Origin of the sequence: Sphingomonas sp. 10B4, assembly GCF_035019905.1 — a bacterium.
Lineage (GTDB): Bacteria > Pseudomonadota > Alphaproteobacteria > Sphingomonadales > Sphingomonadaceae > Sphingomonas > Sphingomonas glacialis.
Genome location: NZ_JASJVC010000002.1, coordinates 1 through 56,984 on the forward strand (window position 1 = coordinate 1; position 56,984 = coordinate 56,984).

Consider the following 56,984-nt stretch of genomic DNA (forward strand, 5'->3'; position numbering starts at 1 on the left):
CCAGACCGTGCCCAAGAACTGGACCGAATTGTGCGATCAGGTTTCGGACAACTTCCGCGTCATCGATCCTGCAGATTACAGAATCATGGCTTGAGCGAGCGACGATTTCGCGGGTCGTCAAGCAGACGGAGTATATATGTATCCGGGCGGCGCCGATCTCACCGATTTCGGCGAAGGCTATGCCAAGCTGTCGACGACGCTCGGGCCGGTCAGCGCGCTCGCCGGCGTCGCTTATGCGCCCAAGCAGCGCGCGCTCGGCAATTTCTCGAACACGCCGCAGAGCCGCGGGCAGAGCCAGGACAATACCTATCTGTGGGGCGATGTCAGCGCCGGGATCCCGACCACGCCGGTCACCGCCAAAGCGCATCTCGGCTATTCGTGGGGCAATCCGGGGCTCGGGCCGAACGGCACCAGCGTAGCACCGACGGGCAAGTATCTCGACTATCTCGTCGGGCTCGACGTGACCTTCAAGCCCGTCACGCTGGGGCTCGCTTATGTCGGCACCGACATTTCGCGCCGCCGCGCCGCCTATCTGCTGCCCAATTTCTCCTCGACCAAGAACGGGTCGTCGATCTCGTCGGGCAAGCTCGTCGTCTCGCTGTCCGCCGCCTTCTGATCGCGGCTGGATGAAATGCGTCCCCCGCTAGCCGGGGGGCGCATCGCGGCGCTACACAGGGGATCGCATGGCATCCCCTCCCCTCCCGCAATCGCGTTACGCGCCGGCCTTGGTCGAAGCCGCGCTCGCGCTCCACGACAATCGGCTGTCCGATGCCGAACCTTTGCTCAAGCAGCAGCTCAAGCACGATCCGTTCGACGTCGCCGCGATGCGAATGCTCGCCGAGCTTGCCGGGCGGATCGGGCGCTACCGCGATGCCGAGGTGTTGCTGCGCCGCGCGATCGAGCTGTCGCCCGCCTTCACCGCGGCGCGCGCCAATCTCGCGCTGGTGCTCTACCGCCTCAACCGCCCGTCCGAGGCGATCGCCGAGCTCGCCACCGTGGTGGTCGAGGATCCCGACAATCCCGGCCACGCCAATCTCCAGGCCGCCGCGTTCGGCCGGATCGGCGATTTCGACGCGGCGATCGCGCTGTACGGGCGCGTGCTCGCCGATGCGCCGGCACAGCCGCGCGTGTGGATGAGCTTTGGCCATATGCTCAAGACCGTCGGGCGCCAGGCCGACGGCATCGCCGCATACCGCCGCGCGATCGATCTGTTGCCGAGTCTTGGCGAAGCGTGGTGGAGCCTCGCCAATCTCAAGACGGTGCGCTTCGACGAGGCCGATATCGCGCGGATGGAGACGGCGCTCGCCGCTTCGGGGATTTCGGACGAAGACCGCTTCCACCTCGATTTCGCGCTCGGCAAGGCGTTCGAGGATCGCCGCCAGGCCGAGGCGGCGTTCGCGCATTACGCCGCTGGCAATGCGCGGCGGCGCGCGCAGCTGGCGTATGACGCCGAGGAGACGACGCGCTTCGTCGATCGCAGCATCGCGACCTTCGATGCCGCCTTCTTCGCCGAGCGCGCCGATTCCGGCTGCCCCGCCCCCGACCCGATCTTCATCCTCGGCATGCCGCGCGCCGGATCGACGCTGATCGAACAGATCCTGTCGAGCCACAGCCAGGTCGAAGGAACGAGCGAACTCCCCGACATCCCCGCGCTCGCCCGCGGCGAACCCGCATATCCCGAGGGCCTCGCCGACTGGTCGCCCGAGCGGCTGCGCGAGGCGGGCGAGGCGTATCTTGCGCGCACCCGCATCCAGCGCCGCACCGACCGCCCGTTCTTCATCGACAAGCTCCCCAACAATTGGGCACACGTTGCCTTCATCCAGCTGATCCTACCGAATGCGCGGATCATCGATGCGCGGCGGCATCCGCTCGGCTGCTGCTTTTCCAACTTCAAACAGCATTTCGCGCGCGGTCAGGGCTTCAGCTACGGGCTCGAGGATATGGGGCGTTACTATCGCGATTATGTGCGGTTGATGGCGCATGTCGATGCCGTGCTCCCCGGTCGCGTCCAGCGCGTGCTGTATGAAGACATGGTCGCCGATACCGAGGCCACCGTGCGCGCACTGCTCGCCGCGTGTGGGCTCGCGTTCGAACCTGCGTGCCTCGCCTTTCACCAAACCGAGCGCGCGGTGCGGACGGCGAGTTCGGAGCAAGTGCGCCGCCCGATCTTCCGCGAGGGCACCGACGCGTGGAAACCGTTCGAGCCGTGGCTCGCCCCCCTCACGGCGGCGCTCGGCGAGACGCTCGACGCCTATCCGGCAGCACCGAACGCGTTGTAATTCCGCCACGCTTGCGCAGCATTGTTGCTGTCGTGTTGCTGCACGCTTGACGAATACCGCAGTCGCGAACAGCTTCTCCGCAACATCGTAAGGGGGAATTTGATGTCGCTGTTCGGGCACCGCGCCGTCGTCGCTGCATTGCTGTCATCGGTCGCCTGCGTCAGCCCAGCGCTGGCGCAGACCGCACCAGCCGAGCGGACGCCGCCCTCCGAGCCTGTCGTCGATGGCGGCGACATCGTCGTCACCGCGACCAAGCGCTCGGAAACGTTGCAGAGCGTGCCGATCGCGGTCCAGGCGCTGCCGACCAAGGCGCTCGACCAGCTCAACATCACCAACTTCGCGCAATATGCGAAGCAACTGCCCTCGGTCTCGTTCCAGCCCGCCGCCAATGCTGGCGGCAATCCCGGCCAGATCGTGATCTACCAGCGCGGCATCGCGGCGGGCGGCGAAGGCAACCATTCGGGCTCGCTCCCCGCGGTCGGCGTCTATCTTGACGAGCAGCCGGTCACGACAGTCGGCGGCAATCTCGACGTCCATATCTATGACGTCGCGCGGATCGAGAGCCTGTCGGGGCCGCAGGGCACGCTGTTCGGCGCGTCGTCGGAGGCGGGCACCGTCCGCATCATCACCAACAAGCCCGATCTCTCGCATTTCTACGGCCGCGCCGACGTCGAGGGCAACCACGTCAGCAAGGGCGGCTTCGGCGGCAAGGCCGAGGGGATGCTCAACATCCCGCTTGCGGACAATATCGCGCTCCGCGTCGTCGGCTTCTACCAGCGCGACGCCGGCTATATCGACAATGTCGCGGGGACACGCCGCTTCTGCGGCGGCACCAACTTCGACGCCGCGGGCAATTGCGTGAAGGACGGCATCACCGTCAACAACGCCAGCTTCGTCAAGAAAGACTATAACGACACCGAAATCGCCGGCGGCCGCGCCGCGCTGAAGATCGATCTCGACAGCAATTGGACCGTGACGCCGACCGTCATGTACCAGGATACGCGGAGCCACGGCGCCTATGGGTATGATCCCAAGGTCGGCGACCTCAAGCTCCAGCATTTCCTCCCCGAATATCGCCGCGACCGCTACGTCCAGGCGGCACTGACGATCGAGGGCAAGGTCGGCAATTGGGACCTGACCTATGCCGGCGCGTATCTCGACCGCAAGGCGGCGCAGTCGAGCGACTATACCGATTACGCCGAGGCCTACGACAATCTCTATTCGTCGGTCGGCGGCCTCGCCGGCTATTTCTATTACAAGGACAATGCCGGCCGGCAGATCGCCCCGCTGCAGAACGTGGTGGCGACCGACCATTTCAAGAAACTGAGCCAGGAGCTGCGCGTCGCAAGCCCCGCGGGCGACCGCTTCCGGATCGTTGCTGGCGCGTTCTACCAACGCCAGAGCAACGACATCAACCAGGACTACCGCGTCGCCGGGCTCGCCACCGCGCTGTCGGTCAACGGGTCGCCGGGCACCTTGTGGCTGACGCAGCAGCACCGCGTCGACAAGGATTATGCGATGTTCGGCGAGGCGAGCTTCGACATCACCCCGACGCTCACCGCAACCGCGGGCGCACGCGCCTTCATCTACGACAATTCGCTGATCGGGTTCTTCGGCTTCGGTCGCAATCCGTCGGGCAATTATTCGGACACGCCGTATAATGGCGCGGGCAGCTCGCGCACAGGCGTCGCAGGGTGCTTCACCACCAACGGCACGCGGTTGCGCGAAGCCGTCGCCGCGGGCGCATCGACCACGCTCGCCCCCGCCGCAGTCGCCGGGAGCCCGTGTACCAATCTCGGCAATTTTGTCGGATGGCTTGGGGTCCAACCGGTCAAGGCCTCGGGCCAGGGCGTCACCTATCGCGCCAATCTCAGCTGGAAGCCGGTGCGCGGCGTGCTGCTCTACGGGACCGTCTCGCGCGGCTTCCGGCCAGGTGGGATCAACCGGCGCGCCGACGTCGCGCCCTATGCCGCCGATTATCTGACCAATTACGAATTCGGCGCGAAGACCACGCTGCTCGGCGGAAGAGCGCATATCAACGGCGCAATCTATCAGGAGGATTGGGCCAAGTTCCAATTCTCCTATCTCGGCGCAAACAGCTTCACCGAGATCCACAACGGCCCCAATGCGCGCGTCCGCGGGATCGAGCTCAACGGCAATCTCAATCTGGGGGGCCTGACGCTCAGCGCGTCGGGAGCGTATAACGACGCCAAGACGCGGCAGAATCTGTGCCTGATCGACGATCCGACGTATCGCTGCACCGACACCGGCAATGGCAACATTGTCTCGGCGCCGGCTGGCACGCGGCTGCCGATCACGCCGCGCTTCAAGGGGAGCGCGTCGGCGCGCTATTCGGTGCCGGTCGGCAGCTTCAAGGTATACGGCCAAGGCGTCGTCTCGCACCAAAGCTCGGCCGCGTCGGACATCCGCACCGCGACGAAATACCCGACCGGGAACGTCTACAACCCCGCCGCAGTGCTTGGCCGGCTCGCCGCCTTCACCAGCGCCGATTTTGCGCTCGGTGCGGAGTTCAACCGCTTCAGCATCGAGCTGTTCCTCCAGAACGCGTTCGACACGCGCGGGCAGATCGCGCGCTTCCAGGAATGCGGCAGCTGCGGGCAGCGGCCTTACATCATCCCGATCGTCCCGCAGACGGTCGGCGTGCGGCTCCACAGCGAGTTCTAGGCCTAGGTCTGCGCCGGACACGAAAAGGGCGGGGAGTGTCGCCACTCCCCGCCCCCTCGCGCTGTCCGAAAAAAGTTTGGCTTAGAAGTGCGTGATCACGCCCAGCATCGGCCGCAGGCTCTTGAAGTTGCTGTAGGTGTTGACCTCGGCACGGATGCGGAAGCCCGCATTGCCCGTGATGCCCTTGAGACCGATGTCCTTGGGACCGAACTCGGTGCCGATGCCGTAGGTGATCGAGTCATACTTCTTGTCGTTGCGGTTGCCCGTCGTATAGGCGGGGAACTTGTCGAACTCGACCCACTGGTAGCCGACCTTGCCGTAGAACATGCCGCTGTCGCCAGCGCGGACGCCGAAGCGGCCTGCTGCGCCATATTCCCAGTTGATGTTGCCCGACACGCCCTTGATGACGTTGCCTTCAACACCGACGAACACCGGACCGAGCGGAACGTTGACGCCGACGACGCCCTGCACCAGCGCACCGGCGAGGCGATAGTTGTTGCGCAGCGAGCCATTGGCGTTGAGCGCGCGCGGGATGCCGTGGTTGGGCTGGTTGTCGAACTGTTCCCAGCCGCCCATCACGCCGACATAGGGCTCGATGCCGAATGCACGGCTGCCGTCGGGTGCGGTCGGAGCGGTTTCGACTGGCGCAGCGGCGGGCGCGTCCTGGGCGAAAGCGGGCGCAGCGACGACCACGGCCAACGCGGCAGCGGCGATTTTAAGAGTACGCATGTGGAATGACCTTAATTTACGGACGTTTTTAGGGGGTGTGCCGGGTATGTGTCCGGAAGCCCGGTGCGCCCTTAACAAGCTTTTGCGACCAATGTTGCACCGCAGCGTAATAATCTTGCCAGTCCGAGATTTTGTCACATTTCTGCAACGGTTTCTTTCCACAGGATGAACGAAACCCGGAAAATGCCTTCACTGGCATAGTTCGCGCTCCGGGTTGGGGACGTCGTGCCATCCACCAGATCGAGACTCAGGTAACTGGAGCAACGCGACTCCGACACATCGCACGGCCGAGTCGGCACCGAGGTCGGGAACGGTAGAAAGTCGTGCAGACGACACCCAAGTCAATGCGATCGCACCGCAAAAATGCGCTGGGCGGACGATATCAGCGCGCCGACAAAAATGTCGCGGCGGGGCTAGGATCAAAGTCGCAACCCGCGCGACGGCGGCGCGCGCCGGTTGCGAACGTCCAGGGCCGGGTGAGCCCCAAGCCATTCCATGTGGGCATCTGGGGTGTAGCGGATTTACAGGACAAATCTGCTGGTTCAGCCGCGGGTGTCACATCGGGCGATCGCCCATGCGCTCACCAAGCCGCACCGGCCGCGCCGGTATCCAGCTTTGATCAAACGCAATCGTTCCCCGCCGAAATAGCATCACGATCGTCGAGCCAAGCAGGAAGCGCCCCATTTCCTCGCCCTGCTCGAGCGCAATCGCTTGATCGGCATAGCGCCATTCCGTCGGCTTGCCAGTCCGCTTTGCATTGACGGTGCCGTGCCATGCCGTCGCGATGCTCCCGACGATCGTGGCTCCGACGAGCACCATCACGAACGTGCCGTGCTCCGGACTCTCGAACACGCACACGAGACGTTCATTTCGCGCAAACAGATTGGGCACGCCGCGTACCGTGACGGGGTTCACGGAAAACAGCGTGCCCGGGATGTGGCGCATCAGGATCAAACTGCCGGCACACGGCATATGCAGCCGGTGATAGTCGCGTGGCGACAGATACAGATTCGCAAAACTGCCATGACGGAACTCGGCAGCCAGTGTGCCGTCGCCGCCGACCAGTTCGGTCGTGGTGAACCGGTGTCCCTTGGCTTGCACGATGTGATGGTCGTCGATCGCCCCGACTTGGCTGATCGCGCCATCGACTGGGCAGATGAAATCAGCCTGCGCCAAAGGGCGAATGCCCGCCCGCAAGGGCCGCGAGAAAAAGTCGTTGAAGCTGGCATAGCTGGCGACGTCCGAATTTTGGGCTTCGCTCATGTCGACCCCGTATCGGGCGACGAACCATCGGATCAGTCGTGTGGTCATCGCACCACCTCGCGCGCTGGCGATACGACCCGCCAGAAGGGTCAGGCGCTGTTTCGGCAGAGCGTATTGAAGCAGGACAGCAAATCGATCGGACATCTTAGACCCTCGCGCATCGGCCCGCGACTATAACGATCGATTGAGCGGCTATGCGAGCGTCTCATCAAACAGATCTCTGGACGCACCCTCGAAAGTGCGCGCCGAACCACCATATGCCGGGCATGGGCGGTCGGTTGAAACGGATAGCTGGGCTCGCGGAGGCTGCCGCAAGAACGGCCACACAGCCCGAAGATGCGTGCTGCGCGTTATGCGGCCGGCCTCTCGGACACCAGGTGGAGCGACATCACGGTGTTCCCAAGAGCGAGGGGGGCACGACGACCGTGCCAGTGCATCCGATCTGCCACCGTACCATCCATGCCTTCGTGACGAACCGTGAACTGGCTTCGGCCTATGGTTCGATGGAGCTGTTGCGCGAACGTGATGATATACGGCACTATCTTCGCTGGATCGCTGGAAAACCCGCCGATTTCCGCGCCCCTACACGGCGACGCAGCGCATAACGACGACTACAGACATCGGCCGAGCCTGCCGTTTGCCTCCAGCGCGCGCGCCAAGGCGCCGAGCGCCGGAAGCGTCGTGGCGTCGATGTCGCCCTCATGCGGTGCCCGCCACAGCGCATCTGGAACGAACGATGCATCGTCGGACAGCCGCCTGTCTGCGCGCGGCTCGATCCCGGTCCGAGTCAGGCACCGCTGAGCGACCGCCGGAGCCGGCAACGTCGCAACCGGCGCGCCGTGCTGCGCTCCGCTAAAGCTCGGTCGGGGCGACGACGTTCGCAGTCGAGTTGACTTTGTTGCACCGCAAGCGGCCCCGCTTCTCAAGCGACGAGCAACAAAAAAGCCCGCCAACTCATTGAGTCTGGCGGGCTTTTAATGGTGGGCGTGGCAAGGATTGAACTTGCGACCCCTGCGATGTCAACACAGTGCTCTACCACTGAGCTACACGCCCACTTCGCTGCGGCAGTGCCTAGCGAGGGGCGGGCTCTAGCGAAGCCTTTGCCCGGGCGCAAGCACTTGCAGTGCGGAAAAATCAGATATTGTCGCTCATTCGTTCGAGCTCGAACATCCGGTCGACCTCGAGCACCAGATCGCGCAGGTGGAACGGCTTCGACAGCACGCGCGCCTGCGGCATCGTCTTGCCGGCCTTGAGCGTCACCGCGGCAAATCCGGTGATGAACATCACGCGCAAATCGGGCGCGAGATCGGCGGCCTTCTGCGCGAGTTCGATGCCGTCCATCTCGGGCATCACGATGTCGGTGAGCAACAGGTCGAAATGCTGGCTTTCGAGCAGCGGGATGGCTGCGGTCCCGCGGTCGACCGCGGCGACGGCATAGCCCGAGCGTTCGAGCGCACGCGTCAGATATTCGCGCATCACGCGATCATCCTCGGCGAGCAAAATGCGTATCATGTCCAAAATCCCGCTTCGCGGCCGCGCCGCTTCCGTACCGCGCGATCCTATGCGCACAGGCCTTAACATTTTCCAGCCGGATCGGCGCGGGCTTATGGTAGGTATTGTCCCATGGCTTCCCTCCCGCCCTCGTTCGAGCGCTATGGCGACGATCCGCCCGCCAGCCCGGTCGTGCTGTCGGTGCCGCATGCCGGCCGCGACTATCCGGTGGCGCTGCAGGCCGCGCTGCGCGTGCCGTTAAATGCGGTGACGGTGCTCGAGGACCGCTACATCGATGCCGTCGCGCTCGCCGCGCATGCGCGCGAGACGATGTTCATCCAGCGCCGCGCACGCGCCTGGATCGACCTCAACCGCTCCGAGCAGGAACGCGATCCGATGATCGACGAGGGCGCGACCTGGACGTCGCAGCCGCTCGCCACCGCCAAGCTGCGCGGCGGGCTCGGGCTGATCCCGCGGCGCGTCGCAGGGGCGGGCGAACTGTGGCGGCGGCGGCTCGACGGCTATGACGTGGCGGCGCGGATCCGCGACGATCATCGCCCGTATCACGCAGCACTCGCAGCGGCGCTGGCGACGGCACGCGCCCGCTTCGGGGTGGCCATGCTGCTCGACGTCCATTCGATGCCGACGCTGGGCGCTGGTGCGCCGCGAATCGTGCTGGGTGACCGTTTCGGGCGCAGTGCAGCATCCCGCTTCGTCGCGGTGGCAGAAGAGACGGCGAAAGCGTCGGGCCATGCCGTGGCGCGCAATGCGCCGTATGCCGGCGGGCATATCCTCGACACGCAGGCCCGCCCCGGCGCGGGGGTGCATGCTTTGCAGATCGAATTCGACCGGACGCTGTATCTCGATGCGGCAGGAGATCAGCCCGGCGACGGCATGCCCGCGATCGCACGGCTGCTCCGCGCGATCATCGACGCGCTGGCGGACGAAGCGACTGCCGGGCTGGCGCTCGCTGCGGAATAAAAAAACCACCGCGTGCAATGCAGCACGCGGTGGCCAAGGTTCAGGGAGGAGGCGCCCTGAAAGGGCGCCGCGCGGTCCCGCGAAAGGGGGGAACACGGGTCCGCGTACGAGGGATATAGGTTGACGCTTTTCGGCCTTCAAGGGCAAAAGTTTTGCCGGCAACAGTTCGTCAGAATTCGGCGCGATCGCGCTTTCGCACGCCCGGCAGCATCCGCGCGAGCACGCCGTTACGCAGCAGGAAATGATGCCGCAGCGCGGCAGCGACATGCACGATAACGAGCGCGGCCATCGCATATCCAAGGATCGAATGCGCCGCGTCGCCGACCGCAGCGGTCTGCGCCGAGACGGGCAGACGGGGTACGTCGAACAGCGCGAACCAGCGCAGCGGATAGCGCGCTTCGCGCCCCGCCGAGCCCATCGCCCAGCCCGACAGCGGGAGCACGAGGAGCAGCGCGTAGAAGGCGACGTGGCTCGCCCGCGCCGCCGCGCGTTCCCATGTCGACAAGGTCGCGGGCAGCCGCGGCGGACGGTGCGTCAGCCGCCAGGCGATCCGTGCCAGCGTCAGCGCCAGCACGGTGAGCCCGATCGACTTATGCAGCGGGATCGCGCCCGCGACCCCGTCGAGCAGCGATTCGTGCAGCAGCCCGATCGCCAGATTGACCCCGATCAGCGCGGCGATGATCCAGTGAAACCAGATCGCGCCGCGCGAATAGCGATCGATCCGAACGATCGCGCTGCGGGCCATCAGTTGACGAGCTGCGGCACCGGTGCCTTGCCGAGCTTGACCTGGCGATCGAAGATCTGCGGCAACGTCGAGAGCGAGAAGAGGTGAGCGTAGATCAGCGGGAGCAGGCCCGACTTCTGGATCTTGCGCAGTTGGTCGCCGCGCAGCTCGTTGAGCTTCTCTTCATTGACCATCTGGAAGCCGCGGTAGATGAACGGCTGCTCGTTGCCCTCGACCTGCAGCGTGACTTCGCCTTCCATCAGCAAGCCCATCTCGCGCAGTTCGGACATGAAGTTGGCGGTGCGCGCGCCGGCCTGCTCGAACTGCTCGTTGAAGCCCAGGATGTTCTGGACGACTTCGGTCGGCTTGCCGTCGGCGAACAGCGCCTCGCCATCGTCGAATGCGCCGATCGCCTCGCCGGTCGGATCGAAGCAGAGCGACAGTTCCTCGGCGTCGGGGCGCAGCCGCGCGAGCATGAAGGGATAGCGGCGGACATAGGCCGGGACATAGACCGTGTCTTCGGTCAGCTTGCCGTCGTCGCCGATGAAGACGTTGACGCCTTCGTTGAGGCCCATCAGCGCGATCGGGATCGCATCGTCGCCGCTGGTGAAGACGATCGGCAACGTGCGCTGCGCCATCACGAATTCGTCGACGGTGATCGGAATGGCGTGCTGGCCGACGAGGAAGGTCGCGCGGTCGAGCATGCGCATCTTGAAGGCGGCATGCGTCTCGCTCGAAAGCGGCTCGAGCGCGTTATAGAAGAGCGGAAGCGATTGCGGCGCGCTGGCCATCGGGATTCTCCATCGAACGTCAAAGCGCTGCGGTTTGCTACGCCGGATGGCCGCTGGCTCTATGGTGCAGGAGGGCTTTCCGCAAGGCCGAGCAGTTTATCGGGGTTCATCAACCCATAAGGATCGAGTCCCGCCTTGATCGCACGAAGCGCGGCCATGCGCGCGGGCGAGGACAGGCGCGCGAGTTCGGCGCGCTTCATCTGGCCGATGCCGTGCTCGGCCGAGATCGAACCGCCCGCCGCGACGACAAGATCGTGGACGAAGCGCGTGACCCCCGGCGCCTCCTCGGCATACCAGCGCGCGGGGTCGACCCCGGCGGGCGCGCGGACGTGGAAATGGACGTTGCCGTCGCCGAGATGGCCGAAGGCGGTGGCGTGGCTTCCGGGAAAGCGCGCCTCGGCGGCGGCGGCGGCCTCGACCATGAAGCGCGGCATGCTTGCGACGGGGACCGAGATATCGTGCTGCATCGCAGGGCCACTGGCGCGCTCGGCCTCTGACAACGAATCGCGAATCCGCCAGAACGCCTCGGCCTGCGCCTCCGATGCGGCGATCGTCGCATCGGCGGCTTGCCCGTCGGCGAGCGCCGGGGCGAGCAGGCGCTCGAGCAGCGCCGCGGGCGACTCGGCGGCAGGATCGGTCGCGACCGATTCGATCAGCACGTGCCAGCGATGCGTGGTCGCGAGCGGTGCGCGCGTACCCGGGATATGCGCGAGCACTTGCGCGAGCGAATCGCCCGAGACGATTTCAAAGCTCTCGATCGTGTCGGTCTGCCGCTCGAGCCGTCGCAGCAAGGCGAGCGCGGTTTCGGGGTCGGCGAGCCCGACCCAGGCGACGGCGCGCTGCGCGATCGCCGGATACAGGCGGAGCGTGACCGCGGTGAGGATGCCGAGCGTGCCCTCGGCGCCGATCAGCAGATGATCGAGATCATAGCCGCGATTGTCCTTTTTCAGCGCGGCAAGACCGTCATGGATCTCGCCATTCGGCAACACCGCCTCGACGCCTGCGACGAGCCCGCGCATCGTCCCGAAGCGCAGCACTTGCGTGCCGCCGGCATTGGTCGAGGCGAGCCCGCCGATCGTCGCGCTTCCGCGGGCGCCGAGCGTCAGCGGGAAGCGCATCCCCTCCGCCTCGGCCGCGGCATGAAGATTGGCGAGGATCACGCCCGCCTCGGCAACCGCGAGCCCGGCGGCAGGGTCGATCGAGCGGATCAGGTTCATCCGCCGCAGCGAGACGATCAGCGCCGAACCGTCGGCGGGCGGCGTCGCGCCGCCTACCATCGAGGTATTGCCCCCTTGCGGGACGAGCGGAACGCCGTGGTCGGCGGCGAGCCGCATGACCGTCGCGACCGCCGCGGTGCTGTCGGGCGAGAGGATCGCGGGGCTGCGGCCGTGATAGCGTCCGCGCCAGTCGTCGAGCCACGGCGCGATGTCGCCTGGATCGGTCGTCACCGCAGCGTCGCCAAGCGCGGCACGCACGGCGTCGATGAGGCTGGTCTGGCGCGGACTGGGCTGTATCATGGTCATATCGCTGCCTCTATCACCGCCCTTCGCACGCCGCCAATTCATCCGCTGTTCAAGCCTATAGGGTAACCCCGCGTCCCCAATGCCGAACCTGGTCCTTCCCCTCACCGTGTTGCTTGCGCTCGCCCCGGCTGCTTCGGCCGAGATGGGGCCGTTCGACCGTGTCGAACTGGCGCAATTGTCGATCCACCAGCGCATCGTGATCCGCATCCCGCGCGTCTTCGGGCGGCGCGCCGAGGAGCGTTCGGAGTTTGCCGAGCAGCGCTGGGTCACTAAAAAAGGCCCGAAATGCGTGCCGATGGGAGCGATTGAAGGCGCGGTCATCACTGGCAGCGACAGTGTCGATCTGCTCGTCGCCGATGGTACGCGGTTGCGCGCGGAGTTCGACGACGATTGCCCGGCGCTCGATTTCTATTCGGGATTGTACGTCAAAGGCACGTCGGATGGGATGGTCTGCGCCGACCGCGACTCGATTCGCTCGCGCTCGGGCAGCGCGTGCAAAATCGAGCGTTTCCGGCGGCTCGTCGCCAAGCGATGAGGCTTGCGATGCCCTTTTTCTTGACATTCGCGGCTTAATCCGCAAGCGCTTTGCCCTGTTCGTGGGCGCTTTCGCCCCGGCGCTTTTTCCGGACACCGCATGACTTTTGCCGATCTCGGCCTTTCCGACGAACTCCAGCGCGCCGTCAACGAGTCGGGCTATACCGAGCCGACTCCGATCCAGGCGAGCGCGATCCCCTCGATCCTGATGGGCAAGGACCTCGTTGCCGTCGCGCAGACGGGCACCGGCAAGACCGCCGCCTTCGTGCTGCCGATGATCGACATCCTCGGCGAAGGCCGCAGCCGCGCCCGCATGCCGCGCACGCTGATCCTCGAGCCGACGCGCGAACTCGCCGCGCAAGTCGCCGAGAATTTCGAAAAATACGGCAAGTATCACAAGCTCTCGATGGCGCTGCTGATCGGCGGCGTGTCGATGGGCGACCAGACCGCCGCGCTCGAAAAGGGCGTCGACGTCCTGATCGCGACGCCGGGCCGGCTGATGGATCTGTTCGGGCGCGGCAAGATCCTGCTGACCGGCTGTTCGATGCTGGTGATCGACGAGGCCGACCGGATGCTCGACATGGGGTTCATCCCCGACATCGAGGAAATCTGCACCAAGCTGCCAAAGACGCGGCAGACGCTGCTCTTCTCGGCGACGATGCCGCCGCCGATCAAGAAGCTCGCCGACAAGTTCCTCGACAATCCCAAGACGATCGAAGTCGCGCGCCCCGCGACCGCCAACGTCAACATCAAGCAGTGGCTGGTGCACGTCACCGCCGCCAAGAAGCGCGACAAATTGATCGAGCTGCTGCGCCAGGAAGACGTCAAGACCGGCATCATCTTCTCGAACCGCAAGACGACGGTCCGCGAGCTCAACAAGGCGCTCCAGCGTGCCGGCTTCGCGTCGAGCGAAATCCATGGCGACATGGAGCAATCGCAGCGCATCGCCGAGCTCGACCGCTTCAAGAAGGGCGAGGTCAGCATCCTCGTCGCCTCCGACGTGGCGGCACGCGGGATCGACGTGAAGGGCGTGAGCCACGTCTTCAACTTCGATGCGCCGTGGCATCCCGACGATTATGTCCACCGCATCGGCCGCACCGGCCGCGCCGGCGCGACGGGGATCGCGTTTACCTTCGCGACGCCCGATGACGTCGAGAACATCCAGAATATCGAGAAGCTGACCGGCTTGAAGATCGAGCGCTATGAAGCGGGCGAAGCACCGGTCGTCGCGTCCGACGACGCCGAAGCGCCGCGCGCGGCGACCAAGGCGCGGCGTCGCCCCAAGGCGGCTGCGAAGCCCGAGGCCGCACCCGCCGAGGTCGAGACGGCGGTCGAGTCCGAGCGCCCTGCCCGCGCTCCGCGCGAAGAACGCACGCCGCGGGCGGAACGTCCTGCGCGTGAGGAGCGGCCTGCTCGCGAGGAACGGCCTGCACGCGAGGAGCGACCTGCCCGTGAAGAGCGTCCGGCTCGTGAAGAACGGCCTGCTCGCGCGGAACGCCCGGCTCGTGACGAACGTCCGGCTCGTGACGAACGCCCTGCGCGTGAGGAGCGCGCCCCGCGCGACGACCGTTCGGCCCGCGATTCGCGACAGCAGCGCGATACGCGCCCGACCCGCGAGAGCGACGCGCCGCGCGCCGAGGTTCCCAACCAGATCGCGCCGATCGATGCCGTCGACGACGGCGGTTGGAACGGCCCGATGCCGGCATTCCTGCTCGCCAAGCTGACACTGACCGAGTGAGCCTGCCGATCGCTGGGTACGCGGCGGCAGTCGTCGCTCCTGGCGGGCTATATAAGGCTGCTCCACGCGACGGCGTGGAAATCAGTCTACACTGCCGCCAGGTTCCTCCCCCGCGAACCGGCGGGGGGAGCACTCGGCGAAAGGCGGAGCTCTCCGCGAGCGTGTCGCTTGTGGCTACGCCGCGTCCACCACCAACCTGAAGGCTGGTGGTCCCCCTCCTCCGCCTCGCGAGGGAGGATTGAAGTTACCCTGCCGCCCCCGCCTGCGCGATCAGCGCATCGTCGATCTCGCCAGCGCGCTTGTACGCCGGGCGGCTGAGGATCCGGCCGAGATAGTCCTCGAACGCCGCGCGCTTCGGCAGTGAACCGAACATCACGCCCCACGCGACTTGCGATCCGGCATAGACATCGGCCGCGCTGAAGCTTTCCCCAGCAATGTACGGATTGGCCGACACCGCTTTCTCCAGCACATCGACCGTCAGATCGAAATGACCATAGCCCGCCATCCGTTGCTGATCATCGGTCGGCGTCACGCCGAGCGACTTGTTGGTCACGGCATGCTCGACCGGCCCCGCCGCAAAAAACAGCCAGCGATAATAATCGGCGCGCTCGCCGAGCGGCGGCGCGAGCCCGGCTTCGGGAAAGGCGTCGGCGAGATAGGCGCAGATCGCCGCCCCCTCGGTCAACACATGCCCGTCGTGGACGATCGCCGGCACCTTCCCCATCGGATTGATCGACCGGTACGCCTCGCCCTTCATCGTCGTCGCATAATCGAGCACGACCGTTTCATACGGCGCGCCGACCTCCTCGAGCATCCAGCGCGCGATCCGCCCGCGCGACATCGGGTTGGTATAGAAGGTCAGCGCCATGATCGGTCTCCGAATCGGTCAGCAAGAACAATAGAAGAACATTACCGAGCCGAAGCGTCAATCCTCAGAGGGACTTGGCGAAGAGCGCCAGCATCCGCGCCCACGCCTTGTCGGCCTGCGCTGCATTGTAGACCTTGCTGTCGGGCGGGGTCCAACCGTGCATCGTGCCGGTATAGACCTCGATCTCGGCGGGCAGCTTGGCTGCGGCAAACGCGGTGCGCAGCGTGTCCTTGGCAGCGGGATCACGCGCGTCGTCGTTCGCGGCGATCGCGACGAGGTAGCTCGCCTTCATCTTGGGGATCAGCAGATGCGGGCTGTCGGGCTTGTCGGTGGCGAGCCCACCGCCGTGGAAGCTCGCGCCCGCGCGGACTCGTGTCGGGTTGGCGGCCGCGGTGCGCATCACCATCGGGCCGCCCATGCAATAGCCCGTGGTCGCGAGACCCTTGGCGCGGTCGACCTGCTTCTGCGCGTCGAGCCAGGCGGTGAAGGCGAGCGCGTCGCGCGTCGTGCCGTCGGTGCTGAGCGCCTGGACATAGGGCATGATTTTCGCGCGCACTTCGGGCTGCCCGAAATCCTCGCCCGGCGCGATGATCGGCGATTTCACCGAGCGGTAGAATTGGTTGACGACCAGAACTGCATAGCCCGATTGCGCGAGCCGATCGGCCATCTGCCGGAACGCCGGGCGCAATCCCATGATGTCGGGCCAAACGAGCACGCCGGGCGCCTTGCCGGTCGCGGGTGCGACGAAATAGGCGTCGGCTTTGCCGTCGGGCGTGTCGATCACGACGTCGCGGCCGAGGATCTTGGCGGCGTTAGCCGGCGCCGGGAGCAGCATCGCGAGCCCGGCCGCACCGGCGATCGTGGCGAAGCCGCGGCGGGTGAGCGAGGGATCGGCGAGATGCGCGTCATTCTCGGCCACGGTGAAATCGTCACACATCGGTCTCTCTCCTCGCGAATCGCCATTGAGGCGTTTGCCGCACCATAGGGAAATTTTTCGCGACGGATATCCTGCCGATCCTCGACGATCCCGGGGACGCTAGACGGTACGCCACCACCACACGCCGTCCTCGAGCGTCCGCACCGCTCGCCCCTCGACCTCGAGCCGCCGCACATGCGCGAGCGCCTCGCCCGTCGCCATGCCGAGCATGTCGGGTCCGATCGCACGGCGGAACAGTCGCCCGAAACAATCGATCGCGCGCTTCGGCTCGGCGAGGAACACCTCGAGCTCGTCGAGCCGTTCGCGATGTTCGCGGTCCATCGCATCGAGCCGCGCGTGCAGCCCGGTGAACGGGTCGCCATGCCCCGGCAGGACAAGCAGATCGTCGGGCAATTGCTTGAGCCGCGCGATCGATTCGAACCATTCGCCGAGCGGATCGGCAGCGGGCTCGGTCACGCCGAGCGAGATGTTCGGGCTGATCCGCGGCAACACCTGATCGCCCGCGATCAGCACCTTGGCTGCAGGATCGTAGAGGCAGGCATGTTCGGGGCTGTGTCCCGATCCGACGACGATCTGCCACTCGGTTTGCCCGATCCGCAGCGTGTCGCCATGCTGGATCCGCGTGTAGCCGAGCGGCAGCGGCGTCACGATCCGGCGAAACCCTGCCCAGCCGCGTTCGCACGCATGCGCGATCTGCGCATCGTCCCATCCAGCGCCGCGCCAGAAGGCGAGCATCTCGTCGGGCACAGCGTCGCGCGCGTCAGCTACCAGCATCCGCGCGGTGAGCCACTCGCCGCGCGTCATCACGAGCGGGCAGCCATGTTTGTCGCACATCCAGCCGGCGAGCCCGATATGGTCGGGGTGGAAATGCGTGCCGATCATTTGCGTCACGCGAACGCCGGCGAGTGACCCTTTCGACAGCGCCTTCCAGGCATCGCGCGCCTCGGTCGTGTTCATCCCCGTATCGACCAGCGCAACGCCGCCATCGTCATCGAGCAGCCAGCAATTGACGTGCTTGAGCGGCCCGGGAACATGCAGTCGGACCCAGCCAATGCCGGGTGCCACTGGCATCACGTCGTGCGCGTCAGGCTCGGCGCCGCCGAACGGATAGGTCAGCCCCTTGTGGCTGGTCGGGGCGAACGCGGGGGCGATGGGTGCGGTGGACATGGCACGGGGTAGCGCGATGGCGCCGCCGAAGTCACGCGTTTCCGCTATGCGGCGAGCGCGGCGCCCTCGCCGAGCACATGGCGCAGCACTTGGTCAGGTGTTTCGAACAGCATATCGGGCTCAAGCCGCGTCAGTACGTCGCGATTGGCATAGCCCCACAGCACGGCGCCCGAGCAGATCCCGACCTTCTTCGCCGCAACGACATCGCGCGTCTCGTCGCCGATCGAAATCGCCTCGCTCTGCGCGATGTCGCATTTGCGCAATACGCGACGATAGCGCCGCGCTTTGCCGAAGAGCGACGCGCCACATTCGAACCGCTCGATCAAAGCGGCATTGGCAGGGCCCAGAATTGCGCGGGCATTGTCCTCGGCATTCGACGTGACGAGGGCAATCCGTACGCCGCTCGCCGCCAATTGCTGGAGCAACGCCGGGATCCCGTCGAACAGCGCGATACGATCGGTCTGTTGGGCGAGCAGGTCGTGTGTATAGCGGCCGATCGCAGGCAGCTTCCAGCGCGGGATGCCGAGATGGCGGATCACTTCGCTCGACGTCTTGCCGCGCAGCAATTCGACCTCGTCCGCGGCGACCTTACGAAACTTGAAGCGATCGGCGAGATGGTCGGCGATCGACAGGAACCAGTCTGCGCTATCGGCCAGCGTCCCGTCGAAATCGAAGATCACGAGACGATAGCGCGGCGACATCGGGCGATCTCAGCGCCGGCCGCGACGTTTGCCGCCATCGCCGTCCTGCAGGACGGCGGCGCTGCGGATCGTCACCAGTTCAGAGCGAGTGACGACGCCATCCTTGTCGAGATCGAACCGGTCGAACAGCACGCCGAATTGCGCCTGGAGTTCGGCGAGCGTGATGCGGTTGTCGGTGTCGGCATCGACTTGATACGGGCTCGGCAACGCGTTGCGGTCGCCGAGCCATTTCTGCGCCCAATCGCTATAGCCGATATAGCCAGCCGATCCGGCGGGGTTCGGCCCGGCATCGACGAAACTGCGCGCGACGCAGGCGGTCAACTCGGCGCGCGTCGTGCGCGCATCACCATTGGCGTCGCAGGCGGCGATGAACAGCGCGGCGGGTTCGGCGACGATCGTCGCGCCCGGCTGGCGCGGCGGAACCGGCGCTGCCGGCGGCGGCACCTGCGCAGCGAGCGCGAGCAGCAGAATCAGACTCATGCACGCACCCCCCTGTCCGGCAACAGCAGACTGGCGTCACCGTAGCTGTAGAATCGGTATCCGTCTGCAATGGCATGCGCATAGGCGGCCTGCATCGTATCAGTACCCATCAACGCACTGACCAGCATGAACAGGGTCGAGCGTGGAAGATGGAAGTTGGTCACCAACCCATCGATCCCGCGGAAACGATAGCCCGGCGTGATGAAGATCGCGGTATCGCCCTCGAACGGCCGGATCACCCCGTCCTCGCCGGTCGCGCTCTCGATCAGCCGCAGGCTGGTCGTGCCGACCGCGATCACCCTGCCCCCGGCCGCGCGGACCGCGTTGAGGCGGTCGGCGGTCGCCGCGTCGATCCGGCCCCATTCGGCGTGCATCTTGTGGTCGGCGGTGTCGGTCGCCTTGACCGGCAGGAAGGTGCCTGCGCCGACATGCAGCGTCAGCGTGGCATGCGCGATCCCGGCGGCAGCGAAGCGCGCCATCAGGTCGGGGGTGAAGTGCAACGCCGCGGTGGGCGCTGCGACCGCGCCCTTTTCGGCGGCGAACATCGTCTGGTAATCATCGGCGTCCTGCGCATCGGCGGCGCGGCGCGCGGCGATATAGGGCGGCAGCGGCATCCGCCCGGCGCGCTCGAGCAGCAGTTCGACCGGCTCCTCGCCCTGGAATTCGAGCGCGAAACTGCCGTCTTCGCCGCGATCGTGCGCGGTCGCGATGACGCCGCTGCCGAAATCGATCGCGTCGCCGTCGCGCAGCCGCCGCGCATTCCGGATGAACGCGCGCCAGCGACGCGGCCCCTCGCGCTTGTGCAGCGTCGCGCCGATCCGCGAATCGCCACGCGTCCCCTCGAGCTGCGCCGGGATGACGCGCGTGTCGTTGAACACGAGTAGATCGCCCGCGCGTAACGCCCCCGGCAGATCGCCGACGCTGCGGTCGTGCAGCGCTGTGCCCTCGACCACGAGCAGCCGTGCCGAATCGCGCGGCGACGCCGGGCGCAGCGCGATCCGCTCGGGCGGCAGGACAAAGTCGAACAGGTCGACGTTCATTGACCGCATGCTCCCCGCCGCGAAGACCTGTCTTACGCGGCCTTCTTCTTCGGTGCAGCGGCCGGCTTGCCCTTGAGCATCGGCTTCACCGCCGGCTTGCTCGGGGCAAGCGTAGCAGGTGCGATCGTCGGCTCGGGCGCCGGCGGCGCAGGCACATAGGCCGGCGGGCTGTCGGCGGCGATATAAGCGTGGAGGATGCGCGACGGGCGCGTCGGCGGTTCGCCGCGTGCGATCGTGTCGACATATTCCATGCCCGAGATCACGCGACCGAAGATCGTGTACTTCTTGTCGAGCTTCATGTTCGGGTTGAACACGATGAAGAACTGGCTGTTGGCGCTGTTCTCTGCCTTGGTCACCTGCTCGACGGTCGCGCCTTCGGCCGAGCCTTCGCGCGCTGCCGAGACCGCGCCGCGCACGTGCGGCAGCCAGTTGAACTCGGCGGGAACGTCCGGGAGCGTCGAACCGCCGGTGCCGTCGCCCTTGGGGTCGCCGGTCTGCGCCATGAAGCCTTCGATCACGCGGTGGAACAGCAGGCCGTCATAGAAATGCTGGCGCGTCAGCGTCTTGACACGCTCGACCATTTTCGGCGCGGCATCTGGACGCAGCCAGATGATGACGCGGCCGCCGGTCGACAGATCGAGATACAGCAAATTCTCGGGGTCGGTCGCCGACGGGATCGGCGGGCGACCGGCGGTCGTCACGACCGCGGACTTGGCGTCGTCCTTCTTCTTGTTGGCAAGGGCGGGTCCGGCGAGAAACGCCAGGAGAAGGACAAACAGGCTGGCAACGAAACGCATTATTTCCCCGCGAAATATCTCGGAATGGAGTCGCGCTTAGACCATGTGCCGCTTTGCGCCAAACTGAACGTTGCCGGGCAAAGGCGACCGAATTAGGGCCGCATGCCCTTTCGGCCGATCTGCTCGACGCGGTCGACGACGTCTTGCGCCACGCTCGGCGTCACGAACCGCGTAACCGGCCCGCCATAGAAAGCGATTTCCTTGACCAGGCGGCTCGCGATCGGCTGGAGCGCGACGTCGGCCATCAGGAACACCGTCTCGACGCGGTCGTTGAGCGCGCGGTTCATGCCGGTCAATTGATACTCATATTCGAAATCGGTGACGCCGCGCACGCCGCGCAAGATGATGTTTGCCCCCTGGGCCTCGGCGAAATCCATCAGCAGCGAATCGAATGCTACGACGCTGACGCCCTCGATCTTAGCGGTTTCGCGCTCGATCATCGCGAGCCGCTCGTCGAGCGTGAACATCGGCGACTTGGACGCATTGGTCGTGACGCCGATGACGAGCCGGTCGACCAAGGTCGCGCCGCGCCGAATGATGTCCATATGCCCCAGCGTCACCGGGTCGAACGTCCCCGGATAGACGCCGATGCGATCGGTCAACGATCGCGCTCCAGCGTGAAGCGGGCGATATCGCGGAGCAGATCGGCTTCGGGGCCGAAATGCTGGAGATGCTGGATCGCCTGATCGACCAGCATCCGCGCCTGCGCGCGCGCGCGGTCGAGACCGAGCAGCGAGAGGAAGGTTTCCTTCCCCGCGCCCTCATCCTTGCCGAGCTTCTTGCCGACCGCAGCCTCGTCGCCCTCGACGTCGAGAATGTCGTCGGCGATCTGGAAGGCAAGCCCCATGTCGCGCGCATAGCCGCGCAGGCCCACGCGCCCCTCGGGCGGCACCTTGCCGAGGATCGCACCCGCCTCGACCGAACAGGCGATCAGCGCGCCGGTCTTCATCGCCTGGAGGCGCGTGACGGTCGGCAGGTCGAAGGTCGATTTCTCGGCCTCCAGATCCATCGCCTGCCCGCCCGCCATGCCCGACGGGCCGGCCGAGCGCGCGAGATCGAGCACCAGCTCGCTGCGCACGAACGGATCGGGATGCGTCGCGGGATCAGCCAGAATCTCGAACGCCAGCGCATGGAGGCAATCCCCCGCGAGAATCGCGGTCGCTTCGTCGAACGCCTTGTGCACCGTCGGCTTGCCGCGCCGCATGTCGTCATCGTCCATCGCGGGGAGATCGTCATGGATCAGCGAATAGACGTGGATGCATTCGATCGCGGTGGCGACGCGGCCGGCGCAATCGCGATCGACCGCGAACAGCCGCGCCGTCGCGAAGACGAGCAGCGGTCGCAACCGCTTGCCCCCGCCGATCGCGGCATGGCGCATCGCGCGATACAAATCGGCGCGCGGGTCATTGGGGATGGTGAGGAACGTGTCGAGCCGGCGATCGACGTCGGCGCCGACCTGGGACAAGGCCGCCTTGAGCGACAGGGACGCTGCGGTCATGCCATCAACCTGCGGCAAAGGGCTGCGTGCCGACGGCACGCCCCTCGCTGTCGGTACGGATCGCTTCGATCCGCGCCTGTGCCGCCGTCAGACGGTCGTCGCAACGACGCCGCAATTTATCGCCGCGCTCATAGAGCGCGATCGCCTGGTCGAGCGGCGCATCGCCGCTCTCGAGCCTCGACACGATCCCCTCCAGTTCCTTGAGCGCCGCTTCGAACGTCAACTCTTCGATCGGTTTATCCATTTGGCAGCTATGCGGCACGCGAGCGTTTGGGGTCAAGGATACGCGAGGCCTCGGTTGCGTTTGTTGTTCGTCCCCAATGAGGAATACCCCATGTTTACCAGCATCGACCCCGCCACCGGCGCGCCGGGCCAATCCTATGCCGAGCTGACCGGCGCAGAAATCGAGATCAAGCTCCAGCGCGCGCACGACACCTTCCGCGAATGGCGGCTGACCGATCTCGCGACCCGCACCGCCCTGCTCGAGCGAATCGCCGAGCAATTCGACGCCAATACCCAGCGCCTCGCCGAAACCGCGACGCGCGAAATGGGCAAGACGCTCAAGTCCGCCATCGCCGAGGTGCAGAAATGTGCGCAGGCGTTCCGCCATTATGCGCAGGAAGGCGCGGCCATGCTTGAACCGCGCAGCTTCCCCGGCGCGACCGCGACGTGGCATCCGATGGGTCCGGTGCTCGCGGTGATGCCGTGGAATTTCCCGTATTGGCAGGTCGTGCGCTTCATGGCGCCGACGATCCTGGCGGGCAATGTCGGGCTGCTGAAGCACGCGTCGAGCGTGCAGGGTTGTGGAGCGGCGCTCGAGGAGATGGTGATCGCCGCGGGCGGGCCAGCCGGGCTGTTCCAGAATCTGGCGATCAAATCCGACAAGGTCGATGCGCTGATCGCCGATGATCGGATCGTCGCCGTGACGCTGACGGGGAGCGAAGGCGCGGGGATGAAGGTGGCGGAAGCTGCCGGACGCGCGCTGAAGAAGGTCGTGCTTGAACTTGGCGGGTCGGACCCGTTCATCGTGATGCCCTCGGCCGATCTCGATGCGGCGGCCAAGGCCGCGGTGACCGCGCGCGTGCAGAATACCGGTCAGTCGTGCATCTGCGCCAAGCGGATGATCGTTCATGCCGATGTCTATGATGCCTTCCTCGAGAAATTCTCGGCGGGGATGCAAGGGGTCGTCGCCGGCGACCCGATGGATGCGGCGAGCGACATGGGCCCGCTATCGAGCGAGGAGCAGCGCGCGACCGTGCTCGGCCAGCTCAAGTTGTTCGAGCAGGCGGGCGCGAAGCTGCTGTTCGGCGGCGAGGCGCTTCCCGGCAAGGGCGCGTATATGTCGGCCGGCATTCTGGTCGACGTGCCGACTGATCACGAAGTCGCGAACGAGGAACTGTTCGGGCCGATTGCGATGCTGTTCAAGGCGGCGGATATCGACGAGGCAATCGGTATCGCCAATGCCGTGCCGTTCGGACTGGGCTCGTCGGTGTGGACGCAGGATGCCGACGAGCGCGCGCGCTTCGAGCGCGATATCGAGGCGGGGATGATCGCGGTCAACAAGATGCTGGCAAGCGCGCCCGAGGCGCCGTTCGGCGGGGTGAAGCGCTCGGGACACGGGCGCGAGTTGGGGCCATACGGGCTGCACGAGTTCATGAACTTGAAGACCGTGCTGGGGTAAGGTGCCTCCCGCCCTCTCCCGCGAGCGGGAGAGGCTACGGAGACTTGGGTCGCGCTTCTTCAGCGCGGCCCTGGTCGTCGTCGGTGAGGGTCTTCCTTTTTTACGAGCGTCGAGAATCAGAAGAAAAAGACCCTCACCCAACCCTCTCCCGCAAAAGCGGGAGAGGGCTTTGAAGGCTTGCATTCAGTCCATCGTCAGCACGATCTTCCCGATATGATCCCCCGCCTCCATCCGCGCATGCGCAGCGGGGGCTTCGGCGAGCGGGAAGCTGCGGTCGAGGATCGGCTTTAGCCGGCCCGCTTCGACATGCGGCCACACCGTGCGGTGGAGTTCGTCGGCGACGAGGCTCTTGAACGCCGAATCGCGCGGACGCAGCGTCGATCCGGTCAGCGTCAGGCGGCGGCGCATGATGTCGAAGATCGGGATGGTGGCGGTCGCCCCGCCCTGCACCGCGATCGACACGTGCCGACCGTCTTCGGCCAGGCATTGGAGGTTGCGCGGCAAATAGTCGCCGCCGACCATGTCGAGCACGACCGCGCAGCCCTGGCCGTCGGTGATCTTGGCGACCCGTTCGACGAAATCCTCGGTCTTGTAATTGATCGCATGCGCCGCGCCGAGTTTCAGCGCCGAGGCGCATTTGTCGTCGGAGCCCGCAGTGATGATCACGCTCAGCCCGAAGATCGCGCCGAGGCTGATCGCCATCGTCCCGATCCCGCTCGTCCCGCCATGCACCAGCACGGTGTCGCCTTCGGTCGCATACCCACGCTCGAACAAATTGGTCCACACGGTGAAGAGCGTTTCGGGCAAAGCCGCTGCCTCGATCATCGACAAGGCATGCGGCACGGGCAGCACTTGCCCCGCCGCAACCGCGACATATTCGGCATAGCCGCCACCCGCGAGCAAGGCGCAGACGGGCTGCCCCATCAGCTCGAAATCGACGTCAGCGCCTTGCGCGACGACGATTCCCGACACCTCGAGCCCCGGGATCGACGGCGCGCCCGGCGGCGGCGCGTAGCCGCCCTTGCGCTGGAGCACGTCGGGCCGGTTGACCCCGGCCGCGGCCACACGGATCAGCACTTCGTCGGGGCGCAGCGTCGGAACGGGCCGTTCGACCACGCGCAGGACTTCGGGTCCGCCCGGACCATCGGGGTCGATTGCGCGCATGGTATCCGGAATTCCGTCCATCGATCTTATGCCCCGTTTTGCCTGCGCGCCTTATTGACATGGCCGCTCGCCGGGTCAACGATCCTGCAATGGACTTGGACGAGATTCTCCCGAAACGCGCGGGCGATCCGCTCGCGGCGCTGCTCGCGCAGGACCTCGACCCGTTGTCGGTCGCGGAACTTGAGGCGCGGGTTGCCGCGCTGCAAACCGAGATCGCGCGCACAACCGCGAAGATGGAACACGCCGCCAGCCATCGCGTTGAAGCCGATAATCTGTTCAAGTATTGATGCCAGACAGCCCTCCTATCCGCTATAAGATGGCAGTAAGGGCGGCGAACGATTTTCAAGTGCTTGCAGTGGCGGATACGCCTTCCAACATAGGCGCAAAGGGCTGCGCTTTCGCCGCAGCCCGCAAGGAGTGAAGACCTGATGCCATCCTTTGCCTCCGCGCTTGAAACCACGCTTCACAAGGCGTTGGAAGCCGCGTCGTCACGTCGCCACGAATATGCGACGCTCGAACACTTGCTGCTGGCGCTGATCGATGACGAGCATGCCTCGAAGGTGATGCAGTCGTGCAACGTCGATACCGCCGAGCTGACCGCGACCGTCAAACATTATCTCGATACCGAGCTCGAAGCCTTGAAGGTCGATGCGGCGACCGACCCCTCGCCGACCAGCGGCTTCCAGCGCGTCGTCCAGCGCGCGATCCTCCACGTCCAGTCGTCGGGCCGCGACGAAGTGACCGGCGCGAACGTGCTCGTCGCTCTGTTCAGCGAGCGCGAGAGCTATGCCGTCTATTTCCTGCAGCAGCAGGACATGAGCCGGCTCGATGCGGTGAGCTTCATCAGCCACGGCGTCGGCAAGGGCGGCGCGGCACCCGAAGCGTCAACTCCCAAGGGCGTCGAGGAAGAGAAGCCGCAAAAGCCCGGCGAGAAGGGCAAGAGCGAGTCTGCGCTCAAGCAGTTCTGCGTCGATCTCAACGAGAAGGCCAAGAAGGGCAAGGTCGATCCGCTGATCGGTCGCGGCCCCGAGGTCGATCGCACCGTGCAGATCCTGTGCCGTCGTTCGAAGAACAACCCGCTTTATGTCGGCGATCCCGGTGTCGGGAAAACCGCGATCGCGGAAGGCCTCGCGCGGAAAATCGTCGAGGGGAATGTTCCCGAGGTGCTGCTGCCGGCGGTGATTTACTCGCTCGACATGGGCGCGCTTCTGGCCGGCACGCGCTATCGCGGTGACTTCGAGGAACGCCTCAAGGCGGTCGTCACCGAGCTCGAGAAGATGCCCGATGCGATCCTGTTCATCGACGAGATCCACACCGTGATCGGTGCCGGCGCGACCAGCGGCGGGGCGATGGACGCGTCGAACCTGTTGAAGCCGGCGCTGTCGGGCGGGACGATCCGCTGCATCGGCTCGACGACGTACAAGGAGTTCCGCAACCACTTCGAGAAGGACCGCGCGCTGCTGCGGCGCTTCCAGAAGATCGACGTCAACGAGCCGACGATCGAGGACACGATCAAGATTCTCGCGGGCCTGCGCTCGGCGTTCGAGGACCATCACAAGGTCAAGTACACCCCCGACGCGATCAAGTCGGCGGTGGAGCTCAGCGCGCGCTACATCAACGACCGCAAGCTGCCCGACAAGGCGATCGACGTGATCGACGAAGTCGGCGCGATGCAGATGCTGGTGCCGCTTGCCAAGCGCAAGAAGACGATCACCAGCCGCGAGATCGAGCAGGTCATCGCGACGATGGCGCGCATCCCGCCAAAGTCGGTCTCGACCGACGACACCAAAGCGCTCGAATCGCTCGAGACCGATCTCAAGCGCGTGGTGTTCGGGCAGAATGCCGCGATCGAGAAGCTGGCGTCGGCGATCAAGCTGTCGCGCGCTGGCTTGCGCGATCCCGAGAAGCCGATCGGCAACTATCTGTTCACCGGCCCGACGGGCGTCGGCAAGACCGAAGTCGCCAAGCAGCTCGCGACGATCATGGGGATTCCGCTCCAGCGGTTCGACATGTCCGAATATATGGAACGCCACTCGGTCTCGCGGCTGATCGGTGCGCCGCCGGGCTATGTCGGGTTCGACCAGGGCGGTTTGCTCACCGATGCGATCGACCAGCAGCCGCATTCGGTGCTGTTGCTCGACGAGATCGAGAAGGCGCATCCCGATTTGTTCAACATCCTGTTGCAGGTGATGGACAACGGACGCCTGACCGACCAGCACGGCAAGACGGTCGACTTCCGCAACGTCATCCTGATCATGACGACCAATGCGGGTGCCAGCGACATGGCGCGCGAAACGCTCGGCTTCGGCAACCTCACCCGTGAGGGCGAGGACGAGCAGGCGGTGCAGAAGATGTTCACGCCCGAGTTCCGCAACCGCCTCGATGCGATCGTGCCGTTCGGCTATCTGCCGACCGAAGTGGTCGCGCGCGTGGTCGACAAGTTCATCCTGCAGCTCGAGCTGCAGCTGGCTGACCGCAACGTCCATATCAAGCTCGACGACGAATCGAAGACGTGGCTCACCACCAAGGGCTATGACAAGCTCTACGGTGCCCGCCCGATGGGCCGTTTGATCCAGGAAAAGATCAAGCAGCCGCTCGCCGAGGAATTGCTGTTCGGCAAGCTGGTCCATGGCGGCGAGGTGACGGTCAAGCTGAAGGACAACGCGCTTGCGTTCGAGATCACTTCGGCCCCACCCAAGAAGCCCAAGAAGAAGCCGGTGAGCCGCACCGACAAGGACACGACCGCGGTAAAGTGACCGATATGACCGCTGGGTGCGAACACCGCGTTCGCGCCCGGCGGTCCTGTTTGCCGTAGAGACCGCTGGCCCGGCGATCGAGATTGCGCCCAGCTGCAATCCGTCCAGCCGCAATCCCTTCCGCCGCAATCCCTCCAGCCGCATTAACGGTCTTTTCGTCAAAGGCGCTCTATGGCGCCGCTATGCAAAGTGCGCCGCACTACCGTCTTTTGAGCCTTGTCGCCGCTGTTCTGCTGGCGCTTGGCTGGTCACGCCCCGTCACTGCGCAGACCGACCGATCCGGCCAGCCGGTCTCTGTCTGTGTCGTCCGCGCCCACCCTGGGATGACGCCGCAGTCGCTGTTTGTCGGCACGACACGCTTCGACTGCAATCCGCAACAGACGACGCTTGGCGGCGGCGATTACTGGGTCCGCTCGGTTCCGGTGCAGCGATCGGGTCCGGTCGAAATCCGCGTCGCCAGCCTGTGGCAGCGCGCCGTGACGCTCTACGCGCTCTACGCCGATGGCACGATCGTATCGCAACGGCTCGATCAACAAGGCACGATGCGGCATATCCAGCTCGGCGCGATCGTCGGCCAGCCGCTGCCCGCGCGCGGTGCACCGCTGGTTCGATTGCTCTGGCATGTCGAGGGTGCTGCCAACCTGCGCGGCATCCTGCGCGATGCGCGGATCGCGACGCCCGAACAAGCCGTGCGATCGAACCTGCTGCTGGCCGCGCTGTATGGCGGGTTCGCCGGCCTGTGCATCGCGCTGTTCACCTATAATCTGGCGCTGTGGGCGACGCTGCGACATCGATTCCAGCTTGCGTATTGCGCGATGGTGCTGGGCTTGTTGTGCTACGCCATTTCCTCGTCGGGCGCGCTCGCCTGGGCTTGGCCCGAGCTTGCCAATAACGACCGGATGCGCATCAACTACCTTACGCTCGGCGTATCGGCGGTGGCGGCCCTGCTGTTTGCGCGGACCTTTTTCGAGCCGCGCGTCTTTGCAGGCGGGCTGGGGCGACTGTTCACCGTTGCCGCCGCGACGATGCTCGCGGCGACGCTCGGCTATGCGCTGTTCGGGCCGAGCAATGTCTGGCTGCTCGACCGCTGCTTTACCTTGGCGTTTGCCGGCCAATTGCTTGTCGTGGGACCGATGCTGTGGCGCGCGTGGCGGACGCGGAGCAACTATCTGTGGCTGTTCGCACTCGCCTGGGGTGCGCCCGTATTCGTCGCCTGCTTCCGCGTGGCGAGCGGGCTCAGCCTGATCCAGTGGAACTTCTGGATCGACAATTCGACGATCGTGATGATGACACTCGAAGCCTTGCTGTCGAGCTTTAAGATTGCCTACCGCGTGCGCGTGCTCAGTCTCGAGCGCGATGCCGCGCGCGAAGGCGAGCTCGCCGCGCTGTTGCTCGCCGAGATCGATCCGCTGACCGGCCTGCTCAACCGCCGTGCCTTTCTGGCGGCCGCGATCGGGCGCACGGGCGAGCAAATGCTGCTCATCCTCGATCTCGACCATTTCAAGCTGATCAACGAAACGATCGGCCATGACGGCGGCGACGACGTGCTCCGCGCGGTCGCGCGCACGCTGCAACTGTCGGTTCCCGACGCGGCGCTCGTCGCGCGGATCGGCGGCGAGGAATTTGCGATCGTGCTTCCCGCCGACACCCCGATCGAACCCCGCGACATTCTCGACCGATTGCGCGCGACGCGGATGCCGTACGACGTCGCGGTGACCGCGAGCATCGGCAAATGCATTGGCCCATTGCACCGTGAAGTCGATTGGAAGGCGCTCTACGGCGCCGCCGACCGGGCCTTGTACGACGCCAAGAGCGCCGGGCGCGATCGCGCGCGGATCCGCGCGCTGCCCGACCGCATCGCCGCGTGAGACGCCTTGCCGCGAATCGGCACTGAGCGTACAAGCGCAGCCCAAGGGGATATGCTGTGCGCAACCGTCGCATCATGGTCGGGTTCGTCGCAGTCGTCGCGCTGATCGCGGTGGCGCGCCATCCGAGCGCCGATATCCAGATCCTCACCCATGATTCAACCGACCCCGCGCCGCATCGGATGAAGGCCGCGATCGATCTCGGTCTCGTCGGCATTTCGGTGCTGGTGACCTGGACGGGAAACCATTTGTAATCCGCTGACTATCCGCGGACGGCGCCGGTGGGTTGCCGGGAACGGAAGGCTTGCTTACACACGTGTCAATGAGCGATCCTGAAGCCGTTTGGCACGAATCCTATCGTCACCCCACTGCCTGGGACAGCGTCTATCCGCCGCTTTCGGTGGTGGATATGTTCGATCAATCGGCCGCCAGCGCGGGCAAGGCGCCGCTGATCGATTTCCTCGGGCGGCATTACAGTTATGCCGAGACGCTCGACGGCGCCAATCGCGTCGCGGCGGGGTTGCAGGCGCTGGGCTATGGTCCGGGTGACCGGATCGGGCTGTTCCTGCCCAATGCGCCGCATTATCTCGCGGCCTATTACGGCATCCTCAAGCTCGGCGCGACGGTGGTCAATTTCTCGCCGCTCTACACCGTTGCCGAGCTCGCACATCAAGTCGAGGATTCGGGGACGCGCGTGCTGTTCACGCTGTCCGCCAGCGCGCTGCTCCCGACCGCGCTGAAAGTGCTCGAGACCAGCCAGCTCGAGCGGCTGATCGTCGGGTCGATCGCGGGTGCGCTGCCCGCCTCGAAATCGATCCTCTACCGGCTGTTCAAGCGCAAGGAAGTCACGCCGCGCCCGAACGATCCGCGCATCCTGAGCTTTTCGGGGCTGATCGCCAATGACGGCAAGCACGCGCCCGCGACGATCGATCCGATCGCCGACGTCGCGTTGATCCAATATACCGGTGGTACCACCGGCACCCCCAAGGGCGCGATGCTGACGCACCAGAATCTGTCGGCCAATGCGCGGCAGGTAATGGGGATCGACCCGCACCCGAACGAACCCGACCGTATTCTCGGCGTGCTGCCGCTGTTCCACGTCTTCGCCAACACCTGCGTGCTCAACCGTACCGTGCTCAACCGCGGATGCATCGTGATGCTGCCGCGCTTCGAGGCTGGCGCGGTGCTCGGCGCGATCACGCGGACCAAGGCGACCGCGCTTCCGGGCGTGCCGACGATGTACCAGGCGCTGCTCGACCATCCCGACATCACCAAGACCGATTTCTCGTCGTTGCGCGTCTGCATCTCGGGCGGCGCACCGCTCGCGGCCGAGTTGAAGGCGAAGTTCGAAGCGGCGACCGGGGCGACCGTGGTCGAGGGCTATGGCCTGTCGGAAAGCTCGGGCGTGCTGTCGGCCAATCCGTACGAGCGGCCCGGCAAGACCGGCAGCATCGGCCAGCCGATCCCGTCGACGCATCTGCGGCTCGTCGACAAGGCCGATCCGACCCAGCCCCCGCCCCCCGGCGAGCCAGGCGAGATTGTCGCGAAGGGGCCGCAGATCATGAAGGGCTATTGGAACCGGCCCGACGCCGATGGCGAAGTGTTCGTCACCAATGCCGCAGGGCGCTGGCTGCGCACCGGCGATGTCGGCACGATCGACGAAGACGGCTTCGTGCGGATCGTCGACCGGTTGAAGGACATGCTGTCGGTATCGGGCTTCAAGGTCTTCCCGAGCCAGATCGAGGCGATCCTGCACCATCATCCTGCGGTCAAGGAAGCGATGGTGATCGGCCTCCCCGACCCGTATCGCGGCGAGCAGCCGCGCGCGTATGTCACGCTCAACGAGGAGGTCGCGGCGACCGGCGCGGAGTTGCGCGACTGGCTCAACCCGCAGCTCGGGCGGCACGAAAGGGTGGACGACGTGGTGATCCGCCTGACGATGCCCAAGACAATGATCGGCAAGCTCAGCCGCAAGGATCTGATCGCCGAGGTGATGGCGGAGACGCCGGCCGTATGACCGCTTCCCCGCCCGTCATTCCCAAGAAACCGGGTGCCTGGCTTTCTTGGGAATAGCGGAGTGGCTGCGCACCGTATGACAGTTGCGTGAAGGTCAACGATTCCGATTGTAACAATCTGTCTGCATAGACCCAAGACCAGTAAGGCTTCGGGGTTGTCGACGATGGACGCTGTGACCAAGATCGCAATGAATGGTCTGTCGGGCGGCACGATCGCCGATCTGGCGGACTTCGCGCACTCGCAACCGTCGATCCCCGAGCGGACGATCAGCGAGCGTCGGCGCTATCGCACGATCTGGATCTCCGACATCCATCTCGGCACGCGCGGCTGCAATGCCGATCTGCTGATCGACTTTCTCGACCATGTCGACAGCGAGACGCTCTATCTCGTCGGCGACATCATCGACGGCTGGCGGCTCAAGAAGAAATTCTACTGGCCCGCCGCACATAACGACGTCGTGTGGCGCCTGCTCAAGCGCGCCAAGCGCGGCGCGCATGTCGTCTACATCCCCGGCAATCACGACGAAGTCGTCCGCCAGTTCTGCGGGCTCGATTTCGGCGGCATCGCGATCCGCCGCAACGCGGTGCATGAAACCGCCGACGGGCGTCGGTTGTTGGTGCAGCATGGCGACGAATTCGATGCAATCACCCTCGCGCACCGCTGGCTGGCGCATGTCGGCGATGCGGCGTACGAATTCATGATGGCGCTCAATCGCTGGGTGAACGCCTATCGCCGCGCTTTCAGCTTGCCCTATTGGTCGCTGTCGAAGCATGCCAAGGCCAAGGTGAAGAACGCGGTCCAGTTCATCTCCAATTACGAAGAGATCGTCGCGCAGGCGGCTGGCGCGCGTGGTGTCGACGGGGTCGTTTGCGGCCATATCCACACCGCCGAGTTCCGTGATATCAACGGCATTGCCTATTATAACGACGGCGACTGGGTGGAAGGCTGCACGGCCTTGGTCGAGCATTTCGACGGGAGAATGGAATTGCTGCACTGGGCCGACGAGATTGCCGCGCGGGAAACGTCCCGGCCGACGGCGCAGATCGAGATGTTGGCGGCCTGACCCGCGTGCGGATCGCCATCGCCACCGATGCATGGAGCCCCCAGGTCAACGGGGTCGTGCGCACCTTGCAAGCGGTGCGTGCCGAACTCGAGCGCCAGGGCCATGAGGTGCTGATCGTCTCGCCCGATCTGTTCTATTCGATGCCGTGCCCGACCTATCCCGAGATCCGCCTGGCCTTTGCCAGCACCGCGAGCGTCGGCAAGATGCTCGCCGATTTCGCGCCCAACGCGATCCACCTCGCGACCGAGGGGCCAGTGTGCCTTGCCGCGCGGCGCTGGTGCCTGACGCGCGGGTTTCCCTTCACCACCGCCTATCATACGCAGTTCCCCGATTACGTCTCGGCGCGGACCGGGGTGAACCCCGAATGGGTGTGGCGCTACATTCGCTGGTTCCACTGGCCCGCCCAGTCGATCCTCGCCTCAACGCCGTCGATCGCGGCGACGCTCAAGTCGCATGACCTCACCAAGATCCGCCACTGGGGCCGCGGCGTCGATCTCGGGACGTTTGGTCCGCAAGTCGCCCCGCTTGCAGCGATCGAAGCGCTCAAGGCGACGAGCGGCGGGCCGATCCAGCTCTATGTCGGGCGCGTCGCGGTCGAGAAGAATATCGAGGCGTTCCTTACCGCCAAGCATCCCGGCACCAAGGTGATCGTCGGCGACGGCCCGGCACGCGCCACGCTTGTCGCGCGCTACCCCGACGCGCATTTCCTCGGGCCATTGTTCGGCGCCGATCTCGCCGGCGCCTATGCCGCCGCCGACGTCTTCGTTTTCCCGAGCCGCACCGACACGTTCGGCCTGGTGATGATCGAAGCGCTCGCCAGCGGCACCCCCGTCGCGGCCTACCCAGTGACCGGGCCAGTCGATGTGCTCACCCCGCAGGTCGGCGCAATGGACGAGGATCTCGACACCGCGATCGCCACCGCGCTGACCCGCGACCGTGCCGCCTGCGCGGCTTATGGCCAGACCTTCACCTGGGAAGCGAGCGCGCGCCAGTTCCTCGGTGCGCTCGTTCCCGTGGAGCATCCCGAGGCGATCGCGGCCTAGCGTGCAACCGCGCTTGCCACCCCCCCGCATTCGCTCTACATTGCATGTCAGCATAAGTGGCCGCTCCGAAAGGGGCGGCCCTTTCCGTTTTTGAGGAGTATCCCGTGGCCCAGCCGCTCATGCCGCACGCGACCGCCGCTTGGCTCGTCGACAATACCGCGCTCAGCTTCGAGCAGATCGCCGAATTTTGCGGCCTGCACATCCTCGAGGTCCAGGCGATCGCCGATGACACCGCCGCGACCAAGCTGACCGGCCGCGACCCGATCCGTGCGCACGAGCTGACGCAGGACGAGATCGACAAGGGCCAGGCCGATCCGGAGTACACGCTCAAGATCCTCAAGGGGCCCGAGCAGGTCCGCCGCACCAAGGGGCCGCGCTACACCCCGGTGTCGAAGCGGTCGGACAAGCCCGACGGCATTTCGTGGATCATCCGCAACCATCCCGAGATCAGCGACGGCGCGATCGGCCTGCTGATCGGCACGACGCGCACGACGATCGCGGCGATCCGCGACCGCAGCCACTGGAATATCGCCAACATCACCCCGAAGGATCCGGTGACGCTCGGCCTGACGACGCAGCGCGAGCTCGATGCGGCGGTCGCCAAGGCCGCCAAGGCGGCTGGCCTCGAAGCTCCGGTCGACACGCGGCTCGAGGGTGACCGCGAAGCGCTGATCACCGAGCTGCGCGCGCAGCGCGACCAGCTCGCGCGCGACGCCGAAGCCGCCGAGAATGGCGAAGTCGTCGCCCCGCGCGCCGAGCCGACCGCCGAGACGCTGTTCAAGCGCTGATGTAATCTGTCACCCCCGCGAAAGCGGGGGTCCCGCTTCTACCGCCGGCCCGGAGAAGAAGCGGGATTCCCGCTTTTGCGGGAATGACGGCAGAAGGGGTCCGGGAAGTAAGATGACCCAGCCTCCCCGCTTCGATTTCACCATCCACGCCACCGACGGCAAGGCGCGGACCGGCGAAATCGCGATGCGCCGCGGCACGATCCGCACCCCGGCTTTCATGCCCGTCGGCACCGCCGCGACGGTCAAGGGCGTCAAGCCCGCCGACGTCCGCGCAACCGGCGCCGACATCCTGCTCGGCAACACCTATCACTTGATGCTCCGCCCCGGCGCCGAACGCGTCGCGCGATTGGGGGGCTTGCACGATTTCATGGGCTGGGACCGCCCGATCCTCACCGACAGCGGCGGCTATCAGGTGATGAGCCTGTCCGACCTGACCAAGCGCGACGAGAATGGCGTGACCTTCAAGTCGCACCTCGACGGCTCGCGCCACACGCTCAGCCCGGAGCGCTCGATCGAAATCCAGCGGCTGCTCGGCTCGGACATCGTGATGGCGTTCGACGAGCTGGTGCCGACCACCTCGACGCCCGAAGTGCAGGCAGCCGCAATGGCGCGCTCGATGCGCTGGGCCAAGCGCTCGCGCGATGCGTTCGACGGCGGCGGCGCGCATGCCGAGGGCGCCGCGATCTTCGGCATCCAGCAAGGTGCGCTCGACCAGACGCTGCGCGGCGACAGCGCGGCGGCACTGATCGACATCGGGTTCGACGGCTATGCGGTCGGCGGGCTCGCGGTCGGCGAAGGGCAGGAGGCGATGTTCGCGTGTCTCGACTTCGCGCCGGGCCAGCTTCCCGTCGACAAGCCGCGCTACCTGATGGGCGTCGGCAAGCCGACCGACATCGTCGGCGCGGTCGAGCGCGGGATCGACATGTTCGACTGCGTGCTGCCGACGCGCTCGGGGCGCACCGGCCAGGCGTTCACGCGCAACGGCCCGATCAACATCCGCAACGCGAAATTCGCCGAGGACCAGGGGCCGCTCGATCCCGCGTGCGGCTGCCCGACCTGCCAGCATCCCGAGCACGGTGGGAGCCGCGCCTATCTGCACCATTTGGTCCGATCCGGGGAAATCCTTGGCGCGATGTTGATGACCGAGCACAATCTGTGGTTCTATCAGGCGATGATGGCCGACCTGAGGGCAGCAATCGCGGCGGGGCGGCTCAAAGCCTTCGCCGATGCGTTCCGACAGGCATATGAGAGCCACGCAGAGAGGGTGTAATGTCCAAGATCAACGAAATCGAAGCCGCCGCGCTCGAACACAAGCGCGTCCGTGATGCCGCCGAAGCGAAGGGTGAGAAGCACGGCAACTGGCCGGTCGCGCCGATCGCGATCGGGGTGGGTGTCGGATCGGCCGCGCTGGCGGCGGCGCTGCTCTACGTGAACCGCTCGAAGAAGCCGTAAGCGCCGTGACCCCGGCCTTGTGCCGGGGTCCACCGTGCCGCGTAGTCACCGTGCGATCATCGAACGCTGCGCAAGCATCGGAGTGGCCCCCGGCACAAGGCCGGGGTGACGATGTATCGGGTGGTGTGCCATCTGATTGACACAGCCCCCGCTGCCGCGCGACACAGGGGCGCAACGCCGCCCCCATCCGGAGCCTCCCTTTATGCTGTCCCGTGCCGCCCTCCTGCTGGGCGCCGCCCTGCTCCCGCTCACCGCCGCCACCGCGCAACCCGCTCCGACCACACCCGCCCCCGCGATCAAGCCAATCGCCTTTACCGAGCGCACGCTCGCCAATGGCCTGCGCGTCTATGCGATTCGCGACACGACCACGCCCAACGTCTCGGTGCAGGTCTGGTACGATGTCGGCTCGAAGGACGATCCCGCCGGGCGTTCGGGCTTCGCGCACATGTTCGAGCATTTGATGTTCAAGGCGACGCGCAACCTCGTCTCCGAACAGTTCGACCGGCTGACCGAGGATGTCGGCGGCAACAACAACGCCTCGACCAATGACGATTACACCGAATATCACGAGACGATCCCGGCGAACCACCTTCAGCGGCTGCTGTTCGCCGAGGCCGACCGCATGGCCGCGCTCGTTGTCGAGCCCAAGAGCTTCGCCTCCGAACGCGACGTGGTGAAGGAGGAGCTGCGCCAGAACACCAACGCTCGTCCCTACGGCAAGCTGTTCTCGCTCTATTTCCCCGCAGTGTCCTACATGCGTCATCCGTACGCACGCGGCACGATCGGCAGCCTCGACAATCTCGAGAGCGCGCAAATCGACGACGTCCGCGCGTTCCACGCGACCTATTACCGGCCCGACAATGCCGTGCTCGTCGTCTCGGGCAATTTCGATGCGGCGCAGCTCGATGGCTGGGTCGACCAGTATTTCGCGAAGATCAAGCGCCCGGCGACTCCGATCCCGCGCGTCACCGTGGCCGAGCCCGAGCGCACCAAGGCGACGCATTACGTCGTTCACGAAGCCAATACGCCGCTGCCTGCGGTGATGATCAGCTATCCGATCCCGGCCGACAACCATCCCGACGGCCCCGCATTGAGCGTGCTCAACGCGGTGCTGTCGCAGGGCGAGAGCTCGCGGTTGTACGAATCGCTCGTCTATCGCGACCAGCTCGCACAGAGCGCCGAGAGCGTACTCGATTCGAAGCAAGGCCCGGGCAATCTCGCGGTGTTCGCGATCCTCGCGGGCGGAAAGACCGCAGCAGCGGGCGAGACAGCGCTGCGCCGCGAAGTCGCGCGGCTGCGCGATACCCCGGTGAGTGCCGCCGAACTCGCCGAGGCGAAGAACGAGATCCTGACGAGCGCACTCCAGGCGCGCGAGACTGCCGAGGGCAAGGGCCGCACGATCGCCTCGTCGGTGATCATCGACGGCGACGCGCGCGCCGCCGACCGGCAGCTCGCCGCGATCGGCCGCGTCACCGCCGCCGACGTCCAGCGCGTCGCCGCCAAATATCTGCGCGACCAGCGTTCGGCGACGATCCAGTATCTCCCCGAGGATGCGGCCGCCAAGGCACCGCAGAACGACCGGATCGAAGTCGCCGACACCGTCGTTGTCACGCCATTGGTCGCGCCCGGCAAGATCGAGGTGGTGACGCCCGCGAGCGCTGCCGACCGCATCGCCCCGCCGCCGCCCGCCGCCGCGATCGCCGCAGCCGCACCGGTGACGCACGAATTCGCGCTCGCCAACGGGATGCGCGTCGTCGTGGTCGAGAAGCACGACCTGCCGCTGCTCACCGCGTTGCTCGTCGCGCAGGGCGGCGGCGCGCTCGATCCGGCGAACCGCGCCGGATTGGGCAACCTGACCGCCGATCTGCTGACCAAGGGGACCAAGACGCGCTCGGCGACCGAGATCGCACGCCAGATCGAGTCGCTCGGCGGCTCGATCTCGAGCGATGCGAGCTTCGACGGATCGAGCGTCGAGGTGACGGTCAAGTCCGACCAGGCCTCCCCCGCGCTCGCGATCCTGGCGGACGTCGCGCGCAATCCGGTGTTCGCGCCGGAGGAGATCGAACGGGCCCGCGCGCAGACGATCGATGGTGTCCAGGTCGCGATAAAGAATCCGAGCCAGCTGGGTGGGCTCGTCGCCGCGCGTGTCGCCTTGGGCGACGCGCCTTATGCGCATCCGCTGACGGGCACGCCGACGTCGTTGAAGGCGATCACACGTGCCGACATCGAGCGCGCCTATGCGCAAGCTTGGAAAGCCGACACAGCGGCGCTGGTTCTGGTCGGCGACGTCACTCCGACCGCTGCCAAAGCTTTGGCCGAGCAAAGCTTCGGCACCTGGGACGGCTCAACCGCAGAAATTCAATACGAGGATGTTCCACGTCGCCCAATCGTCCGCACCATACCAAAGCCGCGCGTCGTCGTGGTCGACATGCCGGGCGCGGGCCAGGCCGGGGTCGTCGTGGCGCGCCCGGGAATCGCGCGCAGCGATCCGGCTTATTATCCTGCGGCGGTCGCCAATACGGTGCTCGGCGGCGGTTTCTCGTCGCGGCTCAACCAGGAGATCCGCATCAAGCGCGGGCTTGCTTATGGCGCCGGGAGCAGCCTGCAGGCCGGTCGCCTGCCGGGCGTCGTCGCCGCGCGCACCTCGACCAAGAATCCGAGCGCGCCCGAGACGGTGTCGATCATCCTCGCCGAAATGAAGCGGCTTGGTGCCGAACCCGTCAGCGCGGCCGAGCTCGATACGCGCAAAGCGGTGTTGGTCGGCAATTTCGGCCGTGCGACCGAGACGACGGGCGGGATCGCCGGGACGGTCGGCGGCTATGTCGTCCAGGGCCTGCCGCTGAGCGAGCTCGGGCAGTACACGCAGCGCGTGTCGGCGGTCGATCCGGCGGCGGTGCAGGCGGCAGCGGCAAAGCTGCTCGATCCAGCGGCGGCTAGCGTCGTGGTGGTCGGCGATGCGAAGCTGTTCCTGCCCGAGCTGCGCAAGGCCTATCCGAACGTCGAGGTCATCGGCGCGGACGTGCTCAAGCTCGACAGCGCGGCGCTGCGCTGAGCGATCCCTGCAACCGTCACCCCGGCCGCGCCGGGGTGACCGACCCCCTGCATTAACCACCAATCGTATCGTCGCGAGACACCCCTAAATCAGCAGCATCGCAGCGCGCCAAAATCGGCTAAAGCGCGCGCGTGTATTTGCAGGCGGTCCTTGGCTGGGTGAAGATGCGGCGGCTGAGCAAGCTCGGTGCCGTCGGCCTGTGCGCGCTCGTGCTCGCGGGCGTATCGGCGCATGCGGCGCTTCGCGCGATCATCCTCCAGCACGCCAGGGCGGCGCAGCACGCCCCTGCGCCGAGCGGTTATGAGATCGAGGATCATTTCCCCGGCGCGGCGTATTTCAACGCGGCCGACGATGCGGTGCAGAGCGACAGCGCCCCGGCGCGCGGCGCGACCGGGACGATCGCACTCCCCGACCTGCCGCTCCCGGTCGGCGCGGCGGCGCTCGCGGGGGACACATCGGTCCGTCCCGCCCTCCCCTTTTCGATGGCGCGCGCGAGCGCGATCGATCGCGGGCGCGCGCTGCAATGCCTGACCACCGCGATCTATTATGAAGCCGCGAGCGAGCCCGATGCCGGGCAGCAAGCCGTCGCGCAGGTGATCCTCAACCGCGTGCGGCACCCGGCCTTCCCGGCGACGGTGTGCGGCGTGGTGTTCCAGGGCTCGGAACATACCGGTTGCCAGTTCAGCTTCGCGTGCGATGGCGCGCTCCAGCGTGGGAGCCCGTCGCAGGCCTATTGGCTGCGCGCGTTGAAGGTCGCCGCCGCGGCGCTCAACGGGCACGTGATGCCGCAAGTCGGGCTCGCGACGCATTACCATACCTATGCCGTCACCCCGGCGTGGAACCGCAGCCTCGTGATGACGGCGGCGATCGGCGCGCATTTCTTCCATCGCTGGCAGGGCGGCTGGGGCACGCCGGCGGCGTTCCGCCAGCCGTATCTGGGCGGCGAGCCGATCCCGGGCCCGCATCCGCGGCTCGATCCGCCGGCTCTTATGACGGCAGCCGTCGTGACGCCTGCGCTGCCCGCGGCCAAGCCGGTCACGATCCAGTCGGCCTATGCGCAAAGCGGCACGCCGATCGCCCCTGCAACCCCGGCTGCGGATACGCTCCCGGGTGACTCACAGATCCTCGATCGCTGGAAAGACTCGGGCAAGCCGCTGCGCTGAACTCGACTCTCGGTAGCGCCTCGCCCTCCCCCCGCTCGCCCTGAGCTCGTCGAAGGGCCGCTCTCCGCTTGCGCACGGTGCGCGAGCGGAGCGTGGGGCGTCTACACGCTCAGCCCGAACGGAGTGCGGTATCTACCGTTCGCGACGAACCTCCCTTACTTCTTCGCCGCCAGATACGTGTCGAACCACGCCCGCGTGCGCGCGACGACGTCGGCCGAATTGGCCGGCGCGCGGATGCCGTGGCCTTCCTCGGGATAGATCACCAGGCTGGTCGGAACGCCCATGTCCTTCAGCCCGTGCCAATATTCGATCGACTGCGTCGGCGGCACCTCGATGTCGCGCTCGCCGACATAGATGAAGGTCGGCGTCTTGGCGTTCTTGATGAAATTGACCGCCGAGACATCCTCATAGGCCTTGCGATCCTCGTACAGCGTCTTGCCGAAGAACGGCAGCATCCACTGGTCGATGCCGTTGGTGCCGTAATAGCTCACCCAGTTCGACAGCCCTGCCCCCGCGACGATCGCCTTGAAGCGGTTGGTCTGCGTGTTCGCCCACATCGCCATGAAGCCGCCATAGCTGCCGCCGGTCAGGCCGAGCCGCGCGTCGTCGACCGGGGCGACCTTCTCGACCGCGTCGATCCCGGTGAGGATGTCGCGCAGATCGCCGCCGCCGAAATCGCGCTTGTTGGCGGCGGTGAAGGCCTCGCCCTGGCCGTAGCTGCCGCGCGGATTGGGCAGGAAGATGTAATAGCCGGCATCGAGCATCGCGCCGTAGCCGCCGCCGAAATACGGCACGTTCGCCGCCGACGGACCGCCATGGACGATCGTGATCATCGGCGCCTTCGCCTTGGGATCGGCGCCGAGCGGGGCGAGCAGCCAGCCTTGGACGTCGAAGCCGTCATTCTTCCAGCTGATGCTGCGCGCGGTCATCTTGGCCGGGATCGCGTCATTGTCGTGCGTGATCTGGACGGGCGCATCGACCGGGCCGGCGAAGATCGCTGGGGCATGCGTGAAGTCCTGCACCACCGTGGCGACGGTCTTGCCATCGGCGCTCCACGCGGCCTTGGCATCGCCCGCGGCGAGGTTCGACGGGCGGCTCCAGCCGAAACCATCGGTGCTTGCGCGCTCGGCATAGAGCCCCATCCGGTCGCCGCGTAGCGCGGTGCCGCGGATGGCGGCGTCGCGCCACACAAGCGACGTCACCGTCAGCTTGCTGTTGGGCTGCGTGTTGCGTGGTTCGCCGCCGGCGAAGGGCACGGTCCAGACATCGCCGCCGACCGAGCCGAAATCGCTCATCAACCCGCCGATATAGGCGACGGTCTTGCCGTCGGGCGAGACGCGCGGGAAGTTGAGCTGTGTCCTGGGCTTGGCGATCGTGCGCACCGCGCCGGTCTTGGCGTCGACCGCGTCGAGCGTCGCGACCCACCAATTGTTGTCGCCATTGCCGAGCGCCGAGGTGACGACGAAGCCGCTGCCGTCGGGCGTCCAGTCATATTCGTAAATGTAGCGATCGGCCGGCGAAAGCGGCTGAACCTTGTCCGCCGTCATGCTGCCGCTCACGTCGAACACGGCGAGCCGCTGCTCGTCGCTCTTCTCGCCGATCTCGCCGATCTGGCGCACGCCGGCCTGCGCAGCGCCCGCTTCCTTCGCCGCGCCGATCGTGACGAGCAAGGCGATGCGCGACCCGTCGGGCGAGAAACGCGGCGTCTGTGCGATGCCGCTGATCGTCGCGACCGTATGCGGCTTGCCGTCATGGTCGACGAACAGCGTGACGAGCCCGGCCTTCTTGTCGCGCGTGAGATAGGCGAGGCTGCCGTCTGGCGCGAAGGTCAGACCCGACACCGAACACAGGGCGCCGCACGGATCGAAGCTGCGCAGCACCTTGCCGCTCGTCGCGCGAATCGTGATGCTGGTCTTGCTGCCCTCGCCGTCAATCGTCGCGATCCGGTCGCCCTGCGCCGACAGCGCGAGCCCGCCATAGGAATGCACCGTGGGTGCGGCGAGCGCCGGGCTGGCGGAAGCGGCGAGCAGAAAAGCGAACAGGCTGAGGCGCATGGCAGGGAAGCTCCGTCGAGTGATGGAGCGGGATAGCACAGTGCGGCGGCGGAGCAATCGCGTCGCTGCGCCGATCGATTACGGCTTCCCCACCTGCGCGAGCAGCACGTCGACCGCCGCGCTCAACTGCGCATCGGTGCCGGTGCCTTCGCCGAGCGGCCGCGTCACCGTGACGTCGACCGGGCGCGGGTGCATTTCCATGTCCTGGCCGCGGCCGTCCTGGATCCGCGTTCCGGGCGTGCGCACCGACGAGCCGTCGATCAGCGGCTCGCCGCCGGTGAAGATGATCCACCCCGCGGTCGGCTGCCCCACCACCTTGCCGAGGCCGAGCGCGCGATAGCCCTCGGTGAAATCCTCGGCGTCCGACAGCGACGATTCGTTGGTGACGAGCACGGTCGGCTTGCCGAGGGCACGCTGGCCGAGCGCCTGGCGGCCGGGCAGCGGGAACAGGTCGCGCGGCGTCATCGTCAGATAATTGGCGCGCGCGAACACGTCGATTGCATAGCCGTTGATGAAGCCGCCATTGTTGTTGCGGATGTCGACGACGACGCCTTGCCGCCGCTGATTCTCGGCATCGAGATCGAGATAGAGCTGGTCGAGCGATTCGGACGACATGTCGGCGATGTGGACATAGCCGAGCTTGCCGCCCGACAGCCGATCGACCAGCGCGCGGCGATCATCGACCCATTGGCGGTACGCGAGCCCCGCCGCCGCGCCGACCGAGATCGGCCGGACGACGACGCTGCGCTGACCAGTCGCGCCAACGACGCCGAGCGCGACGCGGCGGCCGACGCTGTTCTCGAGCAGCGCATCGATATTGCCATGCGCGCCGATCGCGACGCCGCCGACGCTGACGATCCGGTCGCCGGGAGCGATCTTTTCGATCGCCGCGGGGCCGAGCCGCACCACGTCGCGCACGATCAGACCCCGTCCGGCATCATAGGCGGCGCGATCGAAGCGCAGCCCGAGATCGCCGACGCGATTGGGGCGTGCGCTGCCGGGCGCGCCGGGACTGAGCGAAATGCCCGAATGCGAGGCGTTGAGCTCGCCGATCATCAGATTGATGATCCGCCGCTCCTCGTCGGGCGTGCGGGCCCCGGCGATATAGGGCTGGAAGCGCGCACGCAGCGCCTTCCAGTCCTGGCCGTTGAATTTCGCATCGAAGAATTTGCGGTCGAGGATGCTCCACGCCTCGTCGAACACGATCTGTTTCTCGGTCGCGAAGTCGACGTCCATTTCGGCGCCGACCGGAATCGGCTTGGGCTTAGGGCTGTCGAGCGGCGTCGAAATCACGCGGCCGCCGTCGAGATAGAAGAGCGTCTTGCCGTCGCCCGCGAGCGCGAAATCGCCCTTCGGCCGGTCGCTCTGCGTGAGTTGCTGCGCGACCGGCGGCTCGTCGGCGAGCTCGTCGAGGGTGTAGCTGTAGAGGTTGGCGCGGCCCTTCTCGCGCGCGCGGAAGACGAGCGTCTTGCCATCGGGGCTGATCACCGGCGTATCGGCATTGAGCCCGAGCGGCAGGATCGTCGCGCGCGCGCGCAGGCCCTCCCACACGATCGACACCGGCTTCACCTTCGGCGCGGGGGTCGGCGGCGCGGCCCCCTTCTTCGCTGCGACGGGCAGCGGCTTGGGCGTCGGCGGCGTGGGCGTGTCAGACGGCGTGTCGGGCGTGCCGGGCTGTTTGCCGGGCTTGAACAGGTCGCTGAACTTGTCTTCCTTGAACTTCGGCACGTGCGGCAGCAGATCGATCCGCACGATCCGCGAATCCTCGCTGCGCTGCGCGGTGTCGAAGAGGATGTAGGTGCCGTCGGGCGACCAGGCGATCCCGCCCATCTGGCCGTTGGCGAGGAAACTGACCGGCCGCGCCGCGCCACCTGCGGCGGGGACGACATGGACGTTCACGAACGAGCGCGAATCGAGCAACGGGAAGGCGATATACTGGCCATCGGGCGACCAGGTCGGGCGCGGGCCATCGCGCTCGTCGGTCGCGATCGCGCCGGTGAACAGCGTACGATCGGCGCCGCCCGCGAGCGTCACGACGTGGAGCTCGCGATCGTCGAGGACATAGGCGGCCGACTTGCCGTCGGGCGCGTAGGTGGGCGCGGACGCGATCCCCTGGCGCGTCAGCACGGTCTCGCGCCCGCTTGCGACGTCATATTCGACGAGGCAATGCGCGAGCCCGCGCTCCGAAATGACGAGCGCGCGGCGGCTGTCGGGCGACCAGACCACTTCGCGCTCGGCACCCGGCGTGTTGGTCACGCGCTGCGCCGTACCGCCGTCCTTGGCCGACGTCGCGAACACTTCGCCATGCCCGATCACCGCGACCTTCTGTCCGTCGCTCGAAAGCGCCAGGCGCGAGAAGCTCTGCAGCTGTTCGTGGCGGCGCGGCGTCGTGCTCGCAGCCCCGCGCAGCGTAATCGGCACCGCGGCGGCCTGCCCCGTCGTGGGATCGTAGCGCCACACACCGAAATCGCGTTCGAACACGACCCCCGACCCCTTTGCCGCCATCGACGGGTACAGAACGCGGCCGCTCGTGAAGTGCGTTAGCTGCTCGGGCGCCGCCCCCGCGCCGACGCCGATGCGCCAGAGATTCTCGGGCCCGCCCTTCGCGCTCATATAGACGAGGCTGGCACCGTCGCGGCTCCACATCGGCCAGGCGTGCTTCTCCCCATCCGCCAGCAGACGGCGATACGCCCCGCCCTCCGCCACCGGCTTGAGCCACAATTCGGTCTGGTCGATGTGCGACGTGCCGTTGCGCCACCACTGCCCCGCACTGATCCCGCGCGTGTTGATCGCAAGCGTGCTGCCATCGGGCGACGGCGCGGCCTGGAACTCGGCGAGATAGGTCTCGCGGCTGACCTGCATCGGCGTGCCGCCGTCGAGCGCAATGCGGAAGATATCGGCCTGGCGGCCGACATCGGCGACGCCCGAGGCGAAGTACAGATATTTGCCGTCGGGCGACCAGGCATCGAGCTCCTCGCCCGCCTCGGCATAGGTCAACCGCGTCACCGCGCCGCTCGCCAGATCGAGCACATAGATGTTGGCATTGCCGCCGCGCGTCGAGGTGAAGGCGAGCTTGGTTCCGTCGGGCGAATAGAGCGGGCGCGCCTCGGTCGCCGCGTCGGTGACGAGCGGGCGCGCGACACCGCCGTTCGCCGCGACCTCCCAGATGTCGCCGCCCGAGGCGAAGGCGATCAGCGCGCCGTCGGGGGAGAGCGTCGGCTCGGCGAAGGCGGGCCTGGCCTCCTGCGCCGGCGCGCGCGGTGCGGCCAGAGTGGTCGAGGCGAGCAGGCCCGCAGCCGCCAGCGCAAGGCGTTGAAATGTCATGAAGGAGCCCCGTTTCGTCGTTATCCCCGGCAATGAAGCGCAAAAGCCGGACGATCACAAGCCACACGCGTTTGCGCGTCTGGGGCGCAATCGCGGATGGTTTTGCAGGATCAGCATGCTAGCGCGGCGTCGTGAAGAATTCGACCGACAGAAGCGCGATCCTGATGGGCGGCGGCGCGATCATGCTGCTGGCGCTGCTGCATGGCGCGCTGTTCTGGCCGGGGATCATGACGTGGGACGCGATCCGGCAATATGGCCAGGCGCTGAGCGGCCACTATGACGATTGGCACCCGCCGGCGATGAACTGGCTGTGGCGGCAGCTCGGGCTGTTCGGCGCGGGGCCGGCGCCGATGCTGGTGCTGCAGCTTGCGCTCTATTGGGGCGGCACCGCCTTGTGGATGCAGGCGGCATGGGCGCGCGGACAGCGCGCGGCGGCGGGGGCGATCGGCTTGCTCGCACTGTCGCCGATCGTACTGGTGCTGGTGGGCACGATCCTCAAGGACAGCCTGTTCGCAGGCACGTTGCTGCTCGCGAGCGGCCTGCTCGCCGCGCGACCGGGCGACCGCGCGGCGCGGATTGTGGCCGCGCTGCTGCTCGTCGCGGCGGCGACGCTGCGCTTCAATGCGGTTCCGGCGTGCCTGCCGCTGCTGTTGCTTGCCCTGCCGACCGCATGGCGGCGAACGTGGCCGCGGCTCGGCGCGACTGCGATGCTTGCGGCGATCCCGCTGGTGCTCGCTTTGCCGCTTGCCAACACAGCGCTTCACGCCAAGCACAGCGGCGTCGAACTGTCGCTGGTGATCTACGATCTCGGCGGGATTGGCGCGTTCGCCCGGACCGATGTCTTCCCGCGTACGGGGGTCTCGAATCCGGTCGCGGTCAATGCCGATTGCTATTCGCCGATCTCGTGGGATCGCTACGCCTGGTGGGGGGCGGCACCGTGCGCGATCGGCTTCACCACGCTCGCCGCGCCGCTCAAGACCGGGCACGGCCCCTATGGCTGGTGGGCCGCCGCCGTCGCCGCGCATCCGCTCGCCTATGCGGGGCACCGACTCGCGCATTTCGACCGCAACACGCGCTTTCTGGTCCATGACGCCGATCTGCCGGGCCTGTCGCCGCAGTCCGATCCCAACCGCTGGGGCTTCACCGTCGCGCCGAACGGCTGGCGCAGCGCGCTCCAGCACGCCGCCGACGCGCTGCTGACGACGCCGCCGGGCTGGCCGGTCTGCTGGCTGGCGCTCGGGCTCGGCTTGCTCGTGCTGCGCCCACGGCTCGGCGATGGCGATCCGGCGGTCGCGCTGGCGTGGTCGGCGGTGCTCTACGGCTTCAGCTATCTGCCGCTGAGCGTCGCGTCCGAAGTGCGCTATCACTTCTGGACGATGACCGCGGTCGGGATCGCCGCCGCGCTATTGCTCTCGCAGCGCGCGACGTGGCAACTGCCGCGCTGGCGACTTGCGCTCGCGGCGGCACCGCTGCTCGTCGTCGTCGCGGCCGGGGTCGTCGCGCGCGCGTGATGCCTCGAAGCGGTTTGAAGCGGCGCGTTCCTGCTCTAGGGCTGCGGGCATGAAGCGTTTCTGGACCCACGTCACCCTCGACAACACCCGCGCCGTCTTTCTCGACGGCAAGCCTGTGCGCACCCCCGGCCGCGTGCCGCTCGTCTTGCCGAGCGATGCGCTGGCCGAGGCCGTCGCCGATGAATGGCGCGCGGTCGAGGGCGAGATCGACCCGCGCGCGATGCCTTTGACGGGCCTCGCCAACGCCGCGATCGACCGGATCTCGCCCGACCCGACGCTGTTCGCGCACGGGCTCGCCGCTTACGCCGAGAGCGACTTGCTCTGCTACCGCGCCGATTCGCCCGAGGATCTGGTCGCGCGGCAGGCCGCGGCGTGGGATCCGCTGATCGACTGGGCGCGGCTGCGCTACGATGTGCATGTCGAGACCGTGAGCGGCATCCTCCACCGCGCGCAGCCAGCGGCAACGCTGCAACGACTCGGCGATGCGATCGCCGTTCGCGGGCCCTACGAACTGGCGGCGCTGTCGCCGATCGTGACGATCGGCGGCTCGCTGATCGCCGCGCTCGCGCTTGCCGAACAGGCGGCGACACCCGAACAGGTGTGGGACGCGGTGACGCTCGACGAAGACTATCAGGCCGAACGCTGGGGCCGCGATCCGCTCGCCGAGGCGGGGATTGCGACGCGGCGGCGCGATTTCGGCGCGGGCGTGCGGATGCTGGAATTGCTGCGGTAGGCGCTATCCTCGTCACCCCGGCCCTGTGTCGGGGTCCACCGTGCCGCGCGGTATTCGCGCGCAGTACGCGTGGCACCGTGGGCCCCGGCACAAGGCCGGGGTGACGGCTAAGAAGCGTTTATTTCTCGGGAAGCCGCCGGATAAACCCGATCATCCCGCGCTGGCGCGAGCGCTTCAGCCGCTCAGCGGTCAGGATCGTCTGGACGCACTCGTAGCAATCGTCGAGATCGTCATTGACCAGGACATAGTCATAGCCGTCCCAATGGCTCACCTCGGCCTGCGCGCGGTCCATGCGGCGGTCGATCACTTCCTGCGTATCGGTCGCGCGATCCTCGAGTCGCTGGCGCAGCGTCTTGAGACCGGGCGGCAGGATGAAGACGCGGACGACGTCGCCACCGGCGAGCTGGAACAGCTGCTGCGCACCCTGCCAGTCGATGTCGAACAAGATGTCCTGCCCGTGCTCGAGATCCTTGAACACGGTGTCGCGCGGCGTGCCGTAGCGCTCGTCGAACACGCGCGCCCATTCGAGGAACTGGTCGTCCTCCGCCATCGCGCGGAAGGTTTCCTTGTCGACGAAGTGATAGTCCTTGCCGTCGACCTCGCCCTTGCGTGGCGCGCGCGTCGTATACGACACCGACATCTTGATGCGGTTGCGCTCTTCCTTGAGCAGGCGGTTGGCAATCGTGGACTTGCCCGCGCCCGACGGCGAGGACAGCACGAACATCAGCCCGCGACGCTTGAAGTTCTTGGGCTGGGAGGAGCGATGATCGACCATGCGCGCTAGTGGCGCGCACCTGCCCCTCCCGTCAAGGTTTGGCGTGACTCAGCTGCGCGGCGCATCCTCGCCGAACACGCGCGTCTTGATCTGGCCGAGGCCGCGCAGCACGAGCCAGCCGGTCGCGAACGTCAGCGCGAGCGGGATCACCGCCTTGACGACATTGGCGACGATCACACCCTCGATCGCGCCGTCGATCGTGCTGTCGTCACCGTCGGAACCATCGATCGCAGCACCGATTGCAGCGCCGATCATCGTCGTGAAACTCATCGTCTTTCTCCAATTCGTTACGCTTAGCGCACGAAACGGACGATGGTTCCGGTCGGGTCAGACCATCGTCTCGGGACGGACCAAGCGATCGAAGGTCGCTGCATCGACGAGGCCGAGCGCGAGCCCCGCCTCCTTGAGCGTCAGGCCTTCATGGTGTGCGTGCTTGGCGATCCTGGCGGCATTGTCATAGCCGATCTCGGGCGCGAGCGCGGTGACGAGCATCAGCGAGCGATCGACCAGTTCGGCGATTCGCGCGCGATCCGGCTCGATCCCCCCGACGCAACGCTCGGCGAAGCTCGCCATGCCGACGGCGAGCAGATCGATCGAGCGCAGCAGCGCCGCGCCGAGCATCGGCTTGAACACGTTGAGCTCGAGATGCCCCTGCAAGCCGCCGATCGTGATCGCCTGGTGATTGCCGATCACTTGCGCAGCGACCATCGTCAGCATCTCGCACTGCGTCGGGTTGACCTTGCCCGGCATGATCGAGCTGCCCGGCTCGTTTTCGGGGAGGTGGAGTTCGCCAAGCCCCGAGCGCGGGCCGGAACCCAGCAAGCGGATATCGTTGGCGATCTTGGTCAGCGCAACGGCGAGCGTGTTGAGCGTCCCCGAGACGTGGACGATCGGGTCGTTCGACGCGAGCGCCTCGAACTTGTTGGGCATCGTCTCGAAGGCGAGCCCGGTGAGCCGCGCGATCTCGGCGGCGATCGCGACGTCGAAACCGGCGGGCGCATTGAGCCCGGTGCCGACCGCGGTTCCCCCTTGCGCGAGCAACAGCATGTTGTGCGTGATCGCGGGTTCGATGCGGTGGTAGCAGCGATAAAGTTGGACGGCGTACCCCGAGAATTCCTGGCCGAGCGTGATCGGCGTCGCGTCCTGCAGATGCGTGCGGCCGATCTTTACGATATCGTGCCACGCGTCCGACTTCACTTTCACCGCGCGGTTGAGCCGGTCGAGCGCGGGGAGCAGCCGCTGCGTGGCGCCGATCGCGGCCGCGATGTGGAGCGCTGTCGGGAAGCTGTCGTTCGACGACTGGCTCATATTGACGTGGTCGTTGGGGTGGACCGGGGTCTTGCCGCCGCGCTTCCCCGTCAACATTTCGTTCGCGCGGCCGGCGATGACTTCGTTGACGTTCATGTTCGACTGCGTGCCGCTGCCGGTCTGCCAGATGACGAGCGGGAACTGGTCGTCGAGCGTGCCCGCGGCGACTTCGGCGGCGGCCGATTCGATCGCGTCGGCGATTTCGGGCGCTAAGCCGTGCGCGCGGTTCACGCGGGCAGCGGCCTGCTTGACGATCGCGAGCGCGTGGATGATCGCGATCGGCATCCGCTCGGTCGCGGGGAAGGGAAAATTCTCGATCGAGCGCTGCGTCTGCGCGCCCCAATAGGCGGCGGCAGGGACTTCGACTGTCCCGAGCGAATCGGTTTCGGTGCGGGTGTTTTCAGCCATGCCAGACTCCGTCATGCCGGGCCCGTCCCGGCATCCACCGGGCCGCAAGACCGGACGGGTGGCATGTGCGGCACGGTAGACCCCGGGACAAGCCCGGGGTGACGGAAATGGCTCGCGATTTTGGCGATACAGCCGTCACGGGAGTAAATCCCGTGACGTCGGACGCGGCGGGCCGCGCCGGCCGGCGGTTGGCGTCGCTTGCGCGACCGCCGCGCAGTTCGCGCGGCTCGCTCCCTACTTCTTCCGCTTGAAATCCACTGCGACGACGTTCGAACCATCCTCGACCGGCTTGTGCACCGGCTCGTCGTTTTCCGCGGTGTCGTGCGGCTCGGGGCCGTCGGGAATATCCTGCGCCTGGAAGCGCAGTTCGAAATTGACCGCAGGATCGTGGAAACCCGTGATCGCCGAATACGGAATGACCAGCTTCGAGGCGACTTGATTGAAGCTCAGGCCGACCGAGAAGCGCTCGTCATCGACGACCAGATCCCAATAGCGGTTCTGCATCACGATCGTCATCTCGTCGGGAAAGCGCTCGAGCAGTCGCTGCGGGATGTCGACGCCGGGCGCCTGCGTCTTGAAGGTGATGTAGAAATGGTGCTCGCCGGGCAGGCCACCATTGGTCGCCACCGACCCAAGGACGCGGCCGACCACGGCACGCAGGGCTTCCTGTACGATATCATCGTAGGGAATCAGGCTATCGGGCATGCCATCGCTCATGCCTCCTTGGGTAGCGCGGTTTGATGGCGGGTCAAGATTGCATGCGTCCCTAACGGCGCTATGGGAAGCAAATGCGCACCGCCACGATCAGCCGCCGGACCAGCGAGACCTCCATCGACGTCTCGGTCAACCTCGATGGAACGGGGGCGTTCCAGATTTCGACCGGGATCGGCTTCTTCGATCACATGCTCGAACAATTGAGCCGCCACTCGCTGATCGACTTGGACGTAAACACCGTCGGCGATCTGCATATCGACCAGCACCACACCGTCGAGGACACCGGCCTCGCGATCGGCGCGGCGATCCTCGAGGCTTTGGGCGAAAAGCGCGGAATCCGCCGCTACGCCGATGCGCATTCGCCGATGGACGAGACGCTCACCCGCGTCGCGATCGACATTTCGGGGCGGCCGTATCTCGTTTGGAAGACCGAATTCTCGCAGAAGAAACTGGGCGAGATGGACACCGAGATGTTCGAGCATTTCTTCCATTCCTTCGCGCAGACCGCCGGCATCACGCTGCACATCGAGACGCTGTACGGGTCGAACAACCACCATATCGCCGAGGCGGCGTTCAAGGGCGTCGCGCGGGCGTTGCGCGAAGCGGTCGAGCTCGACCCGCGGAAAGCGGGCGTGATCCCCAGCACCAAGGGGACGTTGTGATGCTCCCCTCCCGCTTGCGGGAGGGGCCGGGGGAGGGAACGACCTGGATCCCCGCGCTGCGCTTGCGGCACGCCCCTCCCCTAACACCTCCCGCAAGCGGGAGGGGGATTTGACGCTTGCCCTCATCGATTACGGCGCAGGAAATCTGCATTCGGTCGCCAATGCGCTGAAAGCGGCGGGCGGCACCGACGTGCTCGTCACCGCCGATGCAGGTGCAGTGCTCAAGGCCGACCGCATCGTCCTGCCCGGCGTCGGTGCGTTTGGTGCCTGCGCCGCGGCGTTGCGCGGCGTCCCCGGCATGGTCGAGGCGCTCGAGCAGCGCGTCCGGCGCGACGGGGTGCCGTTCCTCGGCATCTGCGTCGGGATGCAATTGATGGCCGACACCGGCGAGGAGCATGGCGTCCATGCCGGGCTCGGCTGGATCCGCGGCAGCGTCCGGCACCTCACGCCGACCGACGCAACCGCCAAGGTCCCGCACATGGGCTGGAACGACGTCGTCCCGACCACCCCGCACGCGCTGATCGTGCCGGGCGAAGCCTATTTCCTGCACAGCTACGCCTTTGACGGGGCCGACACGCTGGCAACGACCGAGCATGCCGGCCCGGTTACCTCCGCGATCGGCCGCGACAATTTGCTCGGCGTGCAATTCCATCCCGAAAAGAGCCAGCGCTACGGTCTTGCGCTGCTGGAGAGGTTCCTGACGTGGCGTCCTTGATCATCTTCCCCGCGATCGACCTCAAGGGCGGCCAGGTCGTCCGCCTCGCCGAGGGCGATATGGACCGCGCGACCGTCTATGGCGACGACCCCGCCGCGCAGGCGATGCTGTTCGCAGAGCAGGGTGCCGAATATCTCCACGTCGTCGATCTCGACGGCGCGTTTGCCGGCAAATCGGTCAATGGCGAAGCGGTGGCCGAGATCGTCAAGCGCTTCCCCGGCCATGTGCAGCTTGGCGGCGGGATCCGCGACCGCGCCGGGATCGAGCGCTGGTTCGACATGGGCGTGTCGCGTGTGGTGATCGGCACGGCGGCGCTTGAGAACCCGGACTTGGTGCGCGAAGCGGCGCGCGATTTCCCCGGGGCGATCGTCGTTGCCGTGGATGCCAAGGATGGTTTCGTCGCGACCAAGGGTTGGGCCGATGTCTCGACCGTCGAGGTCGCCGATATGGCGCGGCAGTTCGAGGATGCGGGTGTCGCGGCGCTGTTGTTCACTGACGTCGGCCGCGACGGGATGCTGAAGGGCGCCAACGTCCAGGCGACCGTCGACCTCGCGCGCGCGGTGAAGATTCCGGTGATCGCCAGCGGTGGCGTGAAGGGGATCGCCGAGATCCATGTGCTCGCGCTGCATGCGCGTGACGGGATCGAGGGCGTGATTACCGGGCGCGCGCTGTATGACGGCCGGCTCGATCTGGCGGCGGCGCTCGCCGTGGCGGCGGCGGCGTGAAAAGCATGTTCGCGCGGAGACGCGGAGGCGCGGAGATGGTGCGCGCGTCGCGACCGTCCGGAGTGATCCGCGAATGCAGAATCCGCTTCGCCCGACGCGGATGCCAGAGACTTGGCGACCCGTCTTCTTTCCTCCGCGTCTCCGCGCCTCCGCGCGAACCCATCTTCTTTCTCTTCAAAGCCGCTCGCCCATGACCGTCCGCGCTCGTGTCATCCCGTGCCTCGACGTCGCCAACGGTCGCGTCGTCAAGGGCGTCAATTTCGTCGACCTCAAGGACGCCGGCGATCCGGTCGAGCAAGCGCGCGCCTATGACGCCGCCGGCGCCGACGAACTCTGCTTCCTCGATATCGGCGCAAGCCATGAGGCGCGCGGCACGATCCTCGACGTCGTGCGGCGCACCGCCGAAGTGTGCTTCATGCCGCTAACCGTCGGCGGCGGAGTGCGCTCCGTCGAGGATGCGCGCGCGCTGCTGCTCGCGGGCGCCGACAAGGTCGCGGTCAATTCCGCCGCGGTCGCGCGGCCCGAGCTCGTCGCCGAGCTCGCCGACAAGTTCGGCAGCCAGTGCGTCGTCGCCTCGGTCGATGCGCGGCAGGTCGATGGCGGCTGGGAAGTGTTCACGCATGGCGGCCGTCGCGCGACGGGAATCGACGCGGTCGCGCATGCGCTGCGGCTGGCCGAGCTCGGCGCGGGCGAACTGCTCGTCACCTCGATGGACCGCGACGGGACCAAGAGCGGGTTCGACCTGGCGCTGACGCGGACGATCGCCGACCAGGTGCGCGTGCCGGTGGTCGCGTCGGGCGGCGTGGGCGGGCTGGCCGATCTCGTCGCGGGGATCAGCGAGGGACATGCGAGCGCAGTGCTGGCGGCGTCGATTTTCCACTTCGGCGAAGTCAGCATCGCCGAGGCGCATGCCGCGCTTGCGGCGGCGGGGATACCGGTGCGGCGGCCGGTTACCAGCTGACCGCGGGACTTTCTTCCTTCCTTCTTTCTATATTTCCTCCCCGGCGGAGGCCGGGGCCCAGTCGCGAGCCGTTCGTTGGAGAGCGCTGCGCGTGCTGGCATGGGCCTTCGCGACTGGGCCCCGGCCTTCGCCGGGGAAGATAGAAGAACGGGAAAGCAAGGGGAGCGAAAGAAGCGGAAATTTACCAGCGCGATGCTACACACCCCGCATGCGCTTCCTCTTCGCCCTGCTGATCGCAAACCCCGCGCTCGCCGCGCCGCATAGCGGTGTCGTCAAGGTTCGCACCGGACCCGAACTCTCCGACATCGTCCTGTTCGTCGTCGCGGCGCTCGGCGTTTGGTTCGTGCGGCGGGCGATGCGCGCGCGCTTCGCCAAGCGCGGCACGCCCAAGGATTGACCTGCGCGCCCGCTTGGGCCAGCCCGCTTTGATGGCCGAAGATACACTCGACACGTTAGAGGCAACAATCCGCGCACGCCGCGGCGCCGACCCGACGACCTCCTACACCGCCAAGCTGTTCGCGAAGGGACGCGGCAAGATCGCGCAGAAGGTCGGCGAGGAAGCGGTCGAGACCGTCATCGCCGCGCTGACCGAGGACAAGGCCGCGCTCGTCGGCGAGGCGACCGACCTGATGTTCCACCTGCTCGTGCTGCTCGCCGAGTGCGACGTCTCGCTCGACGACATCCGCGCCGAAATCCGCCAGCGTGAAGGCGTGTCGGGAATCGACGAGAAGGCCGCCCGCAAAGCCTGAAGGAGCCACCATGCCGATCGACGCGACGCAAGCCTATGACGACCAGAATATCTTCGCCAAGATCCTGCGCGGCGAGATTCCCGCGACGCGGCTCTACGAAGACGACTACGCCATCGCCTTCCCCGACATCGCCCCGCAGGCGCCGACGCATATCCTGGTGATCCCCAAGGGCGCTTACGTGTCGTGGGATGATTTCAGCGCGAGAGCCTCCGACGCCGAGATCGCCGGCTTCGTTCGCGCGGTCGGCACGGTCGCGCGCGATGCCGGGCTGGTCGCGCCGGGCTATCGCTTGCTGGCCAATACCGGACACGATTCGCACCAGGAGGTGCCGCACCTCCACGTCCATATCTTCGCCGGCCGCGCGCTCGGGCCGATGCTGGCGCGCTAAGGGGATTGCGCGCCCACGTTTTGCGGTTAGGTTTCCCGCCAACCAAAACTTTCGCGCCGGCAACGATCCGGCCCAGGGGACTTATCGAATGGCGACACAGCCCACTACGGGTATTCTGAACCGCATGCTGCTCCGAAAAACCGTGGAGCAAGTTCAACGCGAGACACAGACCAGCCAACTCAAACGCACGCTCGGCCCCTGGAACCTCGTGTTCCTCGGCATCGGCTGCATCATCGGCGCCGGCATCTTCGTGCGGACCGGCAACGCCGCCGCGCTCCATGCCGGCCCCGCCGTCCTCATCTCGTTCCTGATCGCGGGCTTCGTCTGCGCGCTCGCCGGCCTGTGCTACGCCGAACTGTCTTCCACCCTGCCCGTCTCGGGCTCGGCCTATACCTATAGCTACACCACGATCGGCGAGTTCGCCGCGTGGATCATGGGCGCGCTGCTGCTGCTCGAATACGGTCTCGCGGCGTCGGTCGTCGCGGTTGGCTGGGCGGGCTATGTCGTCAGCCTGCTCGGCGACTTCGGCCTCGTCATCCCGGTCGAACTGACCGGTCCGACCGGCCATGTCATCAAGCATGCGGTCGGCGGCGAGCTCGTCCCCGTGATCGTCAACGGTGCGCCGCTGACCTATCTCTTCAACCTGCCCGCCTTCCTGATCTGCGGCGCGATGACCGCATTGCTGATCATCGGCGTGTCGGAGAGCGCCAAGGTCAACAACGTCATCGTCGCGATCAAGCTGACCGTGATCATTGCCTTCATCGTCATCTGCGGCGCGTTCGTGATCGCGCATTTCGACACGCTCAAGTCCAACTGGCAGCCGTTCATCCCGCCGGCGAGCGGCGACAAGGGCGAGTTCGGCTGGGGCGGCATCCTGCGTGCCGCCTCGATCGTGTTCTTCGCCTATATCGGCTTCGAGGCGGTCTCGACCGCGGGCCAGGAAGCCAAGAACCCCGCCAAGGACATGCCGATCGGCCTGCTCGGCTCGCTGTTCGTGTGCACCGCGATCTACATCCTCGTCTCGATCGTGATGACGCTGATCGTCAACTACAAGACGCTCGACGTGCCGGATCCCGTCGCGGTCGCGGTCGACGCGCTCGGCCCGCAATGGGCGTGGTTCGCAAAGCTGGTGAAAGCCGGCGCGATCGTCGGGCTGACCTCGGTCGTGCTCGTGCTGATGTATGGCCAGACGCGCATCTTCTACACGATGGCGCGTGACGGCCTGCTGCCGCGCGTGTTCGCGACCGTCCACAAGAAGTTCCAGACGCCGTGGGTCAACACGCTGCTCGTCGGGCTGATCACCGCGGTCGCCGCGGCGTTCTTCGACATCAACACGCTCGGCGACATGACCTCGGTCGGCACGCTCGCGGCCTTCGCGATCGTCTGCCTGTCGGTGATCTGGCTGCGGCGCACCCACCCGGAGATCCCGCGCGGCTTCCGCGTGCCGCTCTATCCGGTGGTGCCGGCGGTCGGCATCCTCACTTGCATCGCGTTGATCTTCACGGTCGAATCGCGCGTGCTGGTATTCTTTGCCTGGTACACGCTGGCGGCGATCATCCTCTATTTCGCCTACGGCATGCACAACAGCCGGCTGGCAAAGGGCCTCGACGAGGAAGACGGCCCCGAGCTCGGCGAATATGTCGCGCCGGTGCATCGCCCGTAAGGGCAGGCGCCACGTAGGACACGAA

General features: G+C 66.5%; 52 protein-coding genes, 1 tRNA gene and 1 pseudogene. 30 read left to right on the plus strand and 24 right to left on the minus strand.

What is annotated here, in order from left to right; translation table 11 throughout:
• Positions 1-133 precede the first annotated feature (133 nt).
• The 3 genes and pseudogenes from QN347_RS00715 to QN347_RS00725 form a co-directional block, all read left to right on the plus strand.
• Positions 134-616, plus strand: a pseudogene (locus tag QN347_RS00715) (TorF family putative porin); the annotation flags it as partial.
• A 67-nt stretch (positions 617-683) separates the two neighbouring features.
• Positions 684-2,279 carry a tetratricopeptide repeat-containing sulfotransferase family protein gene (locus QN347_RS00720; protein WP_322160607.1) on the plus strand — a complete coding sequence of 532 codons (1,596 nt, stop codon included), beginning with the start codon at positions 684-686 and terminating at the stop codon, positions 2,277-2,279.
• A gap of 102 nt (positions 2,280-2,381) precedes the next feature.
• Entirely contained in the window at positions 2,382-4,964 is a 2,583-nt protein-coding gene (locus QN347_RS00725) for a TonB-dependent receptor (RefSeq protein WP_322160609.1), read from the plus strand.
• 81 nt (positions 4,965-5,045) lie between these two features.
• Here the strand turns inward: QN347_RS00725 and QN347_RS00730 are convergent, their stop codons facing one another.
• Positions 5,046-5,693 (minus strand): outer membrane protein, encoded by a 648-nt coding sequence (locus tag QN347_RS00730; protein ID WP_133190182.1) that lies wholly within the window; start codon positions 5,691-5,693, stop codon positions 5,046-5,048.
• 555 nt (positions 5,694-6,248) lie between these two features.
• Positions 6,249-7,100, minus strand: a complete 852-nt coding sequence (asd, locus tag QN347_RS00735; protein ID WP_322160611.1) for an archaetidylserine decarboxylase — start codon at positions 7,098-7,100, stop codon at positions 6,249-6,251.
• Between the two features lie 122 nt (positions 7,101-7,222).
• Here asd and QN347_RS20960 point away from each other — a divergent pair, with 122 nt between their 5' ends.
• Positions 7,223-7,561, plus strand: coding sequence for an HNH endonuclease (locus QN347_RS20960; RefSeq protein ID WP_416194508.1), 339 nt, complete (start codon positions 7,223-7,225; stop codon positions 7,559-7,561).
• A gap of 373 nt (positions 7,562-7,934) precedes the next feature.
• Here QN347_RS20960 and QN347_RS00740 read toward each other — a convergent pair.
• Both QN347_RS00740 and cpdR read right to left on the minus strand, forming a co-directional pair.
• Positions 7,935-8,009, minus strand: a tRNA-Val gene (locus QN347_RS00740).
• Positions 8,010-8,090: 81 nt separating this feature from the next.
• Positions 8,091-8,468 carry a cell cycle two-component system response regulator CpdR gene (cpdR, locus tag QN347_RS00745; protein ID WP_133190186.1) on the minus strand — a complete coding sequence of 126 codons (378 nt, stop codon included), beginning with the start codon at positions 8,466-8,468 and terminating at the stop codon, positions 8,091-8,093.
• Positions 8,469-8,579: 111 nt separating this feature from the next.
• Between cpdR and QN347_RS00750 the strand changes: the two genes are divergently transcribed.
• On the plus strand, positions 8,580-9,428 hold the full coding sequence (locus tag QN347_RS00750) for an N-formylglutamate amidohydrolase (RefSeq protein ID WP_322160613.1): 849 nt from the start codon (positions 8,580-8,582) through the stop codon (positions 9,426-9,428).
• A 169-nt stretch (positions 9,429-9,597) separates the two neighbouring features.
• Here QN347_RS00750 and QN347_RS00755 read toward each other — a convergent pair whose 3' ends face one another.
• The 3 genes from QN347_RS00755 to QN347_RS00765 are packed head-to-tail and all read right to left on the minus strand — an operon-like array spanning position 9,598 to position 12,460.
• Positions 9,598-10,173: a cytochrome b gene (locus QN347_RS00755; protein ID WP_322160615.1), complete on the minus strand. Its 576-nt coding sequence runs from the start codon at positions 10,171-10,173 to the stop codon at positions 9,598-9,600.
• Positions 10,173-10,943 (minus strand): SapC family protein, encoded by a 771-nt coding sequence (locus QN347_RS00760; RefSeq protein ID WP_133190192.1) that lies wholly within the window; start codon positions 10,941-10,943, stop codon positions 10,173-10,175. The genes QN347_RS00755 and QN347_RS00760 overlap by 1 nt, the downstream gene beginning before the upstream one ends.
• Positions 10,944-11,002: 59 nt before the next feature.
• Positions 11,003-12,460, minus strand: coding sequence for an FAD-binding oxidoreductase (locus QN347_RS00765; RefSeq protein ID WP_416194509.1), 1,458 nt, complete (start codon positions 12,458-12,460; stop codon positions 11,003-11,005).
• 85 nt (positions 12,461-12,545) lie between these two features.
• Between QN347_RS00765 and QN347_RS00770 the strand changes: the two genes are divergently transcribed.
• Positions 12,546-13,001 carry a hypothetical protein gene (locus QN347_RS00770; protein WP_229839459.1) on the plus strand — a complete coding sequence of 152 codons (456 nt, stop codon included), beginning with the start codon at positions 12,546-12,548 and terminating at the stop codon, positions 12,999-13,001.
• Between the two features lie 99 nt (positions 13,002-13,100).
• The gene (locus QN347_RS00775; protein ID WP_322160619.1) at positions 13,101-14,738 is read left to right on the plus strand and encodes a DEAD/DEAH box helicase; all 1,638 of its coding nucleotides are present in this window, start codon (positions 13,101-13,103) and stop codon (positions 14,736-14,738) included.
• A gap of 244 nt (positions 14,739-14,982) precedes the next feature.
• On the opposite strand, the gene QN347_RS00780 is transcribed toward QN347_RS00775, so the two are convergent.
• From QN347_RS00780 to QN347_RS00825, 10 genes are all read right to left on the minus strand, one after another.
• Complete coding sequence (locus QN347_RS00780) at positions 14,983-15,606, minus strand: glutathione S-transferase family protein (RefSeq protein WP_322160621.1); 624 nt, start codon at positions 15,604-15,606, stop codon at positions 14,983-14,985.
• Between the two features lie 64 nt (positions 15,607-15,670).
• Positions 15,671-16,543, minus strand: coding sequence for a dienelactone hydrolase family protein (locus QN347_RS00785; protein ID WP_189677159.1), 873 nt, complete (start codon positions 16,541-16,543; stop codon positions 15,671-15,673).
• Between the two features lie 99 nt (positions 16,544-16,642).
• A complete protein-coding gene (locus tag QN347_RS00790; protein WP_322160623.1) occupies positions 16,643-17,710 on the minus strand; it encodes an MBL fold metallo-hydrolase in 1,068 nt (355 codons plus the stop codon).
• Positions 17,711-17,754: 44 nt separating this feature from the next.
• Positions 17,755-18,411 carry an HAD hydrolase-like protein gene (locus QN347_RS00795; protein ID WP_322160625.1) on the minus strand — a complete coding sequence of 219 codons (657 nt, stop codon included), beginning with the start codon at positions 18,409-18,411 and terminating at the stop codon, positions 17,755-17,757.
• A 9-nt stretch (positions 18,412-18,420) separates the two neighbouring features.
• Positions 18,421-18,891 (minus strand): EF-hand domain-containing protein, encoded by a 471-nt coding sequence (locus QN347_RS00800; protein WP_322160627.1) that lies wholly within the window; start codon positions 18,889-18,891, stop codon positions 18,421-18,423.
• The gene (gene queA, locus QN347_RS00805; RefSeq protein WP_322160629.1) at positions 18,888-19,931 is read right to left on the minus strand and encodes a tRNA preQ1(34) S-adenosylmethionine ribosyltransferase-isomerase QueA; all 1,044 of its coding nucleotides are present in this window, start codon (positions 19,929-19,931) and stop codon (positions 18,888-18,890) included. Before queA ends, QN347_RS00800 begins: the two co-directional genes overlap by 4 nt.
• A gap of 32 nt (positions 19,932-19,963) precedes the next feature.
• Positions 19,964-20,728 (minus strand): peptidylprolyl isomerase, encoded by a 765-nt coding sequence (locus tag QN347_RS00810; protein ID WP_133190235.1) that lies wholly within the window; start codon positions 20,726-20,728, stop codon positions 19,964-19,966.
• Between the two features lie 92 nt (positions 20,729-20,820).
• Positions 20,821-21,330, minus strand: a complete 510-nt coding sequence (gene coaD / locus QN347_RS00815; RefSeq protein ID WP_322160631.1) for a pantetheine-phosphate adenylyltransferase — start codon at positions 21,328-21,330, stop codon at positions 20,821-20,823.
• The gene (locus tag QN347_RS00820) at positions 21,327-22,226 is read right to left on the minus strand and encodes a polyprenyl synthetase family protein (protein ID WP_133190245.1); all 900 of its coding nucleotides are present in this window, start codon (positions 22,224-22,226) and stop codon (positions 21,327-21,329) included. The genes coaD and QN347_RS00820 overlap by 4 nt, the downstream gene beginning before the upstream one ends.
• 4 nt (positions 22,227-22,230) lie before the next feature.
• A complete protein-coding gene (locus tag QN347_RS00825; protein WP_322160634.1) occupies positions 22,231-22,470 on the minus strand; it encodes an exodeoxyribonuclease VII small subunit in 240 nt (79 codons plus the stop codon).
• Between the two features lie 9 nt (positions 22,471-22,479).
• On the opposite strand from QN347_RS00825, the gene QN347_RS00830 reads away from it, so the two are divergent.
• Positions 22,480-23,907, plus strand: coding sequence for an NAD-dependent succinate-semialdehyde dehydrogenase (locus QN347_RS00830; RefSeq protein WP_322160636.1), 1,428 nt, complete (start codon positions 22,480-22,482; stop codon positions 23,905-23,907).
• 183 nt (positions 23,908-24,090) lie between these two features.
• On the opposite strand, the gene QN347_RS00835 is transcribed toward QN347_RS00830, so the two are convergent.
• Positions 24,091-25,071 (minus strand): NAD(P)H-quinone oxidoreductase, encoded by a 981-nt coding sequence (locus QN347_RS00835; protein ID WP_322160638.1) that lies wholly within the window; start codon positions 25,069-25,071, stop codon positions 24,091-24,093.
• 89 nt (positions 25,072-25,160) lie between these two features.
• On the opposite strand from QN347_RS00835, the gene QN347_RS00840 reads away from it, so the two are divergent.
• The 12 genes from QN347_RS00840 to QN347_RS00895 all read left to right on the plus strand — a co-directional run bounded on the left by QN347_RS00840 (position 25,161) and on the right by QN347_RS00895 (position 40,269).
• Positions 25,161-25,358: a DUF1192 domain-containing protein gene (locus QN347_RS00840; RefSeq protein WP_322160640.1), complete on the plus strand. Its 198-nt coding sequence runs from the start codon at positions 25,161-25,163 to the stop codon at positions 25,356-25,358.
• A 141-nt stretch (positions 25,359-25,499) separates the two neighbouring features.
• Complete coding sequence (gene clpA / locus QN347_RS00845; RefSeq protein ID WP_322160642.1) at positions 25,500-27,827, plus strand: ATP-dependent Clp protease ATP-binding subunit ClpA; 2,328 nt, start codon at positions 25,500-25,502, stop codon at positions 27,825-27,827.
• A 182-nt stretch (positions 27,828-28,009) separates the two neighbouring features.
• Positions 28,010-29,695 (plus strand): diguanylate cyclase, encoded by a 1,686-nt coding sequence (locus QN347_RS00850; protein ID WP_323493947.1) that lies wholly within the window; start codon positions 28,010-28,012, stop codon positions 29,693-29,695.
• A gap of 56 nt (positions 29,696-29,751) precedes the next feature.
• Positions 29,752-29,946 carry a hypothetical protein gene (locus QN347_RS00855; protein WP_133190257.1) on the plus strand — a complete coding sequence of 65 codons (195 nt, stop codon included), beginning with the start codon at positions 29,752-29,754 and terminating at the stop codon, positions 29,944-29,946.
• A 68-nt stretch (positions 29,947-30,014) separates the two neighbouring features.
• The gene (locus QN347_RS00860) at positions 30,015-31,709 is read left to right on the plus strand and encodes an AMP-binding protein (RefSeq protein ID WP_322160646.1); all 1,695 of its coding nucleotides are present in this window, start codon (positions 30,015-30,017) and stop codon (positions 31,707-31,709) included.
• Between the two features lie 162 nt (positions 31,710-31,871).
• The gene (locus QN347_RS00865; RefSeq protein WP_322160648.1) at positions 31,872-32,771 is read left to right on the plus strand and encodes a UDP-2,3-diacylglucosamine diphosphatase; all 900 of its coding nucleotides are present in this window, start codon (positions 31,872-31,874) and stop codon (positions 32,769-32,771) included.
• 5 nt (positions 32,772-32,776) lie between these two features.
• Entirely contained in the window at positions 32,777-33,814 is a 1,038-nt protein-coding gene (locus tag QN347_RS00870; RefSeq protein ID WP_133190265.1) for a glycosyltransferase family 4 protein, read from the plus strand.
• A 104-nt stretch (positions 33,815-33,918) separates the two neighbouring features.
• Complete coding sequence (locus QN347_RS00875; protein ID WP_133190267.1) at positions 33,919-34,602, plus strand: DUF1013 domain-containing protein; 684 nt, start codon at positions 33,919-33,921, stop codon at positions 34,600-34,602.
• 112 nt (positions 34,603-34,714) lie between these two features.
• The gene (gene tgt, locus QN347_RS00880; RefSeq protein ID WP_322160651.1) at positions 34,715-35,872 is read left to right on the plus strand and encodes a tRNA guanosine(34) transglycosylase Tgt; all 1,158 of its coding nucleotides are present in this window, start codon (positions 34,715-34,717) and stop codon (positions 35,870-35,872) included.
• Positions 35,872-36,054 (plus strand): hypothetical protein, encoded by a 183-nt coding sequence (locus tag QN347_RS00885; protein WP_133190271.1) that lies wholly within the window; start codon positions 35,872-35,874, stop codon positions 36,052-36,054. The genes tgt and QN347_RS00885 overlap by 1 nt, the downstream gene beginning before the upstream one ends.
• A 202-nt stretch (positions 36,055-36,256) precedes the next feature.
• Positions 36,257-39,106: a pitrilysin family protein gene (locus tag QN347_RS00890; RefSeq protein WP_322160653.1), complete on the plus strand. Its 2,850-nt coding sequence runs from the start codon at positions 36,257-36,259 to the stop codon at positions 39,104-39,106.
• A gap of 131 nt (positions 39,107-39,237) precedes the next feature.
• Positions 39,238-40,269, plus strand: a complete 1,032-nt coding sequence (locus tag QN347_RS00895) for a cell wall hydrolase (protein ID WP_322160655.1) — start codon at positions 39,238-39,240, stop codon at positions 40,267-40,269.
• 155 nt (positions 40,270-40,424) lie between these two features.
• Here QN347_RS00895 and QN347_RS00900 read toward each other — a convergent pair whose 3' ends face one another.
• On the minus strand, positions 40,425-42,323 hold the full coding sequence (locus QN347_RS00900) for a S9 family peptidase (RefSeq protein WP_322160656.1): 1,899 nt from the start codon (positions 42,321-42,323) through the stop codon (positions 40,425-40,427).
• A 78-nt stretch (positions 42,324-42,401) separates the two neighbouring features.
• The gene (locus QN347_RS00905; protein ID WP_322160658.1) at positions 42,402-45,647 is read right to left on the minus strand and encodes a S41 family peptidase; all 3,246 of its coding nucleotides are present in this window, start codon (positions 45,645-45,647) and stop codon (positions 42,402-42,404) included.
• A 131-nt stretch (positions 45,648-45,778) separates the two neighbouring features.
• Here QN347_RS00905 and QN347_RS00910 point away from each other — a divergent pair, with 131 nt between their 5' ends.
• Positions 45,779-47,158, plus strand: coding sequence for a hypothetical protein (locus QN347_RS00910; protein ID WP_322160660.1), 1,380 nt, complete (start codon positions 45,779-45,781; stop codon positions 47,156-47,158).
• Between the two features lie 49 nt (positions 47,159-47,207).
• Positions 47,208-47,891, plus strand: a complete 684-nt coding sequence (locus tag QN347_RS00915) for an ATP12 family chaperone protein (protein WP_322160662.1) — start codon at positions 47,208-47,210, stop codon at positions 47,889-47,891.
• A gap of 118 nt (positions 47,892-48,009) precedes the next feature.
• Here the strand turns inward: QN347_RS00915 and gmk are convergent, their stop codons facing one another.
• The 4 genes from gmk to QN347_RS00935 all read right to left on the minus strand — a co-directional run bounded on the left by gmk (position 48,010) and on the right by QN347_RS00935 (position 51,099).
• A complete protein-coding gene (gmk, locus tag QN347_RS00920; protein ID WP_322160664.1) occupies positions 48,010-48,666 on the minus strand; it encodes a guanylate kinase in 657 nt (218 codons plus the stop codon).
• Positions 48,667-48,714: 48 nt separating this feature from the next.
• Positions 48,715-48,936 carry a hypothetical protein gene (locus QN347_RS00925; RefSeq protein WP_133190281.1) on the minus strand — a complete coding sequence of 74 codons (222 nt, stop codon included), beginning with the start codon at positions 48,934-48,936 and terminating at the stop codon, positions 48,715-48,717.
• A 57-nt stretch (positions 48,937-48,993) separates the two neighbouring features.
• Positions 48,994-50,382 carry a class II fumarate hydratase gene (gene fumC, locus QN347_RS00930; RefSeq protein WP_322160666.1) on the minus strand — a complete coding sequence of 463 codons (1,389 nt, stop codon included), beginning with the start codon at positions 50,380-50,382 and terminating at the stop codon, positions 48,994-48,996.
• A 234-nt stretch (positions 50,383-50,616) separates the two neighbouring features.
• A complete protein-coding gene (locus QN347_RS00935) occupies positions 50,617-51,099 on the minus strand; it encodes an SspB family protein (protein WP_133190285.1) in 483 nt (160 codons plus the stop codon).
• Positions 51,100-51,170: 71 nt separating this feature from the next.
• Between QN347_RS00935 and hisB the strand changes: the two genes are divergently transcribed.
• The 8 genes from hisB to QN347_RS00975 all read left to right on the plus strand — a co-directional run bounded on the left by hisB (position 51,171) and on the right by QN347_RS00975 (position 56,959).
• Positions 51,171-51,758, plus strand: a complete 588-nt coding sequence (gene hisB, locus QN347_RS00940) for an imidazoleglycerol-phosphate dehydratase HisB (protein ID WP_322160668.1) — start codon at positions 51,171-51,173, stop codon at positions 51,756-51,758.
• A 109-nt stretch (positions 51,759-51,867) separates the two neighbouring features.
• Positions 51,868-52,473, plus strand: coding sequence for an imidazole glycerol phosphate synthase subunit HisH (hisH, locus tag QN347_RS00945; RefSeq protein WP_322160670.1), 606 nt, complete (start codon positions 51,868-51,870; stop codon positions 52,471-52,473).
• On the plus strand, positions 52,461-53,198 hold the full coding sequence (gene hisA / locus QN347_RS00950) for a 1-(5-phosphoribosyl)-5-[(5-phosphoribosylamino)methylideneamino]imidazole-4-carboxamide isomerase (RefSeq protein WP_322160672.1): 738 nt from the start codon (positions 52,461-52,463) through the stop codon (positions 53,196-53,198). The genes hisH and hisA overlap by 13 nt, the downstream gene beginning before the upstream one ends.
• Positions 53,199-53,388: 190 nt before the next feature.
• Positions 53,389-54,159, plus strand: coding sequence for an imidazole glycerol phosphate synthase subunit HisF (gene hisF, locus QN347_RS00955; RefSeq protein ID WP_322160674.1), 771 nt, complete (start codon positions 53,389-53,391; stop codon positions 54,157-54,159).
• Between the two features lie 208 nt (positions 54,160-54,367).
• A complete protein-coding gene (locus QN347_RS00960) occupies positions 54,368-54,556 on the plus strand; it encodes a hypothetical protein (RefSeq protein WP_133190295.1) in 189 nt (62 codons plus the stop codon).
• A 31-nt stretch (positions 54,557-54,587) separates the two neighbouring features.
• Positions 54,588-54,908 carry a phosphoribosyl-ATP diphosphatase gene (locus tag QN347_RS00965; RefSeq protein WP_322160675.1) on the plus strand — a complete coding sequence of 107 codons (321 nt, stop codon included), beginning with the start codon at positions 54,588-54,590 and terminating at the stop codon, positions 54,906-54,908.
• Between the two features lie 10 nt (positions 54,909-54,918).
• Positions 54,919-55,296 (plus strand): histidine triad nucleotide-binding protein, encoded by a 378-nt coding sequence (locus QN347_RS00970; protein ID WP_322160677.1) that lies wholly within the window; start codon positions 54,919-54,921, stop codon positions 55,294-55,296.
• A 124-nt stretch (positions 55,297-55,420) separates the two neighbouring features.
• Entirely contained in the window at positions 55,421-56,959 is a 1,539-nt protein-coding gene (locus tag QN347_RS00975) for an amino acid permease (RefSeq protein ID WP_133190301.1), read from the plus strand.
• Positions 56,960-56,984: the final 25 nt, after the last annotated feature.

Excerpts from the sequence above, each read along its gene's own strand:
- fumC (WP_322160666.1), bottom strand. The coding sequence starts at position 50,382 with ATGGCTGAAAACACCCGCACCGAAACCGATTCGCTCGGGACAGTCGAA.
- QN347_RS00720 (WP_322160607.1), top strand. The coding sequence starts at position 684 with ATGGCATCCCCTCCCCTCCCGCAATCGCGTTACGCGCCGGCCTTGGTC.
- hisB (WP_322160668.1), top strand. The coding sequence starts at position 51,171 with ATGCGCACCGCCACGATCAGCCGCCGGACCAGCGAGACCTCCATCGAC.
- QN347_RS00795 (WP_322160625.1), bottom strand. The coding sequence starts at position 18,411 with ATGTCGCCGCGCTATCGTCTCGTGATCTTCGATTTCGACGGGACGCTG.
- QN347_RS00830 (WP_322160636.1), top strand. The coding sequence starts at position 22,480 with ATGCGGCACGCGAGCGTTTGGGGTCAAGGATACGCGAGGCCTCGGTTG.
- QN347_RS00825 (WP_322160634.1), bottom strand. The coding sequence starts at position 22,470 with ATGGATAAACCGATCGAAGAGTTGACGTTCGAAGCGGCGCTCAAGGAA.
- QN347_RS00885 (WP_133190271.1), top strand. The coding sequence starts at position 35,872 with ATGTCCAAGATCAACGAAATCGAAGCCGCCGCGCTCGAACACAAGCGC.
- QN347_RS00750 (WP_322160613.1), top strand. The coding sequence starts at position 8,580 with ATGGCTTCCCTCCCGCCCTCGTTCGAGCGCTATGGCGACGATCCGCCC.
- QN347_RS00820 (WP_133190245.1), bottom strand. The coding sequence starts at position 22,226 with ATGACCGCAGCGTCCCTGTCGCTCAAGGCGGCCTTGTCCCAGGTCGGC.
- QN347_RS00790 (WP_322160623.1), bottom strand. The coding sequence starts at position 17,710 with ATGTCCACCGCACCCATCGCCCCCGCGTTCGCCCCGACCAGCCACAAG.
- QN347_RS00965 (WP_322160675.1), top strand. The coding sequence starts at position 54,588 with ATGGCCGAAGATACACTCGACACGTTAGAGGCAACAATCCGCGCACGC.
- QN347_RS00890 (WP_322160653.1), top strand. The coding sequence starts at position 36,257 with ATGCTGTCCCGTGCCGCCCTCCTGCTGGGCGCCGCCCTGCTCCCGCTC.
- QN347_RS20960 (WP_416194508.1), top strand. The coding sequence starts at position 7,223 with ATGGGCGGTCGGTTGAAACGGATAGCTGGGCTCGCGGAGGCTGCCGCA.
- QN347_RS00970 (WP_322160677.1), top strand. The coding sequence starts at position 54,919 with ATGCCGATCGACGCGACGCAAGCCTATGACGACCAGAATATCTTCGCC.
- QN347_RS00765 (WP_416194509.1), bottom strand. The coding sequence starts at position 12,460 with ATGATACAGCCCAGTCCGCGCCAGACCAGCCTCATCGACGCCGTGCGT.
- QN347_RS00775 (WP_322160619.1), top strand. The coding sequence starts at position 13,101 with ATGACTTTTGCCGATCTCGGCCTTTCCGACGAACTCCAGCGCGCCGTC.
- tgt (WP_322160651.1), top strand. The coding sequence starts at position 34,715 with ATGACCCAGCCTCCCCGCTTCGATTTCACCATCCACGCCACCGACGGC.
- QN347_RS00840 (WP_322160640.1), top strand. The coding sequence starts at position 25,161 with ATGGACTTGGACGAGATTCTCCCGAAACGCGCGGGCGATCCGCTCGCG.
- QN347_RS00915 (WP_322160662.1), top strand. The coding sequence starts at position 47,208 with ATGAAGCGTTTCTGGACCCACGTCACCCTCGACAACACCCGCGCCGTC.
- gmk (WP_322160664.1), bottom strand. The coding sequence starts at position 48,666 with ATGGTCGATCATCGCTCCTCCCAGCCCAAGAACTTCAAGCGTCGCGGG.
- QN347_RS00785 (WP_189677159.1), bottom strand. The coding sequence starts at position 16,543 with ATGTGTGACGATTTCACCGTGGCCGAGAATGACGCGCATCTCGCCGAT.
- QN347_RS00975 (WP_133190301.1), top strand. The coding sequence starts at position 55,421 with ATGCTGCTCCGAAAAACCGTGGAGCAAGTTCAACGCGAGACACAGACC.
- QN347_RS00800 (WP_322160627.1), bottom strand. The coding sequence starts at position 18,891 with ATGAGTCTGATTCTGCTGCTCGCGCTCGCTGCGCAGGTGCCGCCGCCG.
- clpA (WP_322160642.1), top strand. The coding sequence starts at position 25,500 with ATGCCATCCTTTGCCTCCGCGCTTGAAACCACGCTTCACAAGGCGTTG.
- QN347_RS00900 (WP_322160656.1), bottom strand. The coding sequence starts at position 42,323 with ATGCGCCTCAGCCTGTTCGCTTTTCTGCTCGCCGCTTCCGCCAGCCCG.
- QN347_RS00860 (WP_322160646.1), top strand. The coding sequence starts at position 30,015 with ATGAGCGATCCTGAAGCCGTTTGGCACGAATCCTATCGTCACCCCACT.
- QN347_RS00770 (WP_229839459.1), top strand. The coding sequence starts at position 12,546 with ATGCCGAACCTGGTCCTTCCCCTCACCGTGTTGCTTGCGCTCGCCCCG.
- QN347_RS00725 (WP_322160609.1), top strand. The coding sequence starts at position 2,382 with ATGTCGCTGTTCGGGCACCGCGCCGTCGTCGCTGCATTGCTGTCATCG.
- QN347_RS00755 (WP_322160615.1), bottom strand. The coding sequence starts at position 10,173 with ATGGCCCGCAGCGCGATCGTTCGGATCGATCGCTATTCGCGCGGCGCG.
- cpdR (WP_133190186.1), bottom strand. The coding sequence starts at position 8,468 with ATGATACGCATTTTGCTCGCCGAGGATGATCGCGTGATGCGCGAATAT.
- QN347_RS00935 (WP_133190285.1), bottom strand. The coding sequence starts at position 51,099 with ATGAGCGATGGCATGCCCGATAGCCTGATTCCCTACGATGATATCGTA.
- queA (WP_322160629.1), bottom strand. The coding sequence starts at position 19,931 with ATGAACGTCGACCTGTTCGACTTTGTCCTGCCGCCCGAGCGGATCGCG.
- QN347_RS00780 (WP_322160621.1), bottom strand. The coding sequence starts at position 15,606 with ATGGCGCTGACCTTCTATACCAACCCGATGTCGCGCGGGCGGATCGCG.
- QN347_RS00865 (WP_322160648.1), top strand. The coding sequence starts at position 31,872 with ATGGACGCTGTGACCAAGATCGCAATGAATGGTCTGTCGGGCGGCACG.
- QN347_RS00925 (WP_133190281.1), bottom strand. The coding sequence starts at position 48,936 with ATGAGTTTCACGACGATGATCGGCGCTGCAATCGGTGCTGCGATCGAT.
- QN347_RS00730 (WP_133190182.1), bottom strand. The coding sequence starts at position 5,693 with ATGCGTACTCTTAAAATCGCCGCTGCCGCGTTGGCCGTGGTCGTCGCT.
- QN347_RS00810 (WP_133190235.1), bottom strand. The coding sequence starts at position 20,728 with ATGCGTTTCGTTGCCAGCCTGTTTGTCCTTCTCCTGGCGTTTCTCGCC.
- QN347_RS00905 (WP_322160658.1), bottom strand. The coding sequence starts at position 45,647 with ATGACATTTCAACGCCTTGCGCTGGCGGCTGCGGGCCTGCTCGCCTCG.
- QN347_RS00850 (WP_323493947.1), top strand. The coding sequence starts at position 28,010 with ATGCAAAGTGCGCCGCACTACCGTCTTTTGAGCCTTGTCGCCGCTGTT.
- QN347_RS00960 (WP_133190295.1), top strand. The coding sequence starts at position 54,368 with ATGCGCTTCCTCTTCGCCCTGCTGATCGCAAACCCCGCGCTCGCCGCG.
- hisF (WP_322160674.1), top strand. The coding sequence starts at position 53,389 with ATGACCGTCCGCGCTCGTGTCATCCCGTGCCTCGACGTCGCCAACGGT.
- QN347_RS00760 (WP_133190192.1), bottom strand. The coding sequence starts at position 10,943 with ATGGCCAGCGCGCCGCAATCGCTTCCGCTCTTCTATAACGCGCTCGAG.
- asd (WP_322160611.1), bottom strand. The coding sequence starts at position 7,100 with ATGTCCGATCGATTTGCTGTCCTGCTTCAATACGCTCTGCCGAAACAG.
- QN347_RS00835 (WP_322160638.1), bottom strand. The coding sequence starts at position 25,071 with ATGCGCGCAATCGACCCCGATGGTCCGGGCGGACCCGAAGTCCTGCGC.